The 47,528-nt window shown below is 67.1% G+C and carries 39 protein-coding genes and 1 tRNA gene; 28 read left to right on the top strand and 12 right to left on the bottom strand.

Annotated elements, in window-relative coordinates:
* The first annotated feature begins 158 nt into the window (after positions 1 to 158).
* From ACV22W_RS30550 to ACV22W_RS30505, 10 genes are all read left to right on the top strand, one after another.
* A complete protein-coding gene (locus tag ACV22W_RS30550; RefSeq protein ID WP_448023136.1) occupies positions 159 to 503 on the top strand; it encodes a DUF4212 domain-containing protein in 345 nt (114 codons plus the stop codon).
* 3 nt (positions 504 to 506) lie between these two features.
* The gene (locus ACV22W_RS30545) at positions 507 to 2,522 is read left to right on the top strand and encodes a VC_2705 family sodium/solute symporter (RefSeq protein ID WP_448023135.1); all 2,016 of its coding nucleotides are present in this window, start codon (positions 507 to 509) and stop codon (positions 2,520 to 2,522) included.
* A 454-nt stretch (positions 2,523 to 2,976) separates the two neighbouring features.
* A complete protein-coding gene (locus tag ACV22W_RS30540) occupies positions 2,977 to 3,654 on the top strand; it encodes a LuxR C-terminal-related transcriptional regulator (RefSeq protein WP_448023134.1) in 678 nt (225 codons plus the stop codon).
* A gap of 193 nt (positions 3,655 to 3,847) precedes the next feature.
* The gene (locus ACV22W_RS30535; RefSeq protein WP_448023133.1) at positions 3,848 to 4,420 is read left to right on the top strand and encodes a fimbrial protein; all 573 of its coding nucleotides are present in this window, start codon (positions 3,848 to 3,850) and stop codon (positions 4,418 to 4,420) included.
* Between the two features lie 114 nt (positions 4,421 to 4,534).
* A complete protein-coding gene (locus tag ACV22W_RS30530; protein ID WP_448023132.1) occupies positions 4,535 to 5,296 on the top strand; it encodes a fimbrial biogenesis chaperone in 762 nt (253 codons plus the stop codon).
* Between the two features lie 186 nt (positions 5,297 to 5,482).
* The gene (locus ACV22W_RS30525) at positions 5,483 to 8,089 is read left to right on the top strand and encodes a fimbria/pilus outer membrane usher protein (protein ID WP_448023131.1); all 2,607 of its coding nucleotides are present in this window, start codon (positions 5,483 to 5,485) and stop codon (positions 8,087 to 8,089) included.
* 136 nt (positions 8,090 to 8,225) lie between these two features.
* Entirely contained in the window at positions 8,226 to 9,335 is a 1,110-nt protein-coding gene (locus ACV22W_RS30520) for a fimbrial protein (protein ID WP_448023130.1), read from the top strand.
* A gap of 226 nt (positions 9,336 to 9,561) precedes the next feature.
* Positions 9,562 to 10,224, top strand: coding sequence for a response regulator (locus ACV22W_RS30515; RefSeq protein WP_448023129.1), 663 nt, complete (start codon positions 9,562 to 9,564; stop codon positions 10,222 to 10,224).
* A gap of 11 nt (positions 10,225 to 10,235) precedes the next feature.
* Positions 10,236 to 13,250: an ATP-binding protein gene (locus ACV22W_RS30510; RefSeq protein ID WP_448023128.1), complete on the top strand. Its 3,015-nt coding sequence runs from the start codon at positions 10,236 to 10,238 to the stop codon at positions 13,248 to 13,250.
* Between the two features lie 35 nt (positions 13,251 to 13,285).
* The gene (locus tag ACV22W_RS30505; protein ID WP_448023127.1) at positions 13,286 to 13,591 is read left to right on the top strand and encodes a hypothetical protein; all 306 of its coding nucleotides are present in this window, start codon (positions 13,286 to 13,288) and stop codon (positions 13,589 to 13,591) included.
* 106 nt (positions 13,592 to 13,697) lie between these two features.
* Here the strand turns inward: ACV22W_RS30505 and ACV22W_RS30500 are convergent.
* A tRNA-Ser gene (locus ACV22W_RS30500) sits at positions 13,698 to 13,788 on the bottom strand.
* Positions 13,789 to 14,014: 226 nt separating this feature from the next.
* Between ACV22W_RS30500 and ACV22W_RS30495 the strand changes: the two genes are divergently transcribed.
* A complete protein-coding gene (locus ACV22W_RS30495) occupies positions 14,015 to 14,635 on the top strand; it encodes an HAD family hydrolase (protein WP_448023126.1) in 621 nt (206 codons plus the stop codon).
* 44 nt (positions 14,636 to 14,679) lie between these two features.
* Here ACV22W_RS30495 and ACV22W_RS30490 read toward each other — a convergent pair whose 3' ends face one another.
* The gene (locus ACV22W_RS30490) at positions 14,680 to 15,792 is read right to left on the bottom strand and encodes a fatty acid desaturase (RefSeq protein ID WP_448023125.1); all 1,113 of its coding nucleotides are present in this window, start codon (positions 15,790 to 15,792) and stop codon (positions 14,680 to 14,682) included.
* 226 nt (positions 15,793 to 16,018) lie between these two features.
* Here ACV22W_RS30490 and ACV22W_RS30485 point away from each other — a divergent pair, with 226 nt between their 5' ends.
* A complete protein-coding gene (locus ACV22W_RS30485) occupies positions 16,019 to 17,056 on the top strand; it encodes an AraC family transcriptional regulator (RefSeq protein ID WP_321852492.1) in 1,038 nt (345 codons plus the stop codon).
* Between the two features lie 85 nt (positions 17,057 to 17,141).
* Here the strand turns inward: ACV22W_RS30485 and ACV22W_RS30480 are convergent, their stop codons facing one another.
* From ACV22W_RS30480 to cysD, 5 genes are all read right to left on the bottom strand, one after another.
* Positions 17,142 to 18,191 (bottom strand): lactonase family protein, encoded by a 1,050-nt coding sequence (locus ACV22W_RS30480; protein WP_448023124.1) that lies wholly within the window; start codon positions 18,189 to 18,191, stop codon positions 17,142 to 17,144.
* Positions 18,178 to 19,539 (bottom strand): MFS transporter, encoded by a 1,362-nt coding sequence (locus ACV22W_RS30475; protein ID WP_448023123.1) that lies wholly within the window; start codon positions 19,537 to 19,539, stop codon positions 18,178 to 18,180. Before ACV22W_RS30475 ends, ACV22W_RS30480 begins: the two co-directional genes overlap by 14 nt.
* Before the next feature lie 281 nt (positions 19,540 to 19,820).
* The gene (locus ACV22W_RS30470) at positions 19,821 to 21,008 is read right to left on the bottom strand and encodes a helix-turn-helix transcriptional regulator (RefSeq protein ID WP_448023122.1); all 1,188 of its coding nucleotides are present in this window, start codon (positions 21,006 to 21,008) and stop codon (positions 19,821 to 19,823) included.
* A gap of 122 nt (positions 21,009 to 21,130) precedes the next feature.
* Positions 21,131 to 23,044: a sulfate adenylyltransferase subunit CysN gene (gene cysN / locus ACV22W_RS30465; protein WP_448023121.1), complete on the bottom strand. Its 1,914-nt coding sequence runs from the start codon at positions 23,042 to 23,044 to the stop codon at positions 21,131 to 21,133.
* Complete coding sequence (cysD, locus tag ACV22W_RS30460; protein WP_448023120.1) at positions 23,044 to 24,018, bottom strand: sulfate adenylyltransferase subunit CysD; 975 nt, start codon at positions 24,016 to 24,018, stop codon at positions 23,044 to 23,046. Before cysD ends, cysN begins: the two co-directional genes overlap by 1 nt.
* Positions 24,019 to 24,154: 136 nt before the next feature.
* Between cysD and ACV22W_RS30455 the strand changes: the two genes are divergently transcribed.
* The 4 genes from ACV22W_RS30455 to ACV22W_RS30440 are packed head-to-tail and all read left to right on the top strand — an operon-like array spanning position 24,155 to position 28,290.
* Positions 24,155 to 25,264 carry a DUF1214 domain-containing protein gene (locus tag ACV22W_RS30455; protein WP_448023119.1) on the top strand — a complete coding sequence of 370 codons (1,110 nt, stop codon included), beginning with the start codon at positions 24,155 to 24,157 and terminating at the stop codon, positions 25,262 to 25,264.
* Positions 25,261 to 26,454, top strand: coding sequence for a sulfotransferase family protein (locus ACV22W_RS30450; RefSeq protein WP_448023118.1), 1,194 nt, complete (start codon positions 25,261 to 25,263; stop codon positions 26,452 to 26,454). Before ACV22W_RS30455 ends, ACV22W_RS30450 begins: the two co-directional genes overlap by 4 nt.
* Positions 26,455 to 26,494: 40 nt before the next feature.
* A complete protein-coding gene (locus ACV22W_RS30445; protein ID WP_448023117.1) occupies positions 26,495 to 27,286 on the top strand; it encodes an SDR family oxidoreductase in 792 nt (263 codons plus the stop codon).
* A 14-nt stretch (positions 27,287 to 27,300) separates the two neighbouring features.
* Positions 27,301 to 28,290, top strand: a complete 990-nt coding sequence (locus tag ACV22W_RS30440) for an acetyltransferase (protein WP_448023116.1) — start codon at positions 27,301 to 27,303, stop codon at positions 28,288 to 28,290.
* Between the two features lie 69 nt (positions 28,291 to 28,359).
* Here ACV22W_RS30440 and ACV22W_RS30435 read toward each other — a convergent pair whose 3' ends face one another.
* Positions 28,360 to 28,839 (bottom strand): SRPBCC domain-containing protein, encoded by a 480-nt coding sequence (locus ACV22W_RS30435; protein ID WP_448023115.1) that lies wholly within the window; start codon positions 28,837 to 28,839, stop codon positions 28,360 to 28,362.
* Between the two features lie 319 nt (positions 28,840 to 29,158).
* On the opposite strand from ACV22W_RS30435, the gene ACV22W_RS30430 reads away from it, so the two are divergent.
* On the top strand, positions 29,159 to 30,637 hold the full coding sequence (locus ACV22W_RS30430) for a cryptochrome/photolyase family protein (protein WP_448023114.1): 1,479 nt from the start codon (positions 29,159 to 29,161) through the stop codon (positions 30,635 to 30,637).
* Between the two features lie 47 nt (positions 30,638 to 30,684).
* Here ACV22W_RS30430 and ACV22W_RS30425 read toward each other — a convergent pair whose 3' ends face one another.
* From ACV22W_RS30425 to ACV22W_RS30415, 3 genes are all read right to left on the bottom strand, one after another.
* Complete coding sequence (locus tag ACV22W_RS30425; protein WP_448023113.1) at positions 30,685 to 30,807, bottom strand: hypothetical protein; 123 nt, start codon at positions 30,805 to 30,807, stop codon at positions 30,685 to 30,687.
* Positions 30,798 to 32,030, bottom strand: coding sequence for an MFS transporter (locus ACV22W_RS30420; RefSeq protein ID WP_448023112.1), 1,233 nt, complete (start codon positions 32,028 to 32,030; stop codon positions 30,798 to 30,800). Before ACV22W_RS30420 ends, ACV22W_RS30425 begins: the two co-directional genes overlap by 10 nt.
* 308 nt (positions 32,031 to 32,338) lie before the next feature.
* A complete protein-coding gene (locus ACV22W_RS30415) occupies positions 32,339 to 33,280 on the bottom strand; it encodes a LysR substrate-binding domain-containing protein (RefSeq protein WP_059701630.1) in 942 nt (313 codons plus the stop codon).
* A 119-nt stretch (positions 33,281 to 33,399) separates the two neighbouring features.
* On the opposite strand from ACV22W_RS30415, the gene ACV22W_RS30410 reads away from it, so the two are divergent.
* Complete coding sequence (locus tag ACV22W_RS30410; protein WP_448023111.1) at positions 33,400 to 34,443, top strand: alpha/beta hydrolase family protein; 1,044 nt, start codon at positions 33,400 to 33,402, stop codon at positions 34,441 to 34,443.
* A 148-nt stretch (positions 34,444 to 34,591) separates the two neighbouring features.
* A complete protein-coding gene (locus ACV22W_RS30405; RefSeq protein WP_448023110.1) occupies positions 34,592 to 35,344 on the top strand; it encodes a 4'-phosphopantetheinyl transferase family protein in 753 nt (250 codons plus the stop codon).
* 21 nt (positions 35,345 to 35,365) lie between these two features.
* Here the strand turns inward: ACV22W_RS30405 and ACV22W_RS30400 are convergent, their stop codons facing one another.
* Positions 35,366 to 36,286, bottom strand: coding sequence for a glutamate/aspartate ABC transporter substrate-binding protein (locus ACV22W_RS30400; protein WP_448023109.1), 921 nt, complete (start codon positions 36,284 to 36,286; stop codon positions 35,366 to 35,368).
* A 225-nt stretch (positions 36,287 to 36,511) separates the two neighbouring features.
* Between ACV22W_RS30400 and hutH the strand changes: the two genes are divergently transcribed.
* The 9 genes from hutH to ACV22W_RS30355 all read left to right on the top strand — a co-directional run bounded on the left by hutH (position 36,512) and on the right by ACV22W_RS30355 (position 47,473).
* On the top strand, positions 36,512 to 38,035 hold the full coding sequence (gene hutH, locus ACV22W_RS30395; protein WP_059701623.1) for a histidine ammonia-lyase: 1,524 nt from the start codon (positions 36,512 to 36,514) through the stop codon (positions 38,033 to 38,035).
* Between the two features lie 4 nt (positions 38,036 to 38,039).
* The gene (gene hutC, locus ACV22W_RS30390; protein WP_059599060.1) at positions 38,040 to 38,735 is read left to right on the top strand and encodes a histidine utilization repressor; all 696 of its coding nucleotides are present in this window, start codon (positions 38,040 to 38,042) and stop codon (positions 38,733 to 38,735) included.
* Between the two features lie 40 nt (positions 38,736 to 38,775).
* Entirely contained in the window at positions 38,776 to 40,464 is a 1,689-nt protein-coding gene (hutU, locus tag ACV22W_RS30385) for a urocanate hydratase (RefSeq protein ID WP_059535688.1), read from the top strand.
* A 2-nt stretch (positions 40,465 to 40,466) separates the two neighbouring features.
* Positions 40,467 to 41,105 (top strand): HutD/Ves family protein, encoded by a 639-nt coding sequence (locus ACV22W_RS30380; protein WP_448023108.1) that lies wholly within the window; start codon positions 40,467 to 40,469, stop codon positions 41,103 to 41,105.
* 4 nt (positions 41,106 to 41,109) lie between these two features.
* The gene (gene hutI / locus ACV22W_RS30375; protein WP_448023107.1) at positions 41,110 to 42,360 is read left to right on the top strand and encodes an imidazolonepropionase; all 1,251 of its coding nucleotides are present in this window, start codon (positions 41,110 to 41,112) and stop codon (positions 42,358 to 42,360) included.
* Positions 42,357 to 43,733, top strand: a complete 1,377-nt coding sequence (locus tag ACV22W_RS30370) for a formimidoylglutamate deiminase (protein WP_448023106.1) — start codon at positions 42,357 to 42,359, stop codon at positions 43,731 to 43,733. The genes hutI and ACV22W_RS30370 overlap by 4 nt, the downstream gene beginning before the upstream one ends.
* Positions 43,734 to 43,792: 59 nt before the next feature.
* Positions 43,793 to 44,590 (top strand): N-formylglutamate deformylase, encoded by a 798-nt coding sequence (gene hutG, locus ACV22W_RS30365; RefSeq protein ID WP_448023105.1) that lies wholly within the window; start codon positions 43,793 to 43,795, stop codon positions 44,588 to 44,590.
* A gap of 726 nt (positions 44,591 to 45,316) precedes the next feature.
* On the top strand, positions 45,317 to 46,123 hold the full coding sequence (locus tag ACV22W_RS30360; RefSeq protein ID WP_448023104.1) for a gamma-glutamyl-gamma-aminobutyrate hydrolase family protein: 807 nt from the start codon (positions 45,317 to 45,319) through the stop codon (positions 46,121 to 46,123).
* A 12-nt stretch (positions 46,124 to 46,135) separates the two neighbouring features.
* Complete coding sequence (locus tag ACV22W_RS30355; RefSeq protein ID WP_059689197.1) at positions 46,136 to 47,473, top strand: glutamine synthetase family protein; 1,338 nt, start codon at positions 46,136 to 46,138, stop codon at positions 47,471 to 47,473.
* Positions 47,474 to 47,528 lie beyond the last annotated feature (55 nt).

Raw genomic sequence — 47,528 nt, 5'->3', positions numbered from 1 at the left:
CGAGGCGATCACGCAGGACACGTCCACGCTCGAGAATCCGGCGATCCTCGAGCAGCTCGCCGAAGTGCGCTGATCGCGCCTGTTGCGCACGTTGCGCGCACGAGCCCCTGCGCGGCAATCCCGATTGCCCGCGCAGGGGCTTTTTGCTAAATAACGGCATGACCGTTCCGTCCCGTCCGGCGCCTGCCGCGCCGCCGCCCGTTCCCGAGCCGCTCGCGCGTGCCCATGCGCGCTATTGGCGTTTCAACGTCGTGCTGATCGTGGTGCTGATGGCGATCGGCTTCACGGTGTCGTTCGTCGTGCCGTTCTTCGCGCCCGCGCTCGCCGGCATCCGCTTCGCCGGTTTCAGCCTGCCGTTCTATGTCGGCGCGCAGGGCGCGATTCTCGTGTATCTCGTGCTGATCGTCGTCTACATCGGCCTGATGCAGCGCGCGGACCGCCTGCTGCGGCGCGCGTACGATGAACATGCGGCGCACGCGGACAATGCGCACCATGCCCGCTGATCCATGCTGACGCATCGACTGATTCGCGCGTACGCGCTCTACACGCTCGGCTTTCTCGGGTTCGTGCTGCTGCTGTGGCGGATCGAGCGCGCGACCGGCTCAGGCGTGTGGATCGGCTACGTGTTCCTGTTCGTGCCGATTGCCGTGTATGCGGTGATCGGGCTGCTGTCGCGCACGTCCGATCTCGTCGAATACTACGTGGCCGGGCGGCGCGTGCCGTCCGCGTTCAACGGGATGGCGACGGCGGCCGACTGGCTGTCGGCGGCGTCGTTCATCGGTCTCGCCGGCTCGCTCTACGCAACCGGCTACGATGCGCTCGCGTACGTGATGGGGTGGACGGGCGGATTCTGCCTCGTCGCGTTCCTGCTCGCGCCGTACGTGCGCAAGCTCGCGCGCTACACGATTCCCGATTTCCTCGGCACGCGCTTTTCCAGCACCGCCGTGCGCGCGCTCGCGGCCGGCGCCGCGATCCTGTGCTCGTTCGTCTATCTGGTCGCACAGATTCAGGGGATCGGGTTGATTGCGACGCGCTTCATCGGCGTCGACTTCGCGATCGGGATCTTCTGCGGGCTCGCGGGCATTCTCGTGTGCTCGTTTCTCGGCGGGATGCGCGCGGTCACGTGGACGCAAGTCGCGCAGTACATCATCCTGATCAGCGCGATCCTGATTCCCGTGTCGCTGATCGCGATGAAGAACGGCCTCGGACCGGTGCCCCAATTCAATTACGGCAAGCTGATGGAACGCGTGGCGGCGCGCGAGGCGCAACTGCGCGACGCGGCCGAGGAGCAGCAGGTGCGCGATGCGTATCGCCGGCAGGCCGCGGTCGTGCAGGCACAGCTCGATCGCTTGCCCGCATCGTATGCGGACGCTCGCCGGCAACTCGTCGAGCAGCTTGCGGACTTGCGGCGCCACAACGGGCCGCTGCGCGAGATCAATCAGCGCGAGCGTGAGCTGGCCGACTTCCCGCGTGACCCGACGGCTGCGCGCGTGACATGGACCCAGGCGCGCGACGATCTGCTGGCACGCGCCGAGCCACCCGTACCGATGCACGAGCCGTTTCCCGCGGCGAACGACGACGACCGCAAGCCGCGCGAGCGGAATTTCCTCGCGCTGCTGCTGTGCCTGTCGCTCGGCACCGCGAGCCTGCCGCATATCCTCACGCGCTACAACACGACGACGTCGGTCGCATCGGCCCGGCGTTCGGTCGGCTGGACGCTGTTCTTCATCGCGCTGTTCTACCTGAGCGTGCCGGTGCTCGCGGTGATGATCAAGTACGAGATTCTCACCAGCCTCGTCGGGCGGCCGATCGCCGAGCTGCCCGCGTGGGTCACGCAGTGGCACCACTTCGAACCGGATCTGATCAGCGTCGTCGAGGTGATTCGCGACGGCATCGTGCACTGGTCGGAAATCCAGATGCAGCCGGACATGGTCGTGCTGGCTGCGCCGGAGATTGCGGGGCTGCCGTATGTCGTGTCGGGGCTGATCGCGGCCGGTGCGCTGGCCGCGGCGCTGTCGACCGCGGACGGGTTGCTGCTGACGATCGCGAATGCGTTGTCGCACGACGTCTATTACTGCATGGTCGCGCCGGATGCGTCGAGCCAGCGGCGCGTGACGATCTCGAAGGTCTTGCTGCTTGGTGTCGCGCTGTTCGCGTCGTATGTCGCGTCGCTCAATACGGGGAAGATTCTGTTTCTGGTCGGGGCGGCGTTTTCGCTTGCGGCGTCGAGCTTCTTTCCGGTGCTGGTGCTCGGGGTGTTCTGGAAGCGCACGACGACGCGCGGGGCGATCGCCGGGATGCTGACGGGGCTCGCGGTGTGCGTGTACTACATCGTTTCGACGTACCCGTACTTCACGCAGCTGACGGGGTTCGCCGGGCGGACGTGGTTCGGGATCGAGCCGATCAGTTCAGGCGTGTTCGGCGTGCCGGCGGGGTTCGCGGTGGCGATCGTGGTGAGTCTGCTTGATCGGCAGCCGGACGAATATACGAGGGCGTTGGTGGATTACATCCGGCATCCGTGACGCTGGATGCGGGACACCGCGGCGAGAAAAAGAAAAGTCCCTTGATCCATCAAGGGAATCAAGGGCCTCACGTGTCCTGACGAAGGTCTCCGCCCCGGACGGTGCTTCCCGGGCAAATGCGTTCACGCAAAAAGCGAGAGCAGACGCGACTCGCCGAAAGTGTCCAAGCCCCGTTCTATCTCATTGCTCGAAGACGGTTCGACCGACCTACGGGTGCGGAGTGCCGGCTTGTGTACCAGCCGACGGGCAGGCCAGGGCGCAATGTCAAATTCAGTCAAATATAGGACGGTTCCTATCGGGCGCGTCCGAGATCAAGCATTCGTCCCATATTCGAATCTGGAGGCCATTCGTAAACTATCTTCCAAGTAATCTCGTTTTCCGTTCGCAGTCGAGAAATTCAGGTTTTAGTGTCCGCGATGGATGGCGGTACTTCGAGAGTGGGTGTCTATTTGGAATGAAAAAATTCGGGGTAAGAACTATTTTTGCCAACGACAGGCCATTGACTCTTGCGGGCATGGAGTGCATCGCTAGAAATACAAATGCTATCGATCTCATCAATGTGTGCAGAACTGCAGATAGTCTAATCGAGTCAATGTCTCGCATGCATTGTGACGTCGCTTTGGTGGATTATGCGATGCGCGGCGAGGGGAAAATGGAAGGGCTCGCACTGCTTGGCTATCTGCGGCGCAATTATCCGAAGGTTGGGGTTGTTGCATTGGTCTCGCACGAGAATCCTGTGATCATCCGGTCTATTCTCGATCGCGGCGTGTCAAGCGTCGTCAGCAAGTTCGACGACACCGGCCATATCGTCACTGCTATTCATTCCTGCTTCGGTTGCGGAAACTATCTGTCGCCACTGATCAAGCGTTCGCTCGAATTAGTCGGTAGCGGCGATAACAAGCGCGCGTCAACGTTGTCGCCGCGCGAAATCGAGGTTATCCGGCTTTATCTGTCCGGAATGACAATCACGCAGATCGCAGGGCGACTGAAGAAAGGAAAGCAAACGATCAGTGCGCAGAAGATCAACGCGATGAAGAAGTTGGGCGTGGAAAACGACGTCGAGTTGATCCGTTGCGCGACGTGTCTCGATCTGATCGATGACGGAAGCGCGAGTCGATTCGAAATCCAGTGATTTGGAATTTGATCTCTTGGCGCCTCATGTATTTGTGGGTGGGCGTTCGCTTTTAAGTTAGAGGGGGTTATATCGCAATATTATGGATTAAGGATTATTGTGTGGCTGACGATCTCAAATCGTTGGTCGTGGAAATTTATTTATCCAGAAGTCGGCTTTTTTAACAGCAGTCTGAATCATTGGATTAGAGATCATGAACAAGAAAATGGAAATCGGCCGTATCGTACGCGGCGCGGCAATGCTGGCTTTCGTCGCGGCAACGGCTCCTGCAATGGCCGCCGACGGCGAAATCTCATTCAACGGCAAGGTGTTGTCGACAACCTGCACGATCGGCGCGGGCGGCGGCGCAACCGGCAACAAGAATTTGACGGTCAAGCTGCCCGGCGTGTCGGCGAGCTCGCTCGCAAATTCGGGCGACGTGGCAGGCCGCACACCGTTTTCGATCCAGCTGAGCGGCTGTACGGGCGATTCAACGAAGGTGTCGACTGTGTTTGAAGCGGGTGACACGGTCGATACGGCGAGTGGCCGACTGAATCTCGTCAAGTCGGGCACTGACCCGGTTGCGACGAACGTTCAGATCAACCTGCTGAACGACTCGCAGAAGCCGATCAAGGCTGGCGTTGCCGGTGCCCAGCAGGGCTCGCAGGTCGTCGCGCTGAAGGATGGCGGTGCAACGCTGAACTACTACGCCGAGTACTACGCGACCGGCAAGGCAGCGGCTGGTACTGCGAATTCGCGCATTCAATACTCGCTGGACTACCAGTAATCGAACCAGCCGCCCGACTGCCATGTCGGGCGGCTTCCCAACTGCATATTCCCTGCTTCAGGTGCCTCCGCGCGGAGCGGCTGCCTGAATCAGACTCGTTGAACGGGGAAACGGATGATCTGGAAGATACCGAAACCAGCGGCCGTGCTCGCCCTGTGTGCGGCCTTGTGGGCGCCGTGCCTGCATGCCAGCGTGGTGATCACCGGAACGCGTGTGATCTTTCCGGGAGACAGCCGTGAAGTCACTGTCCGGCTGTTGAACGACGGCAACGCGCCTGCTCTCGTACAAGCATGGATCGACACTGGCAATGAAAAACAGGCGCCAGAGCAGATCGCCGTGCCGTTTGTGCTGACGCCATCAATGTTCCGCCTTGAGCCCGGCAAAGGGCAAACGTTGCGGATGATTTACACGCAGGAACCGCTTCCCGTGGATCGGGAATCGTTGTTCTGGCTCAACGTGCTGGAAGTGCCGCCGAAGGCGAGCGGCGACGATGCTGCGAACAAGATTCAGCTCGCATTCCGGTCGCGTATCAAGGTGATGTACCGTCCGAGCGGATTGTCCGGTTCCGTCGATGCGGCCGCCGAGCAATTGCGCTGGACGATCGAGCCGAAAGATGACGGGCATGGCTTCGAATTGAAGGCGTCGAATCCGGGCTCGTACGTCGTCAATCTCGGCGTCGTCGAGCTTGAAACAAATGGCCAGAAGTACGAGCTGAAGCCGGGTTATGTCCGGCCGATGGATTCCGCCAGATTTGCGATTCCCGGGCTCGCTACCGCTCCGGCAGCGGATGCCATGGTCGAGTACAGTCTGATCGACGACTGGGGGACGATCAGGTCCGCCAAGAAGGCTCGCGTCGGCGGTGCCGCACGCGACTGATTCAGCCGCACGCTCGGCGGTGCGCATGCGTGACGCGCGGGCTCCGGCTGCCAAGGTCCGGCCCGTGACGTGATAGCGAGCGGGTAAGGGCGCTAGTTGCGCGCGGTCATTCCACTCGAAATCGAAACCAAATTCGGCAAGTCATTTGCCATTCAATTCGCATGCCGAAATAAATACAGGTGAAACATGAATTCGCTGTTCCACCGTGGCGTTGACCTGAGTCGCATGCCGCGCCTGAACGTACTCTATTCGATGGTGTTGTCGGCAGTCGCGGGCTGGCACGTGAATGCCAGCGGCATGCAGGTTGAATCGGATGGGGTGTCCAATTCGCAGGATGTGGCAACGCAGGTGGCGAGCGTTGAGTTCGACAGTGGCTTCCTCAAGAACAACGGAGGCCGCCAGGCAGACTTGTCCCGCTTCGAGAAAGGCAACGTCGTTCTGCCGGGGACGTACAGCGTTGACGTGTACGCCAACGAGAACCTCGTCACGAGCGCGCAGATCCCGTTCCGCGCGTCGACCCGATCCGCCGATGCGCAGCCGTGTTTCGACGACGAGCTGCTGCAAGCCATCGGCGTCGACGTGGAACGGCTGCCCGCGGGCGTGCTCGCGCAGCTGCGCGAAGCGCATGCGTGCATCGAGCTGCCCGATGCGATTCCCGACGCCACGGTCGTGTTCGCATTCGACGATCAGCGTATGCGTCTGAGTATCCCGCAAACCGCGCTGCGGCGTAGCCCGCGCGGCTATGTGGGCGCGGAGCGCTGGGATTCCGGCGTGACGGCCGGGATGCTGAACTACAGCGCGAACCTATACACGAACCGCGCCAGCGGCGGCCCGACGATCACGCAGGGGTATGTCGGCCTGAGCGCGGGCGTCAATGCGGGAAAATGGCATTTCCGCCACGACGGGGCATACAACTGGGCGACCGGTAGCGGTGGCCAGTACCAGGACATCGCAACCTATGTGCGTCGCGATCTGCCCAGCATCAAGTCGCAACTGACCGTCGGCGAATCATACACATCGGGTGACCTGTTCGATTCGACGCAGTTTCGCGGCGTGCAGCTCGCCTCCGATGACCGGATGCTGCCGGATTCAATGCGCGGATATGCGCCGGTCGTGCGTGGCGTCGCGAACAGCAACGCACACGTGACGATCCGCCAGAACGGTGTGACGATATATGAAACGACGGTCGCGCCCGGGGCGTTCGAGATCGACGACCTTTACGCAACCGGCTACGGTGGCGACCTGAAGGTGTCGGTGACGGAAGCCGACGGTTCGGTGCATCAGTTCAGCGTGCCGTATGCGGCGGTGCCATTGTCGCTGCGGCCCGGCGTCCACCGTTACAGCTTCGTCACGGGCACGGTGCGTGACACACAAAGCGACCGCAATCCGCTGTTCATGCAGGGTACGTGGCAACAGGGCATCACGAACCTGCTGACCGGATATGGCGGAGCCACGCTTGCGCAGGGCTACCTGTCGGTGATGCTCGGTAGCGCGTTCAATACGCCGTATGGTGCATTCGGTATCGACGTCACGCAGGCGAACACCGCGGTGCCGGGTGTCAAGCGTTTCAGCGGCACCAGTGCGCGGATCAGCTATGCGAAATCGATCACAAAGACGCAGACTGACGTGACGGTGGCTGCGTACCGTTACTCGACAAGCGGCTATTTCGGGCTCAACGATGCGATGCTGGTGCGCGAGAGAGTCGCGAACCAGGGCTCGATCGACGCGGTCGCGCGGCAACGAAGCCGTGCGTCGGTGACGCTGAACCAGCGGCTCGGCGAGCGGGGCGGCCAGCTTGGGCTGACCGTTTCCGCGACGAACTACTGGAACCGGAGCGGTTCGGACGTGACGTATGCCGCGTCGTATTCGAACTCGTTCGGCCGGATCACGTACGGCCTCTCCGTGCAACGGCAGCAGAACAGCATGGGCCGGAGCGACACACGGTACTACGTGAGCGCGACGATTCCGCTCGGCAGGAAGTCGCCGATGACTGCAACGACGAGCTTCTCGCACGACACGAACGGTCAGAATCAGATGCTCGCGACGGTGTCCGGCTCCGCGGGGCGTGACAGCGCGCTTTCCTATAGCGCGACCGCAAACCATTGGTCCGGCAGCAGCCGGGCAAGCAGCGACGGCAGCGGCAGCGTCGTGTATCGCGCAAGGTATGCGGAAGTCTCCGCGACGGCCGGTGCCGGGTCGGGCTATCAGCAGGGCTCGCTCGGCCTTCGCGGCGCGGTGGTCGCGCACCCTGGCGGGGTGACGCTGGGTCAACCGTTGTCGGAAACCTTCGGGATCGTCAAGGCGCCCGATGCGGCTGGCGCGCGTGTGATGAATGCACCGGGTGCGCGAGTCGATTGGCGCGGCTACGCGATTGTTCCATTCCTGACGCCGTATTCGATGAACTCGGTCGAACTCGATCCACAGGGGTTGTCGACGGACGTCGAACTGAAGATGACGACACAGATGGTCGCACCGCGAGCCGGTGCTGTGCCGATGCTCGAATTCCCGACCGTGTCGGGGAAGTCGGCCGTCATCGATGCACGGCATGCAGACGGCACGCCACTGCCGTTCGGCGCCGCGGTGCTGAATGAACAAGGGAAGGAAGTTGGCGTGGTGGGGCAGGCGAGCCGAATCTTCGCGCGCGGACTCGATGAGAAGGGAACGCTCACAGTGCGCTGGAACGACGAGGGTGATGCGCGTTGTTCGGTCAAGTACGCATTGCCGGTCATCGAGGGGCGTGACGCGAAGCGCGGGGTCCGTCGTATTGACGGCACGTGCGAGGCACCAAGCTGATTCCAGAGACGCCCGAATTCGGCGAATGGTGTCGATCGATTCGATCGGTGCCATCGCCTTGCCGGCGGTGGTTGCTGGATGCGTCGTCCAGTTGGACTCGACGATTGCCGATCCGTTTTCTTAGAAAGACTATTTTATGAAATTGAAAAGAATGACGTTGCGAGGAATGTCAAGGATAACGGGCGGTTCGATACTCACGGTGAGGTTTTCGCGTATCGGCCGGATCGTGGAGTCGGGGCCGGAAGCGGTGGTTGAGACGGCTGGGCGCTACGCGTTTCGAGGGCTGCATTCGCGTAGCTGTATCATTGGCTTGATCGCCGCGCTGTCATTTCCGACAATGGCCAAAGCGGATTACACACTGCCGGCCACATTGAATGCGTCGCTTCCTCGTGACTTGAGGGCGGGTACGCTCCCCGGAGCGGATTTCACACTGCCGGCCACATTGGATGCGTCGCTTCCTGACGATTTGAAGGTGGGCACGATCGTCGGCCGTGCCAGATTTGCGCCCCAGGAAATTTGTGGAAATGCCACATGTAGCATGAGGGGCTTCCAGATATGGCCGCAAGGTGACGGATTGGGTTCCGTTATCGGGCCGGAAACCCCGACGAATGTGAGCGGAATGTCGGTGCGTGTAATGATTAATGGTAAAGCGCAAAAGCGCTATGACGACAGTTATCAATATCGGATTAAGATTCAGGAGCCAATTGAGGTTCAGTTTTTAATAGGTGGCTTGGAAGCGAAAGACGGAACGATCAAGGGCAGATATTTCGGAATCTATACCATGCAAGGACTCGCCATTATTGACTTTGGCGGGACCGTGAAAAGAATTAGCGGCACGTGCTCTGTGCCGGCCCAGGCCGTGCCGTTGCCCAATACATCGCTGCATAAATTTAGCGGTGTCGGTTCGACGGTTGACGCGCACAGCTTCCAGATCAAGATCAGCAATTGTCCGAAGGGGTACAACCGGATCGGCTATACGCTCGATCCCGTTGGTGGTGAGATCGCAGGTTCGCCGGGCGTGTTGCCGCTCGCCACCGATTCGACTGCGAGCGGCGTGAAAATCCGGATCGCCGACGACAAGGGCATGCCAGCAACTTTTGGCACATCGGTGAAGGTGGATTCGTATGACTCGGCGACCGGCGGTGCGTATGCGATTCCGATGCAAGCGTCCTACATCCAGACCGACGCTACGATCAAGCCCGGCACGGTGAAGGGGGCAATGACTGTGCTGCTGGACTACCAGTGACATTGTCGGCGACGGGCGTGCCGTCGCGTTGCGTGGTCGCGTCCCTGCTCGAATCGCGCCGCTCGCATCTTTGAGATTGCGTTTCGAATTCCGCGCGTGATTCCGGCTGCAACGACCGGCAATTCCGGGTCAAGCAAACTTATTGAGATATAATCCGGCCCAAATGAATCTCAAATAATCACAACATGGCGCTAGTGCGCGCCTCATTCCTGAGCGCGGGTGCAAGATGGACGAATTTTCGGTTCGAGTAATCGTCGCGGACGACCATCCGGTGTCGGGGTACGGCATCGCGCAGGGATTGAGAGCCATGCCGACGATCGAAGTCGTCGCGGTCGTGTCGGACACGGCCGCACTGATCGACCGGCTGGACACGACATCGTGCGACGTGCTCGTACTCGACTACGTGATGCCGGCCGGGCAATACGGCGATGGCCAGGCACTCGTCGCCTTCCTGACGCGACGCTATCCGCAATTGCGAATCGTGACGGTGACCATGCTCAATTCCCCGCCGGTCTTTCGCGCGCTGCAGCAACTCGGCGTGCACTGCATTGCAAGCAAATCCGACGCAATGTCGCACATTGTCGCCGCCGTGCACGCTGCTTACTCGAACGGCCACTATTTGTCACCGACCGTCGCGTCGCTTCTCGAGCACACGGATACCGGCGCTGTGGCCGCGCTGTCGAAACGGGAGTCGGAGATCGTCCGGCTGTTCCGCGAAGGCTATAAGGTGACCGAAATAGCCGACAGGCTCCATCGAAGCAAGAAGACCATCAGCGCACAGAAACTGGCCGCGATGCGCAAGCTCGGCATCACGCGCGATGCCGACCTGATCAAGTACGAGGGCACGCTCGATCCGTCGGAAAGCGACGACCGTCGGTCGACCGACTGAGCCACGCCGGCATGCGCGGGCTTCGCGAATGGTTGTACCGCCTGAATCGTCCTGTGAGCCGCAGGCAATTCGATCCGGACTGGATGCGCGCGTATCAGCGCCGGCTGCTGTATGGCGGCGGCGCGGTGCTTGGCATTTTCATGCTGGCGTGCGCTGGCGCGGTCGCGCGTGGCGAGTTCGCTGACTATCAGGCCGCGCTACGTGCGCACTTCCTCACTGTCAAGTCGCACCTGCTGGTGCGCATGTCGGAAAACAGCGCGCTGCTGAAGCAACAAGTGGCAACGGTGCAAGGTGGATGGATCGAGCGCGCGCGCCCGACTCCGCTGATCGAGCGAGCATTTGCCGAGCAACGCGGCTTGCTGATGCACGACGCGTACGAATTGAACCGGGCCTACGCGCTGAAGGCCATTATCGATGAAGCTCATCCGGCGAGCGATTATGGGCCATTGCTCGCGTTGAGCGAACGGGTGTTCGAGAGCAGCAGGTGGATGAAGAGGACGCAGCCGCTGACGAACGCCGTGTACATGATCGGTGCCGACGGTCGCTTTGTCACGTTGTCGCTGTATGTCACATCCCGTTCGGCGCTGCAGCCGGCGCAGGCCGCGCAACTGCCGTTGCAGCTGCCTCAGGCGTGGCCGGACGTTGCGGCGATGGTGCGCGCAGCGGCAGCTTACCCGGCGCATGTGCCCGATGGCGTACTCTGGATGCCGCCGCGCGCGGGTGTCATCACGGGGGAGCAGCGGCTGCGCATTGCATCCTGGGCGTTCGATGGCCGTGGCAGGCCAATCGTGCTGATTGTTCAGACGCTTCATCCCGAACGCCTTCTGAACGAGCTTGACGACGATTCGCACGGTGGCGCATTCGCGATCGTCGATCGCGCCGGGAATACCTTGCTGTCGGCGGCACGGCACGCCGACGTGACGCATCTCGCGCACGCACCGGCCGGCGATTACGTGGAAGACATCGAGCACCTGTTTCGCGACGGGCGCTTCGTGATCCGCGATGCGATTCCGGGGACAGACTGGACGCTGGTCTACGTCTATTCGATACAGACCATGTTGCGTGGCGTCGAGGCCCGCCTGTTCAAGATTGCCGGCGTGGCGCTACTTGGTCTGGCGTTGCTGTGGTGCGGGATCGTGCTGGTCAACCGGCGCATCCTCGGGCCGTCCTACCGCAGCGCCTCGCGCCTGAAGGAAAGCGAGCAGCTCAATCGCACGCTGATCCGCGCGGCACCGATCGGTCTTGCGCTGATCGGCGAGGTCGATGGCGCGGTTCTGCTGCGCAACCAAGCGATGGCCCGCTACGAGACCGGCGCGGCTGGCGAGCCGCTGTCGCTGCGAATCTGGCAAACGTTCGTGCAATCGCGCGATGCGCAGTTGCCTGCGCGACGGCGCGCGATCGTCGGCTACGAGGTCACCCTCACGGGTGTGATGGGCGGCGCGGATGAGACGCATCTGCTCGTCAACATCGCACGCGTCAAATATCGCGGAGCGAATGCCTTGCTTGCGACCGTCAACGACATCACCGCGCGCAAGCTGGCCGAGCAGTCGCTCGTCGAAGCTCGACAGGCGGCCGACCAGGCGAACCGGGCAAAGTCGGTTTTCCTCGCGACGATGAGCCACGAAATCCGCACTCCACTCAACGCGGTGATGGGCAATCTTGAACTGATGAAGCGCGGCCCGCTTGCCGATACGCAGCGCAGGCGCCTGGAGATTGTCGATTCGTCCTCGTCTGCGCTGCTGCATATCCTCAACGACGTGCTCGACCTTTCGAAAGTCGAGGCCGGGCAACTGCGCATCGATGCGGTGCCGTTCGATTGCGCGACACTGCTGGGCGAAGTCGCGGAGTCGTTCCGGCCGCTGGCAACGGCGAAGGGGCTGCGCCTCGGTTGCGACATCGCCGCGGACATGGAGCGTTACCGCACCGGCGATCCGATCCGGATCCGCCAGGTCGTCGCGAATCTGCTCGGCAATGCGATCAAGTTTACGGAGACGGGCAGCGTGACGCTGTGCGCGGGCGGGCGCGACGTCGTCGAAATACGCGTGGTCGATACGGGAATCGGTATCCCATTGCCGGCGCAGTCGGCGATCTTCGAGCTTTACCAGCAGGCCGACGATTCGATCCATCGCCAATATGGCGGCACGGGCATTGGTCTTGCACTTTGCCGGAGGCTCGTCGGGGCGATGGGGGGCGAGATTGCGGTGCGCAGTGCGCCGGGCGAGGGCAGCGAGTTCTGCGTCCGCATCCCCTTGCCGATGACGGACGACGTGCTGGCCGGCGATCTCCATGGCGATGCGGACCACGATCCGCTCGACCCGACCCCGCTCACGGAGGTCGGCGACGAGCCGTTGCGCGTGCTTGCCGTCGAGGATCATTCGGCGAGCCGACTGCTGCTGGCAGACCAGCTCCGGGAGCTGGGCACCGAAGCGACGATCGTCGAAAGCGGCGGGCAGGCGTTGGCAGCGCTCGCGCGAGGCCGCTTCGACGTGGTGCTGACCGATCTCGGTTTGCCCGACATGGACGGCTGGAGACTCGCGGCCGCGATTCGTGAACGCGACGCTCAGTTACCCATCGTAGCGATGACGGCGCATGCGGGTCCAGGCGATGAAAAGCGCTGCGCGGATGTCGGAATGCGTGCGCTGCTGCCGAAGCCCGTGTTGATGCGGGCACTGGCGCGGGCGCTTCGCGTACAAGTTCGCGGCGGATCGGCGAGTGCTGTGGGCGATCGCTTCACGATGCCGAAAACCGTGATTGCTGCGATGCGTCGGGTCACGCTGGCGTCATTCGATTCGATCGATCGCGCGCTGGCCGGACGCGATACGGAGACGGTCGTGCGCGAGCTGCATGCGCTGAGTGGCGGCTTCCTGGCGGTCGGGCACGGCGTTCTCGCGGAGCTGTCCAGCGGGTTGCAACAGGTTGTGCGCGACGAGGGCCTCGACGTGTTCGCCGAATTGTGGCCCGCGCTGCGTGCCGAGTTTGCCGATACGCTCGCCGCACTGCGGGCGGACGACGTGCCGGCACCCTGAGGACACTGCTCGTCGCGTCACTGCAACTGACCGACGTGGCCAGACCTCGCATCAATCCGGCAACGCGAACCGCATCACCGCATCACCGTATCGCGGAGCGCCGTCGCCTGATCGACGCGTTGACTCCTTGCCGATTGAAGCAGGTCACGTCCGCTGCCGTTTTGCAAGGGGGCAAGTGCGACGTGATGTTCGAGCGATTTAGTTTGAGCAATGGCGGCGGACAGCGGTGGACGCATATCCTTGTTCGGTGGTTTTTTGCTTCAATGGATGTCGTTTTTGCGCGCGGCTCCATGGCGATCGTGATGCAACAGCCGCGCGTTGTGCCGATGGAGCCGGAATGAAGTTCGCCGGCGCTGGCGGACTTCTGCCTGATGATGGGCCGTGTGACGCGGCCAAAAACAAAAAGCCCCGCAAATCATTGAGTTTGCGGGGCTTTTTTATGCATTCTGGCGGAGAGAGGGGGATTCGAACCCCCGATAGGCGATTAACCTATACACGCTTTCCAGGCGTGCGACTTAAACCACTCATCCATCTCTCCGGAAGACCGAGAGTATAGCAAACTCTGGCGGAGGGCCGCCACTCCCTTTGGCAATCCGACAAAATCGGCCGGGAAGCCGCCTCCCGCGGCTCGCACGGCGGCCCAGCGACGTTTCGAATGCGGCTGCGCAGAAGAGCCGCGCCCACATTCACACCCGTGCCGGGACCCATGGCACCGCGAGTCTGCTATCTTCCCGGGCATCTCACCGCTTTCCCGCCGATTCTCCATGACCGACCGCATCGTCGCCGCATTCGATTTCGACGGCACCATCACGACTACCGACAGCTTTCGCCATTTCGTCCGCTACGCGGTCGGCACGCCGCGTTTCGCATGGGCCGGGCTGCGCGCGTTGCCGTGGATCGTCGCGATGAAGGCCGGGCTGCTGTCGCGCGGCGATGCGAAGGCGAAGTTCGCGTGGTTCGCGCTCGGGCCGATCCGCGAGGACGCGCTCGACGGATTGGCGCGCAGCTTCGTCGACGGCTACCTGCCGAACCTCGTGCGCCCGGACATGCTGGAACGGGTGCGCGAGCATCAGGCGCGCGGGCATGAAGTCGTGCTGGTCAGCGCGTCGCCGTCGCTGTATCTGGAGAAGTGGGCGAAGACGGCCGGCATCGACACGGTGCTCGCGACGCGCCTCGCGTTCGAGCGCGGCACGTTCACCGGACGACTGAACGGCGAGAACTGCTGGGGCCCGCAGAAGGTCGTGCGCTTGCACGGCTGGTGGGGCAATCGGCTGCCGGCGAAGCTGTTCGCCTACGGCGACAGCCGCGGCGACAAGGAAATGGCCGAACTCGCGAACTGGGCGTGGATCCGCGGGCAGGGGCCGATGCCGCCGATCGGCGACTGATGGACTAACGGGACCGGCGCGACGAGCGACGCCACGCGTTGCCGTCAAGCGTCGGCCCGCCGCGTGCCGCGCACACCGCGAACCGGACGATACGCGCCCCAGCGATTCGCACGCGCGAACGTACCGACGTCGTTGAATCGCACGCCGACTTCACGCAGTACCTGATGCGCGGTGCGCGCGGTCAGCTGCCGGATGTAGAACGGATCGCGCACCACGAAGTGATGGATCGCGTGCGTACTGCCGAAGTTGAAGCAGAACAGCTGGAACGGCAGCATCCACCACGGGTTGAGCACCTGGGTCTGCTGGATCACGTTGCGGGAATCGATGTCGCCGAAGTAATGCATGTTCGAGCTGACGAAGTTGATGCAGAAGCTGCGCACGAAGTTCGGCCCGAGCCAAACGACCGCGAGGAAATCGACGACGTGCATCACGCGCTCGACGACGGCCGGCACGGTCACCGCATGGCCGAACGAATGCAGCGCGAACAGGCCGGCGTGATAGACGATGAACGCGTGCCACAGCGCGTAGTACAGGTGACCGATCGGCATGTAGGACGACACCTGCTCGATGCGCAGTTGCGCGCGTTCGGCCGCATTCTGCACCGGCTGCGCGGCCACGTACTGCTTGACCTTGCGGCGCATCGCGTCCGGCCGCAGCACGACGGCGAGCATTCCGTCCGCGATCATCAGCAGCCGCTTCACGCCCCAGCGTTCGCCGTTGGTGATGCCGAATTCCTCGAGATCGGATTCGCCGCCCGACACCTTGTGGTGATGCAGGTGCATGCGCCGGCGCGTCCACGGGTTGATCGTGCCCGGCCGCGTGAGCCAGCACAGCGCCATCATCAGGTGATAGGCCCACGGCGTCTTCTTGAAGTACATCAGGTGGATCAGGTCGTGCTCGAGCTCGTGGATCAGCGACGTGACGAACGCGGCGAGCGGCAGCGCGACGTACCACGCGATCGCGCCGCGCGCATACAGCCAGGCGATCGCGAGCATCGCGCTCACCGACACGGCCATCACGGTCGCGCCGACGAGGTTCTGGTTGTCGAGCAGCGGAAAGCGCGCGCGGATCGCGTCGCTCGCGGCGTTGACCTCGCGGCGGACGTACGCGACCTTGTCGGCGTCGTGGCGAAAGACGGTTCGTGCAGATTGGCTCATCGACCGGAATCCGTGCGGAAAGAGTGGGGCGCAATGCCGATGCGACAAGCATAGGCGCGCCGCATGGCACATGCGAGGGCCGCCGGTGCCAATGATGGTGTCATTTCGGGCCACGTGGGCCCGCCCGCCGGCCTGCGATGCGGCGCCGTGCGGGTAGAGTGCCGTCATGGTGTCATTGCGGGCCAGCGGCGCTACAATCCGCCGAAACCGATCCGGAGTCCGCCGCATGGCCTTGTCCGTTCCGGATGCCGCGCGCCAGCTGAACAAGGCGACGGTATCGTCCGCGTATGCGCTGTTCATGCTGATGCTCGCCGAGGAGCGCGGCATCGACGGCGGCCGGATTCTCGCCGGGTCGGGCGTCGAGCGCGACCGGCTTGCCCGGCCCGACGCGCGCATCACGCCGCTGCAGCAGGCGGCGATCGTGTTCAACCTGCTCGAGGCGACGGACGACCCGTCGATCGCGATCGAGATCGGCCTGCGCAGCAGTCTCACGAAATCCGGGCTGATCGGCTTCGGGCTGATGAGTTGCGCGACGCTCGGCGAGGCGATCGCGCTCGGGATCCGCTATCTGCCGACGCGCGTGCCGTTCTTTTCGGTGCGACTCGCGCAGCTCGACGGGATCGTCGATATCGACGTGCTCGAGGCATTTCCGCTCGGCCGGCTGCGCCAGTTCGCGGTGGAGAACTTCCTGGTCGAGACGGCGATCCTGTTCAACTCGCTGCTCGATCCGGCGCCCGGTCGCACGCTGCAGTCGCGCGCGGAGCTGCACTTCGAATGGCCCGAACCACCGTGGTTCGAGCGCTATCGCGCGCGGCTGCCGCGCTGTCATTTCGACGCAAGCGCGAACCGCATCCGCTGCGATGCGGCGCTTCTCGACGAGCCGATCGGCACAGCGAACGCGCAGACCGCACAAATGATCGTCCAGCAATGCGAGGCCGAGCTCGCGCGGCTCGGCTATGCGGAAAGCATCGTCGAGCGCGTGCGCAACCTGCTGATCTGCGGCGACGCCGGTTATCCGTCGGTGGACGAAGTCGCGCGCGAGCTGCATGTATCGGCGCGCACGCTGAAACGCAAGCTCGCGGAATTCGGCGCGACCTATTCGGCGCTGCTCGACGAGATCCGGCTGCGCGATGCGCTCCGGTTGCTCGAGGGCACGCGCCTGCCGGTCGACGAGATCGCGGCGCGGGTCGGCTATACCGACCGCGCCAATTTCACGCGTGCGTTCAAGCGCTGGACCGGCGTCGCGCCGAGCGAGCGGCGCTGACGGCGCGCAGGGCGGCGCGGGCCGGTGTCGGTCGTGTGACCTGCATCGATCAATCGATCGTGCGATCCATCGGTCACTCGACCCGTCAGACGATCGCAACCCAGTTCGCCCCGCGACCGCCCGGCACGCGCGCGTGCAACGACAGCGTGCCGTCGCCTGGCGCGATCGCGTAGACCGCCACGTATTCCGACTGCTCGCCGCATGCGACGAGCCAGCGTCCCGACGGATCGATCGCGAAGCCGCGCGGCTGCGTTTCGGTGGCCGTCGCGTGCGCGGGTTCGAAGGTGCCGTCCGCAGGGCGGTGATAGCAGAGCAACTGGCTCGACGTGCGTTCGCTGACATACGCGAAGCGCTCGTCGGGCGTCAGGTGGAGATCGGCGGCCCACACGGCGGGTTCGGTCGGCGCGGGCGGGCGCGCATGGCCTTGCGCGAGGTCGGCGACGGCCGGGTGGCGCGCGCTGATCTGTGCGTCGCCGAGGCGGCCGCTGTCGATGTCGCGCGGGAAGGCCGCGAGCGTGGCCTCGAACTCGCTGACCGCGACGAGCGTGCGGCCGTCGCACGCGAAGCGCAGGTGACGCGGGCCGAAGCCGCCCGGCACGCGCGTTTCGCCGTGCTCGACCGCGCGCAGGCCGTCGGCATTCTCGACCAGCGCGAACGTGAAGATCCGGTCCGAGCCGAGCGAGCTCACGTATGCGAACCGATTGTCCGGCGATACGACGACGGCATGCGCGTTCGCGATGCCGTCCGCGACCTGCAGCGGCTCGCCGTCGCCGTCGCGCACGCGCACGGCGTCGTAGAGGCTCAGCGCGTTGCCGCCGTACGACGCGCCGAGCAGCCAGCGGCCGCTGCGATCGAGCGACAGGTACGCGTGGCTCGCGTCGATCGCGGTCGCGCCGATGCGGGCGAGCGCGCCGGTGCCCGTCGCGACGCGGAACGCGACGATCGTCGGTTCTGCGCCGCGCGTCGCGACGTACAGCCGCGCGTGATCGGGCTGCACGGCGACCGGCATCGCGACGTCGCCGGCCGGGTAGCGGGCGAGCGGCGCGAGCGCGCCGTCGGAAGTGAGCGAGAACGTGGCGAGGTCGCCGTCGACGGCATTCGAGACGACGACGGTCAGGCGGTCAGTGTTCGGCATGACGGAGCATGGTGGGGTTCGTGAAGGACTCGTCGGCCGGCAGGCCGCGCGGCGGATCGCTGCGCCGGTGCGTGCGGGCGAACAGCGCGGCGACCGCGGCGACGAGGGAGGCGATCGCGAGCGCATACAGGCCGCCCGTGATCGAACCCGTATGTTGCTTCAGATAGCCGAAGGCCGTTGGCGCGACGAAGCCGCCGAGGTTGCCGATCGAGTTGATCAGCGCGATCACGGCGGCGGCCACGCGTGTGTCGAGGTAGCCCTGCGGGATCGGCCAGAACAGCGATGCCGCGGCCTTGAAGCCGAGCGCGGCGAAGCAGATCGACGCGAACGACCAGACCGGATCGTGCGACGTCGACGCGAACAGCCCGCACGCGGCCAGCACGAGCGCGGACGACAGCCAGCGCTGCGGGTGCTTCCACTTCGCGGACAGCACCGCGAAGCCGTACATCGCGCCGATTGCGATCATCCACGGAATCGTGTTGTAGAGACCGACCTGGAAATCGGTGAGGCCGCCCATCTTGCGGATGATGGTCGGCAGCCAGAAGGTGGCCGCGTAGATCGTCAGCTGGATCGCGAAATACAGGAAGCAGAACAGCATGATCTGCGGGTCGCGCAGCAGCGTGGCGGCGGATACGTGCACTTTCGAGCGCACGTCGCGGGTCGCGCGTTCTTCATCGAGTGCGTTTTGGAGCGCCGCGCGTTCGTCGGCGGTGAGCCACGTCGCGTCGCGGATGTGCGACTTCAGCAGCAGCCAGCTCGCGCCGCACAGCGCGACCGAGAACATCCCTTCGATCAGGAACATCCACTGCCAGCCTTGCAGGCCGAAGCCGTGGATCGACAGCAGCGCGCCGGTGACGGGCCCGGACAGCACCGACGCGAACGCGGAGCCGCCGAGGAAGATCGCCATCGCCTTGCCGCGCTCCTGCGGCGGCAGCCATTGCGACAGGTACAGCACGATGCCGGGGAAGAAGCCGGCCTCGGCCGCGCCGAGCAGGAAGCGCAGCACGTAGAACGACGTGTCGTTCCACACGAACGCCATCGCGGCGGCGACGATGCCCCACGTCGCCATGATCCGCGCGAGCCAGATGCGCGCGCCGTAGCGCTGCATCAGCAGGTTGGACGGCACTTCGAACAGCGCGTAGCCGACGAAGAACAGGCCGGCACCGAGGCCGTACGCGGCCGCGCCGATACCGATCGACGCTTCGAGGTGGCGATCGACGAAGCCGACGTTCACGCGGTCGATGTAGTTCGCGATGAACATGATCAGCACGAGCGGCAGCACGTGCCATTTCACTTTCGAGACGGCGGACGCGAGCGGGTCGCGGCCGGGCAGGGCAGGCGTGGTCAAGGGAGTCTCCGGTCGGGCGGCGGACGAGGGCGGCGGCCCGCGTCGGCGTCGGGTGGTGATCTAAGTAGTATGTCGTCGTATGACATGGTACGCCTCAGATTCGGGCATGGCCTCGCGGGTTTACCCGAAATTCACCCAAATATTGGCCAATCGCGTCGGGAGATCATTGCGCTCGATCATGTCTGATGACGTATGACATGGGTTGCCGATAAAACGAACGGCAACCAGCACTCGGCGGGCTGCTTCGCACCGTCAGCGGCGTCACCCGGGGGGCGGTGCCGCTACGCCATCGACACGACGCTGTTCAAAAGCATTTTCACGAGCACGGCTTGGCGCGTCGCGCCCGTCTTCGCGAAGATTCCGCGCAGGTGCGCGCGGGCGGTGTTCTTCGTGATGCCGGTGGCGGCGGCCGCTTCGTCGAGCGTCAGGCCGTCGACGAGCAGCAGTGCGATCTCGGTTTCCATCGGCGTGAGGCGAAACAGCCGGTGCAACATGTCGCGCGAGGTCTGCGGCGACGACGCCGGATCGCGGACGAACACCGCGACGGCCGGCCGATGCTGGCGGTCCTCCGCGCCGCGATAGGGCGCAAGCGGGCGCAGCAGCACGTTCAACGGCATCGCGCCGCCGGGGCGCGACAGCGTGGTGGCCTCGATGCGCCCCAGCGCGCCCGCGCGGAAATGCTCGAGCGCGGCTTGCAGCGCCTTCTGCAGCCGGCGCTCGTCGAGCGGGCACGACGCGTGGAGCCGCGCCTCGCGCAGGCACAGTCCGTCCTGCTGCGCGATCAGCCGTTCGGCGATGCGGTTGTGCTTGATCACGCGGCCGTCCTCGTCGAGGATCGCGGTGCCGACGTCGAGCCGGTCGACGGTGCCCGCGTACAGCGCGCGCTCGGCATCGAGCACGTCGAGCGCCGCATGCAGCTCGACCGCGCGCTGCAGGTGGGGCAGCAGCGTCGCGACCCGCGCGCGTTCGGACGCGTCGAAATCGCGGGCGTGATGCGCGCGGCTCACGAAGAACGCGCACTCGACGCCGCGCTCGCCGCGCAGGTTCGCGCCGAGAATGAAGCGCAGGTCGAGGGGCTGCAGGTACTGCCGGTAGAAATCGTGCGCGCGCCAGCGGGCGGCGCCGAACAGCCCGTCGGCCGTGAACACCTGGCCGGGAGGCTGGTCGAGAAACGGGCACAGCGCGTAGAACTGCTCGCTGTACGACGGCTCTCCGGGCAGCAGCGGGCCGTCGGCCGATGCGTTGATGATGAGCCCGCGCCGCGAGCCGCCGGGGTTGCGCAGCACGAGCGTCGTGAAGCGCGCGTCGAGCCGCACGCGGATCGCTTCGAGAAAGCCCGCCCATGGCGTCGCTTCGGACAGGCCCTGATAGACGAGTCCGAGCCACGCGCTGAGTTCGCGGGCCGTCCATGCCGCGGCGTCGAAACCGTCGTGCGCGGCCGTGTCGTCGGGCGCCAGCGCGATCCGCATGCTCGAGTTCTCCTGGGGCGGGGTGAATGCTTCCGACCCAGCATACCGGCCGGCCGGCGGCCCGCGTCATCCGAACGGAGTAGACGACGCGGGCCGTGCCCGTGCGACGCGGCCGGCGAGGGTCAGGCGACGCGCTCGCGCAGCAGGTACGCGACGATGCGGTCCGCCGCCGCTTGCGGCGACTCGGCCACCGTGTCGATGCGCAGTTCCGGCTGCGCGGGCGGCTCGTACGGCGAGTCGATGCCGGTGAAGTGTTTCAGTTCGCCCTTGCGCGCCTTCTTGTACAGCCCCTTCGGATCGCGTTTCTCGGCAACCGCGAGCGGCGTGTCGACGAACACTTCGACGAACTCGTCGGGGCCGACCAGCGCGCGCGCCATGTCGCGTTCCGCGCGGAACGGCGAGATGAACGACACGAGCGTGATGAGCCCGGCATCGAGCATCAGCCGTGCGACTTCGGCCACGCGCCGGATGTTCTCCACGCGATCGGCCTCGGTGAAGCCGAGATCGCGGTTGAGCCCGTGCCGCACGTTGTCGCCGTCGAGCAGGTACGTGTGCTTGCCGAGCGCATGCAGCCGCTGCTCGACGAGGTTCGCGATCGTCGACTTGCCCGCGCCGGACAGCCCGGTCAGCCACACGATGCGCGGCGTCTGCGCCTTCTGCGCCGCGCGCGCATCGCGGTCGATGTCGACGGCCTGCCAGTGCACGTTGTGCGCGCGGCGTAGCGCGAAGTGCAGCATCCCGGCGCCGACCGTGTCGTTGGTGAAGCGGTCGATCACGATGAAGCCGCCGGTATGACGGTTCTGGGCGTACGGATCGAACGCGACGGGCCGGTCGAAGCTCAGGTTGCACACGCCGATCTCGTTCAGCGCGAGCGTGCGCGCGGCGAGATGCTCGCGCGTGTTCACGTCGATCTTGTACTTCGGCGTCGCGCAGGTCGCGCCGACCGTCTGCGTGCCGAGCTTCACGAGATACGGCCGGCCGGGCAGCAGCGGGTCGTCGTGCATCCACACGAGCGTCGCCTCGAACTGATCGGCCACCTCCGGCGGCGCGTCGGCGCGCGCGATCATGTCGCCGCGGCTGATGTCGATTTCGTCGGCGAGCGTGAGCGTCACCGCTTCGCCGGCACGCGCGACGTCGGCTTCGCCGGCCGGCGTGATCACCGACGCGACGCGGCTTTCCCGGCCGGACGGCAGCACGCGCACGCGTTCGCCGACGCGCACTTCGCCGGACGCGATGCTGCCGGCATAGCCGCGGAAGTTCAGATGCGGACGGTTGACCCATTGCACCGGCAGGCGGAACGGTTCGTCGCGCGTCATGCGCTCGACGAGCGGCAGCGTGTCGAGATGCTGCATCAGCGGCGGACCCGCGTACCACGGCATCCGCGTGCTCGACGCGATCACGTTGTCGCCGCGCAGCGCGGACATCGGAATGCTGACGATCTCGTCGAGACCGAGCTCGGCCGCGAACGCGCGATAGTCGGCGTCGATGCGCTCGAACATCGCACGGTCGTAGTCGACCAGATCCATCTTGTTGATTGCGAGCACGACGCGCCTGATGCCGATCAGCGCGACGAGATGGCTGTGGCGGCGGGTTTGCGTGAGCACGCCCTTGCGCGCGTCGATCAGGATCACCGCGAGGTCGGCGGTCGACGCGCCGGTGATCATGTTGCGCGTGTATTGCTCGTGGCCGGGCGTATCGGCGACGATGAACTTGCGTCGCGCGGTCGCGAAGAAGCGGTACGCGACGTCGATCGTGATGCCCTGTTCACGCTCGGCCGACAGGCCGTCGACGAGCAGCGCGAAATCGAGGTCGCCGCCTTGCGTGCCGACTTTCTTCGAATCGGCTTCGAGCTGGGTCAGCTGGTCGTCGAACAGCATGTTCGATTCGTAGAGCAGGCGGCCGATCAGCGTGCTCTTGCCGTCGTCGACGCTGCCGCACGTGATGAAGCGCAGCAGCTCCTTCGTCCGGGCATCGTCGGCGTGCGGGACGGGAGTCGGGTGCGCGAGCGCCCCGGGCGCGGTGAGTGCGTGTGCCATCAGAAATATCCCTCCTGTTTCTTCTTTTCCATCGAGCCGGCCGAATCGCTGTCGATCAGGCGTCCCTGGCGCTCGGACGTGCGCGTGTCGCGCATCTCCTGCAGGATCTCGTCGAGCGAGCTCGCGTCGCTGTCGATCGCGCCCGTGAGCGGATAGCAGCCGAGCGTGCGAAAGCGCACCTTGCGCAGCTGCGGCACTTCGCCCTCGCGCAGCGGCAGGCGTTCGTCGTCGACCATGATCAGCGCGCCGTCGCGCTCGACCACGGGTCGCTCCTTCGCGTAGTAGAGCGGCACGATCGGAATGTCGTGCAGCCGGATGTATTGCCAGATGTCGAGCTCGGTCCAGTTGGAAATCGGAAACACGCGCAGGCTTTCGCCGCGGCGCTTGCGTGCGTTGTACAGCGACCAGAGTTCGGGCCGCTGGCGTTTCGGGTCCCAGCGGTGCTGCTCGGAGCGCAGCGACACGATGCGCTCCTTCGCGCGCGATTTCTCCTCGTCGCGGCGCGCGCCGCCGAACGCGGCGTCGAAGCCATAGTGGTCGAGCGCCTGCTTGAGCCCTTGCGTCTTCCACACGTCGGTGTGCACGGCCGAGCCGTGCGTGAACGGATTGATGTCGTTCGCCACGCCGTCGGGGTTGATGTGCACGCGCAGGTCGAGGCCGAGACGCTCGGCGGTCGCGTCGCGAAACGCGATCATCTCGCGGAACTTCCACGTCGTATCGACGTGCAGCAGCGGAAAGGGCGGCTTCGCCGGGTAGAACGCCTTCATCGCGAGATGCAGCATGACCGAGCTGTCCTTGCCGATCGAATAGAGCATCACCGGGTTTTCGCTTTCGGCGACCACCTCGCGCATGATGTGGATGCTTTCGGCCTCCAGTCGCTCCAAGTGGGTCAACATCGTTCGTCTCCTTGTTGCATGCCGGCGCCGCGCGACATGTGCGGCGTTTCGTGCATGACGCCAACGGTATCGAGCCACGGCGGTGCCGCTCTTCGTCCGGGTGGACTAAACCGCGGCACGGCGGCGCAGCGGATCTTTCCTTAGTCCACCCGGACGAAGTGGCGCGTGGAGCGCTCGCTTAAGGTGAGCGCTCGACCATCGGCGGAGACGACACATGACGGAAGACACACGCGCCACGCAACTGCTTTCGGGCCAGACCTGGGCCGATTTCTGCGACACCCTGAAGCGCAGCGGACAGCAGATCCTGCGCGCCGAGGCGCCGGGCGATCCGCTCACGCGCGCGGAAGGGTTCCGCTACCTGAGCCGGCTGTTGCGCATCGCGCTCGAAATGCACGTCGAGTTCGCGGACGGCGCATGGCCCGGCTTCTTCTCGCCGTCGCACGAGACCGCGAAGATCGGCGCCGACAATCCCGACAACCTGTACCAGTACGCGCGCCTCGACGGCCGCTGCGACTATCGCGTGACGGGGCGGCGCGGCACGGTCGCGTACCTGAGCTTCGGCACGCAGAAGGGCGGCTACGAGACGGACGGCAAGATGCTGCAGACCGGGTTTCTCGATCCGAAGCAGCTCGAGATCGCGCCGGACGGCAGCTTCGAGATCGTGCTGAGCGCGACGCCGCGCGCGGGCAACTGGGTACGCATGGAGCCGGATACGAACGCGCTGCTGGTGCGCCAGACCTTCCTCGACCGGCGCGCGGAGACGCCCGCGCAACTGAAGATCGAGCGCATCGGCGCGCACGCGCGCCCGGCGCCGCTCGACCCGCTCGTGCTGCAGGGCGGCCTCATGTGCGCCGCGCGGTTCGTCGAGCAGACGTCGAAGCTGTTTGCCGACTGGGCCGCGAGCTACGGGGCGCACGTGAACGCGCTGCCGCCCGCGGACCAGGCGCTGTGCCAGTCGGTCGGCGGCGATCCGAACATCTACTACTACCACTCGTGCTGGTCGCTGGCGGACGACGAGGCGCTCGTGATCGACGTCGACACGGTGCCCGACTGCGACTTCTGGAACGTGCAGCTCAACAACTACTGGATGGAGTCGCTCGACTACCGGCACTTCGACATCTGCGTGAACAAGCACGGCGCGCGCCTGAATGCCGACGGCGGCGTGACGGTGGTGGTCGCCGCGTCGCGGCCGGGCGACGCGAACTGGCTCGATACGGCCGGGCATCGCACCGGCACGATCTGCTGGCGCTGGGTCGGCGCCGCGCAGCCGGTGCATCCGCGCACGCGCGTCGTCAAGCTCGCCGCGCTGAAGGAGGCCGCATGAACGCGCCGCCCGACCGGACCCGCACGCTGCTCGATGCCGACGGGCTGATCGCCGAGGCCGTGTCGCGCACGGGCGGTCTCGCCGCGTTCGGCGACGGCCCGTATCGCGAGGCGCTCGACGTGATGTGCGCATCGCTGATCGACGAGGCGCGGCTCTCCGCACGCGGCGCGGAGATGATGCGCGAGAAGCTCGTCGGCCAGCTCGCGAACCGCCTCGTCGTCGAGGATTACTGCCGCCGTCATCCGGAGATCGCCGACATCGAGATCGACGATCCGCTCGTGATCGTCGGGCTGCCGCGCACCGGCACGACGCTGCTGCAGCGGCTGCTCGCGGTCGACCCGCGCTTTCATTCGGCCGCGTGGTGGGAAACGCGTTATCCGGCGCCGCTCGCCGGCGAGACGCTCGACGCGCCGACCGTGCGCATCGCGCGCGCGCGGGCCGAGGTCGCGACGATGATCGACTGCATCCCGCAGATCCTGACGATCCATCCGCTCGACGCGATGCTCGCCGACGAGGAGTTCATGCTGATGGAGCATTCGTTCGTGTGCGCGATGGATTCGTACGCCAACGTGCCGGGCTATACGGCGTGGCTCGCGAAGCAGGACCTGACGCCCGTCTATACGTATCTGAAGCGGATGCTGCAGTTCCTGCAGTGGCAGAAGGCGCGGCGCGGCGTCGCGCCGGCCGAGCGCTGGCTGCTGAAGACGCCGCAGCACCTGCATGCGCTCGACGTGCTGTGCCGCGTGTTTCCGCGCGCGCAGGTGGTGCTCACGCATCGCGATCCGGCGCAGACGATTCCGTCGATGGCGAGCATGGCGCACACGCTGTGGCAGATGTACGCGGACGACCCGGATCCGCGCACGGTCGGCGCGCAGTGGAACGCGGGGATGGCGCGCGCGATCGGCGCGGCGATGGCGGCGCGCGACGCGCTGCCGGCCGGGCGGTTTCTTGACGTGCGTTTCGAGGACACCGTGTCGAATCCGCTCGGCGTCGCGCAAGCAGTGTACCGCTTCGCCGGCATGCCGCTCGATGCACTGCAGCGCGCGGCGATGACGGACTGGATGGCGCGCAACGGCCGCGACGGGCGCGCCGCGCACGACTATTCAATCGCGCGCTTCGGCTTCACCGATGCGCAACTGGCGCACGACTTCGCCGCGTATCGCGCGCGGCACCTGCGGGCGGCCGGCTGACGGCGCGCCCGCGACACCAACGACAACCAGGAGACAACCCATGTTGCTGAAGGACAAGATCGTCGTGATTTCCGGAATCGGGCCGGGGCTCGGGGTGAAGCTCGCCGTCGAGGCGGCACGCGAGGGCGCGCGCGGCGTGGTCGTCGCGGCACGCACGATGGAAAAGCTCGACGACGCTCAGGCGCGGATCCGCGCACTCGGCGTCGCGTGCGACGTGCTGAAGGTGCGAACCGACATCGCCGAGCGCGCGCAGTGCCGGCAGCTCGCGACGCAGACGGTCGAGCGCTTCGGCCGGATCGACGCGCTCGTGAACAGCGCGTTCGTGCACGGCACGTTTCCGGAGGCGGTCGAGGAAGCCGATCTCGATGGCTGGCGCGCGGTGTTCGACACCAACGTGTTCGGCACGATGACGCTCACGCAGGAAATCGTCCCGTACATGAAGCGGCAGAAACGCGGCGCAATCGTGATGATCAACACGCAGGCGACCCGCAAGCCGTTTGCAGGGGAATCGGGCTACGCTATGTCGAAGGGCGCGCTCGCGGTTGCGGCAAAATACCTGGCACGCGAGCTCGGCGTGCACGGGATCCGCGCGAACAGCATCCACATGGGCTGGATGTGGGGCGTGCCGACGCAGACGTATTTCCGGCAGGCGGCGGCCGAGTACGGGATGACGGAGGAGGAGATCATCGCGCCGATTGCATCGAACATCGCGCTCGCGAAGCTGCCGACCGACGACGACTGCGCGCGCGCGGCGCTGTTCCTCGCGTCGGATTACGCGAATGCGGTGACCGGCGCGACGCTGGACGCGAACGGCGGCGACTTCATGCCCTGAGGACGGAGCGACGGATGATGCAGGAACGGGAACCCCGGCGGGGACGACATTTCTTCGCGTTCAACGGCGACGCGGACGGCCTGTGCGCGCTGCAGCAACTGCGGCTCGCGGAGGGCGAACGCGGCACGCTCGTGACCGGCGTGAAGCGCGACATCAGGCTGCTCGAGCGAATCGACGCGCGAGCCGGCGACCGCGTGACCGTGCTCGACGTGTCGCACGACCAGAACCGCGACGCCTGCGCGCGGCTGCTGCGCGACGGCGCGGCGGTCCGCTACTTCGACCATCACTTCGCGGGCGAGCTGCCGGGCGATCCGCGCTTCGACGCGTATATCGATACGGCCGCCGACGTCTGCACGAGCGCGCTCGTGAACCGCCATCTCGGCGGCCGCCATGTGCGCTGGGCGATCGTCGCGGCGTTCGGCGACGAACTGCCGGCGCTCGGCGACGCGCTTGCGCGCGAATGCGCGCTCGACGAGACCGAGCGCGGCACGCTCGCCGAACTCGGGCTCTACCTGAACTACAACGCATACGGCGACTGCGTCGACGATCTGCATTTCGATCCGGCCGTGCTGGCCGATGCGATGCTGCCGTGCGCGGATCCGCTCGACTTCGTGCGCGGCACGCCGGTGTTCGCCGCGCTGCGCGACGGCTATCGCGACGACATGGCGCGTGCATGCGCGCTCGCCCCGTTGCGTGACGTGCCGGGCGCGACGCTGATCAGGATGCCGGATCATCCGTGGGCGCGGCGCGCGACGGGGATGCTCGCGAACGAGCGGATGCGCAATGCACCGCATGCGGCGCTCGCGGTGCTGTCGCCGCGTGCGCAGGGCGGGCTCGTCGTCAGCGTGCGCGTGCCCGACGGCCGGCCGCTCGGCGCCGACGAATTCTGCCGCGGTTTCCCGACCGGCGGCGGGCGCAAGCGCGCGGGCGGCATCAACCATCTGCCGGAAAGCGAGTTCGACGCGTTCGCCGAGCGTTTCGAGGCGGCCTTCCGTCTCGACTGAACGCGGGGGCCCGCGACGCGCACGCCGTGCAGCGATGCCACGGCGCGCGCGGACATCGGCCGTGCTCCGTCACGCGCTTTTGCGCCGACGTGACGCGTACAGCGCTTCCGCGCGCCGCTTCACGTCGCGCGCGCACTGGTCGAACCCCTGTTTTACCCAGCCGCCGTGCTCGCGCATGATCGTTTCCGCGTTGATGCCGAGAAACTGATCGGTCGTGAAGTAGCGGCAGCGTTCGGCGCCGTCGGCTTCGACGTACTGGTCGCGGCGCGCGGCGTCCTTGTTGTCGTCGGTCGGGCGCTGCTCCCACGACAGCAGGCGCTCGGGCTCGCACGCGACGAGGATTTCGTTGACGGGAATCACCGTCTCCGTGCCCGGAATGCGCACCTGCATGTACACGAAGTCGCCGATCCGGCCGGTCGTTTCGAGGCCGACGCAGAACGTGTTCCATTCGCCGTAGCGCGGGAAGTCGGTCAGCACTTCCCAGACGACGGAAGCGGGGGCGTCGATCGCGACGGTGATCGAAGTGACGAGATTGGCGGGTTTGGTCATGGTGGGTATCGGGTGAGATTGACGGTGAGGACGGGACCGCGGGCGCGCCCGGGCGGATGCGCTGCGCGATACGCGTGGCCGACCGGCGGCCGGTGCGTGCCGCGCATCGCGGCGAACCCGACATCGAGCGTAGGCCGGCGCGTGCGGCGAAGAATCGTCGGAATGGACTAAGGCGTTTCACCGGGCTCGCGATCCGGCGGGGCGGCGGCGTCGGTACGCGACGCGTTTGCGCGCGCCGTCTGCGCGTCGGACATCGACATCGCGCGACCATGCCGCGACAATACCGGTCACTTTTCCGTTTTCCTGCCCCGAGGTGCCCGTGCCAGCGAAGTCGTCCGTTGCTCCTGCCGTCGTGTGGTTCCGCGACGATCTGCGCGTGACCGACCAGCCCGCGCTGACGCGCGCGGTCGCGTCGAGCCGGCCGCTCGTGTGCGTGTACGTCGACGATACGGGCGAAAGCGCGGGGCGCGCGCTCGGCGGCGCGGCGCGCTGGTGGCTGCACGGGGCGCTCGCCGGACTCGACGCGGCGCTCGCGCGTCATGGCGGCCGCCTGCTGCTGCTGCGCGGCGATGCGCCGCGCGAGATCGAACGCGTCGTGCACGACACGGGCGCGGCGGCGGTGTACTGGAACCGCCGCTATGCGCTGCCGCAGCGCGATGCCGATGCGGCGTTGAAGGCGTCGCTGAAGGCGCGCGGCCTCGAGGTCGAGAGCAGCAACGGCAGCCTGCTGAACGAGCCGTGGGACGTGCTGACGGGCGCCGGCACGCCGTTCCAGGTCTTCACCGCATACTGGCGCGCGGTGCGGCGCGATCGCACGGTGGCGGCGCCGTTGCCGGCGCCCGAAAGGATCGCGTTTCACCCGTGGCCGGCCGTCGTGCGCGAACGCGCGCTGACGCTCGACGCGCTCGCGTTGCGTCCGGGCGCGCCGGACTGGGCGAGCGGCCTGCGCGACGCATGGCCGGCACCCGACGAGGCGGGCGCGCATGCGCGGCTCGACGCGTTTTCGGGCGAGTCGCTGGCCGGCTATGCCGATACGCGCGACCGGCCCGACCGGCCGGCGACGAGCCGGCTGTCGCCGTTCCTGCGCTTCGGCAACGTGTCGCCGCGGCAGGTGTGGCATGCGGTGCAGGGTGCCGCACAGGCGGGCGGCGCGGCTTGCGCGGCCGGCGCCGAGAAATTCCTGAGCGAGCTCGGCTGGCGCGAATTCAGCCACGTGTTGCTGTATCACTTCCCGGCGCTCGCGACCGACAACTTCCGCGCGCAGTTCGACGCGATGCCGTGGCGCGACGATCCCGCCGCGCTGCGCGCCTGGCAGCGCGGGCTGACCGGTTATCCGCTCGTCGATGCGGGGATGCGCGAGCTGTGGACGACCGGCTGGATGCACAACCGGGTGCGGATGGTCGTCGCATCGTTTCTCGTCAAGCATCTGCTGATCGACTGGCGGGCCGGCGAGCGCTGGTTTTACGACACGCTCGTCGACGCGGACGTCGCGAACAACCCGGCGAACTGGCAATGGGTCGCCGGCTGCGGCGCCGACGCCGCGCCGTATTTCCGCATCTTCAATCCGGTGACGCAGGGCCGGAAGTTCGATCCGCAGGGCGCCTACGTGCGCCGCTGGGTGCCGGAACTCGCGGGCCTCGACGCGGCGACGATCCATGCGCCGTGGGAGGCGTCGCCGGTGGAACTCGCGGCGGCCGGCGTGCGGCTCGGCGCCGACTATCCGGCGCCGATCGTCGATCACGACGGCGCGCGGCGGCGCGCGCTCGATGCGCTGGCCACGCTGCCGAAGCGTCGCTAGACGTCGCGGGCGCGGCCGATCATTCGCGCGCGGTGCGGTTTGCCATGTCAGTCGCAGAATGCCGCGCGCTCGAGCAGCGCAAGCGCGACGCTCGAATCGAAGTAGGCCGCGCCGCACCACGCGACGAACGCGAGCGCGCCTGCGGCCAGCGCCGCGCGCATCACGCCCACGCGGCCTTGCCCGGCACCGGACGCGCGATGCGCGCGTCGTCGATCGGCAGGTGCAGCAGCGCGGCCAGCACGCCGAGCGCGATCGAGCCGATCCACAGCGGCAGATACGAATGCGTCTCGTCGTAGACGAGCGCGCCGAGCCATACACCGAAGAAGCTGCCGAGCTGGTGCCCGAAGAAGACGAAGCCGAACAGCGTCGCGATGTAGCGCACGCCGAACACCTGCGAAATCACGCCGTTGGTCAGCGGCACGGTGCCGAGCCACGTGAAGCCCATCACGGCCGCGAACACGTAGACGCTCGCGGGCGACAACGGCGCGGCGACGAACGCGGCCATCGCCAGCGCGCGGACGAGATACAGCGCGGACAGCACATACTTGCGCCGCAGCAGGCCGCCGAGATGGCCGCATGCGTAGGTGCCGGCCACGTTGGTCAACGCGATCAGCGCGAGCGCGACGCTGGCATGGCGCGCCGGCAGGCCGTGATCGAGCAGGCAGGCGGGCAGGTGGGTCGCGATGAACGCGAGCTGGAACCCGCAGGCGAAGAACCCCGCGTTCAGCAGCCAGAAGCCGCGATGCGCGAACGCTTCGCGCACCGCCGCGCCGATCGACTGGTCGGGGCCGTCCGCGCGACTCGCGGGCTGCGCGGGCCGGTCGCGCACCAGCACGGCGAGCGGCGCGAGCGCCCCGGCGACGAGCGCGAGCGCGACGAAGGCATGCTGCCAGCCGATGCCGCCGATCAGCACCTGCGCGACCGGCACCATGCAGAACTGGCCGAGCCCGCCGATCGCGCCGGCGACGCCGAGCGCCCAGCCGCGCCGGTCGGGCGGAAACAGCCGGCTCAGCGCGCCGTAGATCGACGCGAAGGCCGCCCCCGACAGCGCGATGCCGATCACGAGGCCTGCACCGACCGTGAATACGCCGGCCGACGCGGCGAACGCCATCGTGACGAGCCCGGCCGCATACAGCAGCATACCGGCGACGATCACGCGCACCGATCCGAAGCGGTCGGCGATCATTCCGGTGAACGGTTGCGCGATGCCCCAGATCAGGTTCTGCAGCGCGAGCGCGAGGCCGAACGCTTCGCGCGACCAGCCGTGGTCGAGCGTGACGGGGGCGAGGAACAGCCCCTGCACGTGGCGGATGCCGAGCGCGGCGCCCATGATGAGGCCGCCCGCGAGCACCGGCAGCCAGCGGCGCCGGGCGTCTTGTTCGATCGGGGTCATGCGGGTCTCCGGATGAATGCGTGCGGCACGACGCCGCGTTCGATCCGATTAGACGATCCGGTCGCGGCGCGCTCAAGCGATCATTCGGTCGCGTTCGCATGCGCGTGAGGAATGCGATGCGGATCGGGCGCGATGCCGGCGGCGAATGCCGTCCGGGCCGGATGCGTGGAGCCGCTGCGACGCATGCGGCCGGCGTGATACGCGGCCGATGCGGTGTAGTCGGGGCGTCAATGCGTCGCCGGTGGCTGCGCGCATCCCGTGCGCGACGCCGCATCGGCATCGGCTCGATGCGGAAACTCCCTCGTGGCTTACCGCTGCGCCACGTCGTACGCGCGCATTGCCGCGTCGCATTCGGCCGCTTCCGCGAGAATCCAGTCGCGCACGTCGGCGACTTCGCGGCGCGGCGCCGGATCGTGCCGGAACAGCCAGTAGCCGTACGCATCCGACAGCGCCTGCGAGTGCGGGCCGAGCACCGCGAGCCGGCCGTCCGCGAGCATTGGCGCGACGAGCGCGAGCCGCCCGAGCGCGACGCCCTGGCCGGCGATCGCGGCGTGGATCACCTGGTCGTACTGGTTGAAGCGCAGCACGCCCTTCGGGCGCGCGTCGCCGAGCCCGGCCGCGTGCAGGTGCGCGCGCCATTGCAGTGGCGTTTGCGGCGGCCCGTCGAATTCGAGCAGCACGTGGTCGGCGATTGCGGCCGCGTCGGTGACGGGCCGCGCGGCCAGCGCCGGGTGCGCGACCGGCACGACGACTTCGTCGAACAGGTGCAGCGCGCCGGCCGGCGCGCGCTCGCGCGGGCAGTAGCGGATCCCGAGGTCGATGCCTTCCGCGCGCAAATCGAGTACCTTGTCGTTCGCGGCCACGCGCAAGTCGACGTCCGGCAGGCGCGCCTGCAGGCGTCCGAGCCGCGGCAGCAACCACAGCGCGGTGACGCCGATGCTCGCGGTGATCGTGACGGGCTGGCGCTCGCGCGCGGCGGCGAGCGACGCGACGGTGTCCTGCAGGGTGAGCAGCGCCGCGTCGGCGGCGCGAAACAGCCGCTCGCCTTCCGGCGTGAACGCGATCTTGCGATAGCCGCGCTGCAGCAGCGCGACGCCGAGGTGCGCCTCGAGCGCGTGCACCTGGCGGCTGACCGCCGACTGCGTGACGCACAGGTCCTGCGCGGCGAGCGTGATGCTCATGCGGCGGCCGACGGCGACGAAGCCGCGCACGAGGTCCAGCGACGGGAGACGGACGAGCGGCGTTGACATGCGTATGGCTCATGCGAACGGAGCAGCAAGATTGGTTGAGAACGCCGGGCGCGTCAAGTTCAATGAAGGCTGGCCGATCGGGCGGGCGCCGCGTGACGCGGTGCCGCACAGGAGAGAGGATGACGATTTCGAACGAAGCAGCCGGGGCGGGTCAGGCAGCCGCGCGCGCGGCGGGCGCGTTGCCGCCGGAGGCCGTGACGCTGACCGCGGCCGACGGTTACCTGCTGCGCGGCTACGTGTGGCGGCATCGCGGCGGCGGCGCCGCGCGGCCCGTGACGGTCGTCAATTGCGCGACGTCGGTGCGCTGCGACTATTACTTCCGCTTCGCGGCCTGGCTGTTCGCGCAAGGGCGTGACGTGCTCGTCTACGACTATCGCGGGATCGGCGGCTCGCGCCCCGCGCGGCTCGCGAAGCTGCGCGCGAACTGGCTCGACTGGGGGCGGCTCGATTGCGAGGCCGCGCTGCGGTACGCGCGCGACGCGTTTCCCGGCCAGCCGCTCGACGTGGTCGCGCACAGCATCGGCGGCTGCGTGCTCGGGCTGGCGGCGTCGAACGCGTACGTGCGTCACGCGGTGACCGTCGGCGCGCAGTATGCGTACTGGCGCGACTATCGGCCGGAAGAGCGGCGGCGCATGTGGTGGAAGTGGCACGTCGCGATGCCGGTGCTCGCCGCCGTGTTCGGCTACGTGCCCGCGAAGCGGCTTGGCTGGATGGAGGATACGCCGCGTGGCATCGCGCTGTCGTGGGTGCGTTCGCAGGCGCGCTTCGAGGATGCCTACACGCATGGCCTGCTTGCCGAAACCGCCGCGAGCCGCGCCGCGCTGCCGGCGCGCTTCGCGCGGCTGCCGGCGCCGATGCTCGCGATCGGCCTCGACGACGACGGGTTCGGCACGGTCGACGCGATCGAGCGGCTGGCCGGCTACTACACGGGCAGCGACGTCACGCATCTGCGGATCGCGCCGCGTGACATCGGCGTCGACGCGATCGGCCACTTCGCGTTCTTCCATAGCCGCTTCACCGACACGTTGTGGCCTGTCGCGCTGTACTGGCTGCAGCACGGCGCGTTGCCGGCCAATGCGCCGGGCCGTGTCCATGCGCGCCATCCGGCGCAGCGTGCACGGCTGGCGGGAAGCGGCGCGCCGGGTGTCGTCGCGCACGGATGACCGCGCACGCGCGTGCGACCGGGCCGTCGCGTCGATGCGGCGGCCGCGCCTGCTGCCGCTGCCGACGAACGCGGTCGCGCCGCGTCGGCCTCCGGGCCGCGCGATCGATTAACATCGGACGTTTCATTCGACTGGCTGCCCCGTGCCGATGTCCATTCCGCCCGATTTCCCGATTCCCGCCGACCTGTCCCGCGCGTGGCGCGTGCACCTGCTCGACGTGCCGACTGCCGCGTCGCGGGCCGGGGTGCAGGTCGCGCGCATCGATTTCGACTGGCACGTGCCGCTCGCGTCGCCCGCCTATGCGGCGCTGAGCGATGCCGAGCGCGCGCGTGCCGGGCGCTACCTGCGGCATGAGGATGCGGTGCGCAGCGCCGCGACGCGCGCCGCGCTGCGCGATGTGCTCGGCGCGACGCTCGACGTGGCGCCGAAGGACATCGCGATCGTCGTCGACGAATCGGGACGGCCGTCGCTCGACCCCGCACATCGTGCATCGCTGGATTTCAACGTGTCGCACGCGGGCGATCATGCGCTCATCGCGTGGACAGGGACGGGCCGTGTCGGCGTCGATATCGAAAGCTGCAATCGGTCGACCGACTGGCGTGCGCTGACGCGCGAGGTGTGCGCGACCGCCGAGGCCGCGTATCTCGACGGCCTGCCGCTTGCCGCGCGTGCCGACGCGTTCATGCGCGTGTGGTCCGCGAAGGAAGCGTTGCTGAAGGCGCTCGGCACCGGCATCGTCGGCGGGCTGCGCGCGTTCGCGGTCGTGCCGCCGCGCGATGCCGCGACGCCCGCGACGACGGTCGTCGATCCGGCCGCGCCCGCGGCCGGCGTGGCCGCGTTCGACGCGGGCTGGCTCGACGCGGCGCCCGGCTACGCGGCGTGCGTCGCGTGGACGCGCTGAACCCGTTTCAGCACGCGACGCTCACTCGAGCGGCACGTCGTTCGGCGCCGCGTAGCGCGCCTTGATCACGTCGCTCATCGGGAAGTCGAACGCGAGCCCTTTAGGCGGCACCGGCTTCATGAACCACTTGTCGTACAGCGCGTTGATCTCGCCGCTCTTCATCAACTGCACGAGCACGCCGTCGACGAGCGCCTTGAACTGCGGATCGTCCTTGCGCAGCATGAACCCGTACGCTTCCGACGATTGCGGCGTACCGACGATCGTCCAGTCGGCCGGCTTCGCCGCGAGCTGGCGCACGCCGGCGAGCAGCACGTCGTCCATCATGTAGGCGGCTGCGCGGCCCGATTCGAGCGTGAGGCGTCCTTCGCCGTAGTCCTTCGCGCTGATGATCTGCATGTTCATCTTCTTCTCCTCGTTCATCTTGCGCAGCAGGCGCTCGGACGTCGTGCCCTGGTTCGTCACGACCGTCTTGCCGGCCAGATCGGGGAAGTCGCGGATGCCCGAGCTCGTGCGCGTGAGCAGGCGCGTGGTCGCGACGAAGAAGGTGGCCGAGAACGCGACCTGCGCGTGGCGCGCGGCGAGGTTGGTGGTCACCCCGCATTCGAGATCGACCGTGCCGTTCTGCACCAGCGGGATGCGGTTCTGCGACGTGACCGGAATGAAGCGCACCTGCAGGTCGGGCTTGCCGGTGCGCGCCTTCACGGCGGCGATCACGCGGTCGCACAGATCCTGCGAGAAGCCGATCACCTTGCCGCTCGCGTCGACGTAGGAGAACGGCACCGATGTCTCGCGATGGCCGATCGAGATCAGGCCGCCTTGCCGGATCTTTTCGAGCGTGCCGGACAGCGGTTCCGCGGCGAGCGACGCGCCGCACGCGAGCGCGCATGCGGCGACGAGCAGGCTGCGGCCGAGGAGGGCGGTCAACCGGGGCGGGATGGTCATGGCAGGTCTCCGTGGACGGATCGTGGGAAGAGTCGATTCGTATGTTGCCAAAGACAAAATAATTGCAACATATGTTAATTCATGGGTTCGTCGGGCAACGGCGGCGGGCCGCGCCGGACATCAGGGAAACTCCCGAGTCGAAATCGTGAAAAACGGGGTTGTCTAGACAAGTTGCGATGGCTACACTGCAATCCATCACGAACTTGTCTAGACAGGATTGCTCACATGATTACGTTGACCCCCGGCCACCTGACCCTCCCGCAACTGCGCAAGATCGCTCGCGAATCCGTGCAGCTCAAGCTCGACCCGGCCAGCTTCGCGAAGATCGATGCAGGCGCGAAGGCCGTCGCCGACATCGCGGCAAAGGGCGAGCCGGCATACGGCATCAACACGGGCTTCGGCCGCCTGGCCAGCACGCACATCCCGCACGACCAGCTCGAGCTGCTGCAGAAGAACCTGGTGCTGTCGCACGCGGTCGGCGTCGGCGAGCCGATGGCGCGCTCGTCGGTGCGCCTGCTGATGGCGCTGAAGCTGTCGAGCCTCGGCCGCGGCCACTCGGGCATCCGCCGCGAGGTGATGGACGCGCTGATCACCCTGTTCAACGCCGACGTGTTGCCGCTGATCCCGGTGAAGGGCTCGGTCGGCGCATCGGGCGACCTCGCGCCGCTCGCGCACATGTCGGCCGTGCTGCTGGGCGTCGGCGAAGTGTTCATCCGCGGCGAGCGCGCCAGCGCGCTCGACGGTCTGCGCGTCGCGGGCCTCGCGCCGCTCACGCTGCAGGCGAAGGAAGGCCTCGCGCTGCTGAACGGCACGCAGGCCTCGACGGCGCTGGCGCTCGACAACATGTTCGCGATCGAAGACCTGTACCGCACCGCGCTCGTCGCGGGTGCGCTGTCGGTCGATGCGGCCGCCGGCTCGGTGAAGCCGTTCGATGCCCGCATCCACGAACTGCGCGGCCATCAAGGCCAGATCGACGCGGCCGCGTCGTACCGCGACCTGCTCGAAGGCTCGCCGATCAACCAGTCGCACCGTGACTGCGACAAGGTGCAGGATCCGTACAGCCTGCGCTGCCAGCCGCAGGTGATGGGCGCGTGCCTGGACCAGATGCGCCACGCGGCCGACGTGCTGCTGGTCGAGGCGAACGCCGTGTCGGACAACCCGCTGATCTTCCCGGATACCGGCGAAGTGCTGTCGGGCGGCAACTTCCACGCCGAGCCCGTTGCATTCGCGGCCGACAACCTCGCGCTCGCCGCATCGGAAATCGGCGCGCTGGCCGAGCGCCGCATCGCGCTGCTGATCGACGCGACGCTGTCGGGCCTGCCCCCGTTCCTCGTGAAGGACGGCGGCGTGAACTCGGGCTTCATGATCGCCCACGTGACGGCAGCCGCCCTGGCATCGGAAAACAAGACGCTCGCGCATCCGGCGTCGGTCGACTCGCTGCCGACCTCGGCGAACCAGGAAGACCACGTGTCGATGGCGACGTTCGCCGCGCGCAAGCTCGCCGACATCGCGGACAACACGAAGCACATCCTCGCGATCGAACTGCTGGCCGCCGCCCAGGGCGTCGACCTGCGCGCGCCGCACCACACGAGCCCGAAGCTCGCGCCGGTGATGGAAACGATCCGCAGCAAGGTCGCGCACTACGAACTCGACCACTACTTCGCACCGGACATCGCCGTGATCGCGAAGCTCGTCGGCGAGCGTGCGTTCGCGAAGATCGCGCCGTTCTCGTTCGCATCGGAACAGTAAGCCCATGAGCGCGCCGGTCTACCAGGAGATCAAGGATTTCATCCTGGGCCGCATTCACGCCGGCGAGTGGGCGGAGGGCGATCAGGTGCCCTCCGAGAACGAACTGGCCCGCGAGTTCAAGGTCGCGCGCATGACCGTCAACCGCGCGTTGCGCGAGTTGACGGCCGAGCAGGTGCTGACGCGCATGAAGGGCGCCGGCACCTACGTCGCGCGGCCGAAGTACGAGTCGACGCTCGTCGCGATCCGCAGCATCTCGGAGGAGGTCGACGCGCGCGGGCATGCGTACCGCGCCAGCGTGCTCGGCCTCGAGACGATCCGCGCCGACGAGGCGCTCGCCGACGAGATGCAGATGACCGTGCGCGCGAAGCTGTTTTATTCGCAGGTGTTGCACTTCGAGAATGACGAACCCGTCCAGCTCGAAGAACGGTGGGTGAATCCGGCGGTCGCGCCGGATTATGCCGAGCAGGATTTCACGAACACGACGCCGAACCTGTATCTGATGCGCGCGGCACCGCTGCAGCGCGTCGAGTACCGGATCGAAGCGGCGGCCCCGGCGCCCGAGCGGCGCGAGCAGCTGCGGATGGACGACGTCGAGCCGTGTCTGGTTTTACATCGGCGCACCTGGTCGCAGGGCGTCGTCGCCTCGGTGGCGAATCTGTGGCACCCCGGCAGCCGTTATCGCTTCACCGGGCATTTCTGATTCCTATTTGAACATTCACTTTCCCTCGGGAGCAGCCGTCATGAACCATCCGAAACACATCGATCCCCGTCTCGATCCGACGCGCACGATCCGCGCGCCGCGCGGCAGCGAGAAGGTCTGCAAGACCTGGCTGGCCGAAGCGGCCTACCGGATGATCCAGAACAACCTGGATCCGGAAGTTGCCGAGCATCCGCACGCGCTCGTCGTGTACGGCGGCATCGGCCGCGCGGCGCGCAACTGGGAATGCTACGACCAGATCCTCGCGTCGCTGAAGGATCTCGGCGAAGACGAGACGCTGCTCGTGCAATCGGGCAAGCCGGTCGGCGTGTTCCGCACGCACAAGGATGCGCCGCGCGTGCTGCTCGCGAACTCGAACCTGGTGCCGCACTGGGCGACCTGGGAGCACTTCAACGAGCTCGACCGCAAGGGCCTGATGATGTACGGCCAGATGACGGCCGGCAGCTGGATCTACATCGGCAGCCAGGGCATCGTGCAGGGCACCTATGAAACGTTCTTCTCGGTCGCGAACCAACACTTCAACGGCGACCCGTCGGGCCGCTGGATCCTGACGGGCGGTCTCGGCGGCATGGGCGGCGCGCAGCCGCTGGCGGCGACGATGGCCGGCTTCTCGATGATCGCGGTCGAATGCGACGAGACGCGCATCGACTTCCGCCTGAAGACGCGCTACGTCGACAAGAAGGCGACGACGCTCGACGAGGCGCTCGGCATGATCGAGGAAGCGAAGCGCACCGGCAAGCCGGTGTCGATCGGCCTGCTCGGCAACGCGGCCGACGTGTTCACGGAGTGCGTCGAGCGCGGCATCACGCCGGACTGCGTGACCGACCAGACGAGCGCGCACGACCCGATCAACGGCTACCTGCCGCAAGGCTGGAGCGTCGCGCAATGGCGCGAGACGCAGAAGGTCGATCCGGAAGGCATCGTTCATCCGGCGAAGCAGTCGATGGCCGTGCAGGTGCGCGCGATGCTGACGCTGCAGGAGCGCGGCGCGGCCACGCTCGACTACGGCAACAACATCCGCCAGATGGCGCTGGAAATGGGCGTCGAGAACGCGTTCGACTTCCCGGGTTTCGTGCCGGCCTATATCCGCCCGCTGTTCTGCGAAGGCAAGGGCCCGTTCCGCTGGGTCGCGCTGTCGGGCGATCCGGAAGACATCTACAAGACCGACCAGAAGGTGAAGGAGCTGATCCCCGACGATCCGCACCTGCACAACTGGCTCGACATGGCACGTGAGCGCATCGCGTTCCAGGGCCTGCCGGCACGGATCTGCTGGGTCGGCGTGAAGGATCGCTATCGCCTCGGCCAGGCGTTCAACGAGATGGTGAAGAACGGCGAACTGAAGGCCCCGATCGTGATCGGCCGCGACCACCTCGACACCGGTTCGGTCGCGAGCCCGAACCGCGAGACGGAATCGATGAAGGACGGTTCGGACGCCGTGAGCGACTGGCCGCTGCTGAACGCACTGCTGAACACCGCGGGCGGCGCATCGTGGGTGTCGCTGCATCACGGCGGCGGCGTCGGGATGGGCTTCTCGCAGCACTCGGGCGTCGTGATCGTCGCCGACGGTACCGCCGAAGCGCACGAGCGTCTCGGCCGCGTGCTGCTGAACGATCCGGCGACGGGCGTGATGCGCCATGCGGATGCCGGCTACGAACTCGCGCAGCAGACGGCCCGCGAAGCCGGCCTGAAGCTGCCGATGCTCGGCCGCTGAGCATGACGGCGCTCGATCAGGCGCCGCTGCACGCAACGATGATCCGCGCGGCGGATCTCGTTGCGTCGCCGTGGAAGAACGGTGGCGGAGTGACGCGCGAAATCGCGGCATTTTTCCCCGAGGGGACTTCCTTCGGGGCGCCGCCGGGCGCCGCGCTCGACGCGTTCGCCTGGCGCGTGAGCGTCGCGGACGTCGGCGCGGCCGGGCCGTTCTCGCGTTTCGACGGCGTCGACCGCACGCTCGTGTTGCTGTCCGGTGCGGGCATGACGCTCGCGGAAGCGGGCGGCGCGCGCCACGTGCTCGACGCGCCGCTCGCCCGCGCGGATTTCGCCGGCGAAACGGCGATCGACGCGACGCTGCACGACGGTGCCACGCGCGACTTCAACCTGATGACGCGCCGTTCGGCCGCGCGCGGGACGGTCGACGTGTGGCCCGAAGGCACGCACCGCATCGAGCGCGCCGATACCGTGCTGCTGTTCTGCGCGACCGGCGGCGTCGACATCGAGATCGATGGCGCGCACTATGCACTGCAGGAAATGGACACGCTGCGGCTCGACGGGCCGCGGCGTGCGTTTGACGTCGTCGTGAGCGGAGGCGGCGCGCTGCTCGCCGTGTCGCTCGCCGTCGGCGAACGAGACTGAACGCATGAAACCGATTGTCTGGCATCACCTGAGGCTGTGTCCGCACGGCCACCCCGACGAAACGATCGACGACGCGGCGATCGCCGTCGACGAAACCGGCACGATCGTGTGGCTCGGCGCGTTTTCCGCGCTGCCGCACGGTTATGCGCACTGGCAGCGGGAAGACCTGCACGGCGCATGGGTGACACCGGGCCTCGTCGACTGCCATACGCATCTCGTGTACGGCGGCACGCGCGCCGACGAGTTCGCGCAGCGCCTCGCCGGCGTCAGCTACGAGGAGATCGCGCGGCAGGGTGGCGGGATCGTGTCGACGGTCCGCGCGACGCGCGCGGCCGACGAGACGACGCTGTTCGTGCAGGCGGCCGCACGCCTGCAGCCGCTGCTCGCCGAAGGCGTGACCGCGATCGAGATCAAGTCGGGCTACGGGCTCGACCTCGCTAGCGAGCGCAAGATGCTGCGCGTCGCGCGCCAGCTCGGCGAGCGCTTTCCGGTCACGGTCTACACCACGTTCCTCGGCGCGCACGCGCTGCCGCCGGAATACGCGGGCCGTGCAGATGAATACATCGACGAAGTGTGCGGACGGATGCTGCCGGCGCTCGCCGACGAAGGCCTCGTCGACGCCGTCGACGTGTTCTGCGAGCGCATCGGTTTTTCGCTCGCGCAGACCGAGCGCGTGTTCGATGCCGCGACGCGGCGCGGCCTGCCGGTCAAGCTGCACGCGGAGCAGTTGTCGAACGCAGGGGGTACCGCGCTTGCCGCGCGTTATCGCGCGCTGTCCGCCGACCACCTCGAATTTCTCGACGAAGCCGGCATCGAGGCGATGAAGGCGGCCGGCACGGTCGCCGTGCTGTTGCCCGGCGCGTATTACTTCATTCGCGAAACGCAACTGCCGCCGATCGAGCTGCTGCGCAAGCACGGCGTGCCGATCGCGCTCGCGACCGATCACAACCCCGGCACGTCGCCGCTCGAATCGCTGCTGCTGACGATGAACATGGGCTGCACGCTGTTCCGCATGACGGTGCCCGAGGTGCTGCAGGGCGTGACGCGCCATGCGGCTGCGGCGCTCGGCCGCGCGGATCGTCACGGCGCGCTCGAGATCGGTCGCCGGGCCGATTTCGCGGCCTGGTCGGTCGGCTCGCTGTCGGAGCTCGCTTACTGGATCGGCCGGCCGCTGTGCGAGCAGGTCGTGCGCGGCGGTACGACGGTGTTTCGCCGGATCAACGGCCAGCCTTGCAACAGACGAGACTCACGATGACCGAAATGACGCTGTTCGCGGACCATGCCCGGCTGCCCGATGGCTGGCGCCGCAACGTGCTGCTGCGCTGGGACGCGGCCGGCACGCTGACCGACGTGACGCCCGATGCCGACGCGCCGGCCGGCGTCGCGCGCGCGGCAGGGCCCGTGCTGCCCGGCATGCCGAACCTGCATTCGCACGCGTTCCAGCGCGCGATGGCGGGACTCACCGAATACCGTGCGAATCCCGCCGACAGCTTCTGGAGCTGGCGCGATCTCATGTACCGCTTCGCGCTGAAGATCACGCCCGACGCGCTCGCGGCGATCGCGCGCTGGCTGTACGTCGAGATGCTGAAGTGCGGCTACACGTCGGTGTGCGAATTCCACTACGTGCATCACGCGCAGGACGGCTCGCGCTATCCGCAGATCGCGGAACTCGGCACGCGCGTGATCGACGCGGCCCGCTCGGCCGGCATCGGCATCACGATGCTGCCCGTGTCGTACCAGTTCGCCGGTTTCGGCAACAAGCCGCCGCGCGACGACCAGCGCCGCTTCATCAACACGCCGGACGGGCTGCTCGAACTGCTCGACTCGATGCGCCGCGTCGCGCCCGAGCACGGCGGACTGCGCTACGGCGTCGCGCCGCACTCGCTGCGCGCGGTGTCCGAGAGCGGCTTGCGGGTGCTGCTCGACGGCCTGCCCGACGACGCGCCCGTGCATATCCATATCGCCGAACAGACGGCCGAGGTCGACGATTGCGTGCGCGCTTACGGCGCGCGTCCCGTGCAGTGGCTGCTCGATCGCTTCGACGTCGATGCGCGCTGGTGCCTCGTGCACGCGACGCACGTCGATGCGGCTGAAACGGCCGCGCTCGCGAAGCGTCGCGCGGTGGCCGGCCTGTGCCTGACCACCGAGGCGAACCTCGGCGACGGCGTGTTCCCAGCCGTCGACTATCTCGCGCAGGGCGGCGTGATCGGCGTCGGCTCGGACAGCCATGCGTCGGTCGACTGGCGCTCGGAACTGCGCCTGCTCGAATACGGGCAACGGCTCGTGCATCGCGCGCGCAACGTGCTCGCGAGCGACACGCAGGCGCATGTCGCCGACCGGCTGTTCGACGCGTCGCTCGCGGGCGGCGCGCAGGCCAGCGGGCGGCACATCGGCGCGCTGCGTGAAGGCTGCCGCGCCGACTGGCTCGTGCTCGATCCCGAGCATCCGGCGATCGCCGAACACGACAGCACGGCGTGGCTGTCAGGCGCGGTGTTCGCCGAGCATGGCGACACGCCAGTGCTCGACGTCTACACCGGCGGTGAACGCGTCGTGAGCGGCCGCCGCCATCGCGACGAAGCCGTCGCGTATGCCGACTACCGCGCCGCGCTGGCGCAACTGCTGCGCTGAACGCGCGGCACCGGCGCGCGCCGCGTGCGCGCGCCGGCAGACTCTTACGGTGATGCGACATGACTGAACAACCGGCTGTTTTCACGCTGAAGCAGGGCACGCTGCCGCTGCTGATCTCGATTCCGCACGCAGGCACCCACATTCCCGACGACATCGCCGCGACGATGACGCCCGATGCGCGCTTCGTCGATGATTGCGACTGGCATCTCGAGCGGCTGTACGGGTTCGCGGCGACGCTCGGCGCGTCGATCCTCGTGCCGTCGCACGCGCGTTACGTCGTCGACCTGAACCGTCCGCCCGACAACGAGAACCTGTACCCGGGGCAGGACACGACCGGGCTCGTGCCGGTCGACACGTTCGACAAGGCGCCGCTGTATCCGGCGAACGCGCTGCCCGGCAACGACGAGATCATGCGCCGTCGCGACCGCTACTGGCGCCCGTATCACGACGCGCTGCAACGCGAGATCGCGCGCCTGAAGCGCGAGCACGGCCGCGTGCTCGTGTGGGAAGCGCATTCGATCCGCTCGCACGTGCCGCGCTTCTTCGAAGGCCGCCTGCCGGACTTCAACTTCGGCACGTCGAGCGGCGCGAGCGCCGCGCCCGGCCTCGCCGAGGCGCTGGCGGCATGCGTGAGCGCGCACGGTGGCTATACGGCCGTCGCGAACGGGCGTTTCAAGGGCGGCTACATCACGCGTCACTACGGCGTGCCCGCCACCGGCGTCGAAGCCGTGCAGCTCGAGCTGTCGCAGGTCACCTACATGGAAGAGACGCGTCCGTACGCGTACGACGAAGCGCGTGCCGCGCGGATCGTGCCGCTGCTGCAGACGCTCGTCGAAACCGCGCTCGCGCATCGCTGAGCCGCCGGCGCGCGTGGCGTGCGGCGGCGCGGTGCCGCCTCGCGCCACGGCCTGCCAGCGGGCACTGCACGCGCCGACGCAGCGCACAAAACGGTATCGACCGGTCGGGTCGATGCCGTTTTTTTTCGTCTGATCGATGTCGGGATCGATACCTGAAAATTTGACGCAATTTTTAGGTGATATAAGCTGAATGTCAGGAAGTCGTCACGCGCGCCGGCCGCGACGGCGTCGATCAGCGCCGCACCGCGCCGGAATCCGTTGCGAGACACCTTGCCGACGTGTCGCCGCGCGGCATTGCCGCCTCCGCTTCATCGCGACACGTGTCCTGTCTTCACCAGTCAGTCGAGTACGATCGTGAAAGCCGCCAGCCCTTCGATATGCCGGACCCGAAGTCCGTCGGCGGGCGCGTCGCCTCAGGCCGGGCCAATCCGGCATGCTGATCGCGGCACGCGCGCCGCCCTCATACGCGAACCTCGTCCCTTCGCTGTGTCCCATCGCGGCCTGCGCCGCTTCAACCTCGTGACCGCGCACGTGTTCAGCGCGGTGCAGTGCGACGGCAGCGCTTCATTGTTGCCCTAGCGTCCGTTTCCGCTTTCGCATCGGGTCGCACCGTCCGTTGCCGCGCCGTTCGCGCGGCAGGATCGCGCATGGGCGCGTGCGGCGCGACCGCGCATTGCCATCGCCCCGCGTGGATGCACGCGTCGCACGTTCATCCTGGAGGCGATCATGCGACCGCGCCCGCTCGTAGCCGTCACCGCCGACCGCGTGATGCGCGGCGCCCATCCGAACCACACGGCCGGCGAGAAGTATCTCGTCGCGCTGGTCGATGGTGCCGGCGCGCTCGCCTTCGTGCTGCCCGCGCTCGGCACACGCCAGCCGGTCGACGCGATCGTCGCGTCCATCGACGGGCTGCTGCTGACCGGCAGCTATTCGAACGTCGAGCCGCATCACTACGGTGGCCCGGCGAGCATCCCCGACACGCTGCACGATCCGGCGCGCGATGCGACCGCGCTGCCGCTGATCCGCGCGGCGATCGACGCGGGCGTGCCCATGCTCGCGATCTGCCGCGGCATGCAGGAGCTGAACGTCGCGTATGGCGGCACGCTGCATCAGCGGCTGCATGCGAGCGCGGGCTTCCACGATCATCGCGAGCGCGACGGCGATCCGCTCGAGCGGCAGTACGGCCCCGCGCACCGCGTGCAACTCGCGCCGGGCGGCCTGCTGCAACGGGTCGCGCGCGGCGCACATGACGCGATGGTCAATTCGCTGCACGACCAGGGCATCGCGCGGCTTGGTGCGGGGCTCGTGGTCGAAGCGAGCGCGCCCGACGGGCTGATCGAGGCCGTCAGCGTGCGCGGCGCGCGCGCGTTCGCGCTCGGCGTGCAGTGGCATCCCGAATGGCGCTTCGCGGAACAGCCGCTGTCGCGCGACATTTTCGCGGCATTCGGCGCGGCCTGCCGCGCGCGCATGACACACCGCATTCATGCGGACGGCGGCACCATGCCGTCGCCGGCCGCATCCGACATCGACTGAACGAGGCCGATCATGCAACCCGAACTGAGCGAATTCCTGCGTCAGCACCGCATCACCGAAGTCGAGGCGATCATTCCCGACATGGCCGGCATCGCGCGCGGCAAGATCATTCCACGCAACAAGTTCGAGTCCGGCGAATCGATGCGCCTGCCGCAGGCGGTGATGGTGCAGACCGTCACCGGCGACTATCCGGAAGACGGCTCGCTGACCGGCGTGACCGATCCCGACATGGTGTGCGTGCCCGATCCGTCGACGATCTGCCTGATCCCTTGGGCCGTCGATCCGACCGCGCAGGTGATTCACGATTGCGTGCATTTCGACGGCTCGCCGGTCGAGATCTCGCCGCGCTACGTGCTGCGCCGCGTGCTCGACCTGTACAAGGCGAAGGGGTGGAAGCCGGTCGTCGCGCCCGAACTCGAGTTCTACCTGGTCGACATGAACGCCGACCCGGACCTGCCGTTGCGTCCGCCGGTCGGGCGCACGGGCCGCGCGGAGACGGGGCGTCAGTCGTATTCGATCGAGGCCGTCAACGAGTTCGATCCGCTGTTCGAGGACATCTACGAATACTGCGAAATGCAGGGCCTCGACATCGAGACGCTGATCCACGAGGTCGGCGCCGCGCAGATGGAGATCAACTTCGTGCACGGCGACGCGCTGTCGCTCGCCGACCAGGTGTTCCTGTTCAAGCGCACGGTGCGCGAAGCCGCGCTGCGCCACAACATGTACGCGACGTTCATGGCCAAGCCGATGGAAAACGAGCCGGGCTCCGCGATGCATATCCACCAGAGCCTCGCCGATGCGCGCACCGGCCACAACCTGTTCGCCGACGAGGGCGGCGTCGTCTCGCCGATGTTCCACAGCTATCTCGCGGGGCTGCAGAAATACACGCCTGCATTGATGCCGATCTTCGCGCCGTACATCAATTCGTACCGCCGGCTGTCGCGCTTCATGGCCGCGCCGATCAACGTGCAGTGGGGCTACGACAACCGCACCGTCGGCTTTCGCATCCCGCAGTCGACGCCGGTCGCGCGGCGCATCGAGAACCGGATTCCAGGCGTCGACTGCAACCCGTACCTCGCATTCGCGGCGACGCTCGCGGCCGGGTATCTCGGTCTCACGCAGCAGCTCGCGCCGACCGAACCGATCGCGTCCGACGGCTACGACCTGCCGTACCAGCTGCCGCGCAACCTCGAGGAGGGCATCTCGCTGATGGCCGCATGCGCGCCGCTCGCCGACATTCTCGGCAACAAGTTCGTGAAGGCGTACCTGGCGCTGAAGGAAACCGAATACGAAGCGTTTTTCCGCGTGATCAGCTCGTGGGAACGCCGCCATCTGCTGCTGCACGTGTGAACGTGCGGCATCGACCTGCGGAGGCAACATGACAGAACGAAGCGAAGCCGTCGCC

The sequence above is a fragment of the Burkholderia sp. AW49-1 genome (assembly GCF_053427845.1).
This window is presented reverse-complemented; position numbering and strand designations above follow the sequence as displayed.

Coding starts and splice junctions, on each gene's coding strand:
- ACV22W_RS30550 (WP_448023136.1), top strand. CDS start 159: ATGACCGTTCCGTCCCGTCCGGCGCCTGCCGCGCCGCCGCCCGTTCCC.
- ACV22W_RS30545 (WP_448023135.1), top strand. CDS start 507: ATGCTGACGCATCGACTGATTCGCGCGTACGCGCTCTACACGCTCGGC.
- ACV22W_RS30540 (WP_448023134.1), top strand. CDS start 2,977: ATGAAAAAATTCGGGGTAAGAACTATTTTTGCCAACGACAGGCCATTG.
- ACV22W_RS30535 (WP_448023133.1), top strand. CDS start 3,848: ATGAACAAGAAAATGGAAATCGGCCGTATCGTACGCGGCGCGGCAATG.
- ACV22W_RS30530 (WP_448023132.1), top strand. CDS start 4,535: ATGATCTGGAAGATACCGAAACCAGCGGCCGTGCTCGCCCTGTGTGCG.
- ACV22W_RS30525 (WP_448023131.1), top strand. CDS start 5,483: ATGAATTCGCTGTTCCACCGTGGCGTTGACCTGAGTCGCATGCCGCGC.
- ACV22W_RS30520 (WP_448023130.1), top strand. CDS start 8,226: ATGAAATTGAAAAGAATGACGTTGCGAGGAATGTCAAGGATAACGGGC.
- ACV22W_RS30515 (WP_448023129.1), top strand. CDS start 9,562: ATGGACGAATTTTCGGTTCGAGTAATCGTCGCGGACGACCATCCGGTG.
- ACV22W_RS30510 (WP_448023128.1), top strand. CDS start 10,236: ATGCGCGGGCTTCGCGAATGGTTGTACCGCCTGAATCGTCCTGTGAGC.
- ACV22W_RS30495 (WP_448023126.1), top strand. CDS start 14,015: ATGACCGACCGCATCGTCGCCGCATTCGATTTCGACGGCACCATCACG.
- ACV22W_RS30490 (WP_448023125.1), bottom strand. CDS start 15,792: ATGAGCCAATCTGCACGAACCGTCTTTCGCCACGACGCCGACAAGGTC.
- ACV22W_RS30485 (WP_321852492.1), top strand. CDS start 16,019: ATGGCCTTGTCCGTTCCGGATGCCGCGCGCCAGCTGAACAAGGCGACG.
- ACV22W_RS30480 (WP_448023124.1), bottom strand. CDS start 18,191: ATGCCGAACACTGACCGCCTGACCGTCGTCGTCTCGAATGCCGTCGAC.
- ACV22W_RS30470 (WP_448023122.1), bottom strand. CDS start 21,008: ATGCGGATCGCGCTGGCGCCCGACGACACGGCCGCGCACGACGGTTTC.
- cysN (WP_448023121.1), bottom strand. CDS start 23,044: ATGGCACACGCACTCACCGCGCCCGGGGCGCTCGCGCACCCGACTCCC.
- ACV22W_RS30455 (WP_448023119.1), top strand. CDS start 24,155: ATGACGGAAGACACACGCGCCACGCAACTGCTTTCGGGCCAGACCTGG.
- ACV22W_RS30450 (WP_448023118.1), top strand. CDS start 25,261: ATGAACGCGCCGCCCGACCGGACCCGCACGCTGCTCGATGCCGACGGG.
- ACV22W_RS30445 (WP_448023117.1), top strand. CDS start 26,495: ATGTTGCTGAAGGACAAGATCGTCGTGATTTCCGGAATCGGGCCGGGG.
- ACV22W_RS30440 (WP_448023116.1), top strand. CDS start 27,301: ATGATGCAGGAACGGGAACCCCGGCGGGGACGACATTTCTTCGCGTTC.
- ACV22W_RS30435 (WP_448023115.1), bottom strand. CDS start 28,839: ATGACCAAACCCGCCAATCTCGTCACTTCGATCACCGTCGCGATCGAC.
- ACV22W_RS30420 (WP_448023112.1), bottom strand. CDS start 32,030: ATGACCCCGATCGAACAAGACGCCCGGCGCCGCTGGCTGCCGGTGCTC.
- ACV22W_RS30415 (WP_059701630.1), bottom strand. CDS start 33,280: ATGTCAACGCCGCTCGTCCGTCTCCCGTCGCTGGACCTCGTGCGCGGC.
- ACV22W_RS30410 (WP_448023111.1), top strand. CDS start 33,400: ATGACGATTTCGAACGAAGCAGCCGGGGCGGGTCAGGCAGCCGCGCGC.
- ACV22W_RS30405 (WP_448023110.1), top strand. CDS start 34,592: ATGTCCATTCCGCCCGATTTCCCGATTCCCGCCGACCTGTCCCGCGCG.
- ACV22W_RS30400 (WP_448023109.1), bottom strand. CDS start 36,286: ATGACCATCCCGCCCCGGTTGACCGCCCTCCTCGGCCGCAGCCTGCTC.
- hutH (WP_059701623.1), top strand. CDS start 36,512: ATGATTACGTTGACCCCCGGCCACCTGACCCTCCCGCAACTGCGCAAG.
- hutC (WP_059599060.1), top strand. CDS start 38,040: ATGAGCGCGCCGGTCTACCAGGAGATCAAGGATTTCATCCTGGGCCGC.
- hutU (WP_059535688.1), top strand. CDS start 38,776: ATGAACCATCCGAAACACATCGATCCCCGTCTCGATCCGACGCGCACG.
- ACV22W_RS30380 (WP_448023108.1), top strand. CDS start 40,467: ATGACGGCGCTCGATCAGGCGCCGCTGCACGCAACGATGATCCGCGCG.
- hutI (WP_448023107.1), top strand. CDS start 41,110: ATGAAACCGATTGTCTGGCATCACCTGAGGCTGTGTCCGCACGGCCAC.
- ACV22W_RS30370 (WP_448023106.1), top strand. CDS start 42,357: ATGACCGAAATGACGCTGTTCGCGGACCATGCCCGGCTGCCCGATGGC.
- hutG (WP_448023105.1), top strand. CDS start 43,793: ATGACTGAACAACCGGCTGTTTTCACGCTGAAGCAGGGCACGCTGCCG.
- ACV22W_RS30360 (WP_448023104.1), top strand. CDS start 45,317: ATGCGACCGCGCCCGCTCGTAGCCGTCACCGCCGACCGCGTGATGCGC.
- ACV22W_RS30355 (WP_059689197.1), top strand. CDS start 46,136: ATGCAACCCGAACTGAGCGAATTCCTGCGTCAGCACCGCATCACCGAA.